Raw genomic sequence first — 55,669 nt, 5'->3', positions numbered from 1 at the left:
TTGGACCTTCCAAACGACAAGACCATGCAGCTTGTGACCCCCGAAGCCCATACCGCGCGCGCGCCAGACGATATCTTGATGGAATTGCTGGAACTGAACAGGTCGGCGCTGGACGATGCCACGCTGATGACGCAAAAGAAGGCCATCCTCAGACGCGCCAAGGACGAACTGGTCACGCAGGCATGACAGACACGCCAAGCAAATCTCATGGTCGCAAGGCCATCCGCCCCACCCTGAAACCACGTGAGCTGATGACGCCCACGCCGGATTTGCACGGCGTATGGAAAGCCAAGATCATCACCCTGTTTCCCGACGCCTTTCCCGGTGTTCTGGGTGAAAGCCTGACGGGCAAAGCCCTGCAAGAGGGGCTTTGGCAGCTGGAAACCGTTGATCTGCGCCAGTTCGGGATCGGAAAACACCGTAATGTGGATGATACCCCTGCGGGCGGAGGGGCCGGAATGGTCCTGCGCGCTGATGTTCTGGGTCCAGCAATCGAGCAGACGATGACCGGCATCCAAGGAAACTGGCCGCTGATCTACCTAAGCCCGCGCGGCAAACGCATGGATCAGAAGATGATGCAGAACCTGGCGCGCTGCGATGGCATGACCCTGCTCTGCGGTCGTTTTGAGGGCGTGGATGAGCGGGTTTTGGAACACTATGGCGTGCAGGAGGTCAGTCTGGGCGATTTCGTCATGACCGGTGGCGAAATTGCAGCGCAAGCCCTGATTGACGCCACTGTGCGGCTGATCCCCGGTGTATTGGGAAATCAGGCCTCAACCGAGGACGAGAGTTTTTCCTCAGGCCTGCTGGAGCATCCGCAATACACGCGCCCCGCCGAATGGAACGGCCGTCCGATACCTGAGGTTCTGATGTCGGGCCACCATGGTCGCATTGCCGACTGGCGGCATAAGATGGCCGAGGACACAACCCGCGAACGGCGACCCGATATATGGAACGCCTACGAGAAATCGCGCGACAGCTGAGCCCGCTCAGGACGGTCCGGTTTTCCATCGCGCCCAGATCTCGGGTGGGCCGCTGAACACGTTGATATCCACTTTGCCCTGCACCCCAGGCACCAGCCCGGTGCCCGTGTATTGCCAGAACCGCCAAACCGCGCCGGGATAGACCTGACGCGGATGCCCCGCGACCGAACGCAACCAGAACTCGGTCTTGGGCAGCCGCGCTATATCGGTGTCCTGATAGAAATCAACTGTCGTGTAGACGATGGGACGGCGGCCGTAGTGGCGCTCGAGAATATCCAGGAATCGCTGCGCTTCTGCCCGGACCGTCTTGCCATCCGGGCGCAGCGTGCAAGTCTTTGAATGGGGCGTCCATTCCATATCCAGCACATGGGGCAGATCGGCCCCTTTCGGGACATTCTCGATGAACCAGCGCGCCTGTTCACGCGCTGAACGGCAGAAGTAATAGTAGTGATACGCCCCCCATGGCACGCGCGCCGCCTGCGCGCCACGCCGGTGGTCATCGAAGAGCGGATCGGCCACGTCGCCGCCCTCGGTCGCCTTCAGAAAGGCAAAGCTAACACCCGACGCCTTGGCCTGACGCCAATCAATCGGCCCCTGCCAGCGAGACACATCGAGTCCATGCACAGGATAAAGGCCGGGATGGCGCCCCTCCCAGTCATGTGGATCGGCATCACCAAAGTCGGGGTAGATAATTGCAGGCGCGGTCCGATCCACCCCCGGCACTGCTTCTACCACCTGAGGCGCAGGCCCCTTGCGCCCGCAAGACACCAAAACAGCCCCTGCAAGGGCCAGCATGAGTGCAAATCGCATCATCATTCCTGCCTGAAATTTCTGCTCTTGTAATTGTCCTCAGAATGACCGATCCGAGGCACAAGGCAACGGCGCATTTATCGGTTGGCGAAAACCCACCGTCTACGCCTGCAATTTAGGCTTGATCCCTGCCCCCAAACCCCCTAAAGCAGCACAATCCGGTGCCGCGACGCGCGACTCCGGTGTTTTGGTTTGTTTCATGGCGCACAGCCTGGCTTTCTTCGGCCGCGGCGTGTCAGGGCAGACCGAGCCAAAGGAACATTCGATCTGACCTCTGGCGGGCTGTACGCAGGACCCGGTGAAGACCAAGAGCTCTCAGGCCGTGCCCAAACTTCGTGGACCAACCACGAGCAGATAGGAGAACCTGCGATGGACCTGATCGCACAACTTGAGGCGGAACAGATTGCCGCCCTGGGGAAAGACATCCCCGACTTCAAAGCCGGTGACACCATCCGTGTCGGCTATAAGGTGACCGAAGGGTCGCGCACCCGTGTGCAGAACTACGAAGGCGTCTGCATCGCGCGCAACAACGGCAATGGCATTGCCGGTTCGTTCACTGTTCGCAAAATTTCGTTTGGCGAAGGCGTGGAGCGTGTGTTCCCGCTGTATTCGACCAACATCGACAGCATCACCGTTGTCCGCCGTGGCCGTGTCCGTCGCGCCAAACTGTACTACCTGCGCTCGCGCCGTGGTAAATCCGCACGTATCGCAGAGGTCACCAACTACAAGCCCAAGGCTGGCGCCGAGGCGTAAGGAGCGGAAAGATGAAAAAAGACATCCATCCCGATTATCACGTCATCAACGTCAAAATGACCGATGGCACCGTGGTTCAGATGAAATCCACCTGGGGCGCCGAAGGCGACCAGCTGGCTCTGGAAATCGACCCCTCCTCGCACCCCGCGTGGACCGGTGGCGGTACCCGTCTGATGGACGCAGGCGGTCGCGTGTCGAAGTTCAAAAAGAAATACGAAGGTCTGGGCTTCTAAGTCTGACCTGTTTGGAACTCGAAAAGCCGCTCCATCCGGAGCGGCTTTTTTTGTTGAAGGCCGAGATGGCTTGAAGATATCTGGTTCTAAAGGCTGAACCGCCTCCGCGACAGGCAGCTATTTTTTTGTCAGATCCGCAGCACTGTGTAGTGGCGGCACCGGTCCGCGCAGCAACAGCAATGCCAGCGCCATCCCGATCAGGGCGGCAATTGCGGCGACCACCATTGCGCTGTCAAAGGCATTGTCCTGCAAATCCCGCAGCGCTTGCGCCAAAGCTGTTCCCGACGTCGGATCCATGCCGGCAAGCAACTGCTGTATCTGGCCGGGTGTTCCGTGGGTCAGCGCATGGGCCAGATCGGCACGCTGATTTGATCCGGCAGGCAGGGCGTCAATTACCTCGGACAGACCCCGGCGGGTGGTGATGGATTCTGCCAAGCCGCCGACCACTGCGCCCAGGGTGGCTCCGAAATAAAGACACGCGTTGATAACGCCTGAACCCTGCCCCACATGCTCTTCTGGCAACAGGCGCAGGCCAAGACGTGGTAAAAGCGAGAAACAGATGCCCATCCCGATGCCGACGATCAGCAGCTTCCACCAAATCTCGGAATACTGCGTGGTGTTCGAGGTAGTCATCAGCAACAGGAAGCCACACGCCATCGCCCCCAACCCGATCGCAACCGGCCACTGAAAACTGTAGGGTGCCAGAAACCGGGGCGCGGTGACCGAGATGACAAACATGCTGACGCTGAGCGGCATGATCGCCAGCCCGGCACCGATGGAGGTATAGCCAAAGGCATCCGGCGATTGCACAAACGTATTGAAATAGACAAAGAAACAGAACAGCGTGAAACCGGTGAAAAACATCCCCGCAGCCGCCATGAAGTAGCGCGGATGACGGAAATACCGCAGCTCGATCAGCGGGTCATCATTGCGGCGCGAGACGATGACCAGCAGGACAGTCGCCAGTGCCGCTACAGCCAGCGGTATCAGCGTCAGCGGCGTTGTCCACCCGCTGCTTTCCCCATTGCTGAGCGCAAAGGACAACGGCCCCAGAAACAACACGATGGCCACCGCACCAGGATAATCGAACCGCGCGTTGGCAAGACGGGTGTCGGGCACATAGTTCCGTTTGCTGACACGCAATCCGATGGCGAAGGCCACGGCCAGCAGCACCAGATCAGTGGCAAACACCGCACGCCAGCTGACATAGTGGCCAAAGGCTCCGCCCACAATGGGGCCAACACCAATTGCCAGCCCCACGATAGCACCCCAGAAACCGGTGACACCGGCCCTTTGGTCTTCGGGCGTGGCAGCTGTCAGCAGGGACAGAGAGGTTCCGAACAGCGCTGCCGCCCCCGCCCCCTGCGCCCCGCGACCTATCAAAAGCATGGTTGCGTCCTGCGCAAACAAGACCGACGCAGACCCGAAGGCAAAGACGATCATACCAAAGAAGAACACCCCCATCTTGCCGGTGATATCCCCCAGACGACTGACAATGGTGACAAGCGTGGCGCTGGCGACCGTATAGATCGCCATCACCCATTGCAGGCCGGACGGGGTCAGATCAAACTCGGCCTTCAGGTTGGGCAGGACCGTGGCAACGGCGGTGGTGTTGAACCCTACAACCATCATGCAGATCGCCGTCATCGCCAACACCACGCGGGCGCGGGCCTGTGGGGTTACGTTTGCCGGGGTCCTTCCGTTCATCGCACCACCCTGGAGCTATGTTTCTTTACTGCAATTTATCAATACTTTAGCGATTTTTTCCGCCATGCATAGGGTGCGTGTCAAATCCAGTAGGACAGCGCCAAAGGCAGAACAATAATTGTAGCCAGGGTCGAGACCAATATGAACCCGGCAACGTCCGGCCCGTATTCAGGGACGTGCTGGTCAATGAACAGGTACGTCGCCACAGAGGATGGCATAAGGCAACACAGGATCAGCGCCCCGCGTTCCGCACCGGTAAAGCCAAAGAGCCAGATCAGAACACTCGCAATGCCCACGGCCATCCCCAGATGCAATCCGGTTAACAACAACGCCCACCTGATGCTGCTGATCCGCAGCGTTGCCAAAGTATGACCCAGTGTCAGCAGCATCAACGGAATGGACAGCCCGCCCAGAATGTCAAAGGACTTTGCGATAGGCTGCGGCAGGTTGGTTCCTGTCGCCATCAGGATCAGCGACAGCACAACCGCATAGAGGATTGGTGAGGTAGCGAGTTTTCTGGCCGAGAACTCTCCGGCCGGGATCCACATGCCAATGGTGAATATGCTGATCAGCACCACGACCACAAAGGCCATCGTATACGCCATACCCGCATCGCCCAACGCCAACAGAGTGATCGGCAAGCCGATATTGCCCACATTTCCATGCATCAAGGGCGTCAGAAACGCCCTGATCGGTAGTCGCAGCGCTTTGAGAGCGACAAAACCCAGCACACCAAACCCTGCTATGGCCAATACGGCGGCGCACATCATGTCCAAAAATGTACCGACGTCCAATTTGGTAGCCGTCAGGTGGGAAATGATGAGTGTGGGATAGCCGACCTTCGAGACTATCCCCCCGATCACCTTGTTGTCGAACGGTGTTTTCGTGAGGGCCAACCCATAGCCGATACCGGCGCAAATCAGCACGGGCAAAATCACGTTCAAAACGTTGAGGAACAGATGTTCCAACCCGCATTCTCCTTTGCCTGCGTCGGTCGAACAGTGAAACACGAACTCAACCTTGGCAAGCTTTTGGCGCTAAACCTGCCTGCGGGTTGGGTTTTCCAAATTTGAGTCCAATATTGCCCCAAACAGCGGCTTGAGGTTCTTTTCTTCCACGCTGACACAACATATAGTGGCTGACAACAACGTGTGGACAAACACGGCAAGGCTTGGGAACAGCGGCATGGCACATATCATCGTAGTGGGAAACGAAAAGGGCGGCGCAGGCAAATCTACCGTTTCCATGCATGTGGCAACCGCTCTGGCACGGCTGGGCCACAAGGTCAGCACTTTGGATCTGGACCTGCGCCAGCGCAGTCTGGGACGCTATTTCGAGAACCGGCTGAACTTTCTGAAGAATACGGATCTGACCCTGCCCAGCCCGCGCCACCACGACCTGCCCGAGATCGACGCCAGCACTCTGAAACCGGGTGAAAACATCTATGACCACCGCCTGTCGGCTGCCGTGTCCGAATTGGAAAGCGACAGCGATTTCATCCTGATCGACTGCCCCGGCTCGCACACCCGCCTCAGTCAGGTGGCCCACTCGCTGGCCGACACGCTGGTCACACCTCTGAATGACAGTTTCATTGATTTCGACCTGCTGGCCCGGATCGATTCCAAGGGCGAGAAAATCCTTGGTCCCTCGGTCTATTCCGAGATGGTCTGGAACGCGCGGCAATTGCGCGCTCAGGCGGGGCTAAAGCCCATTGACTGGGTGGTTGTGCGCAACCGAGTCGGCACCCAGCGGATGGTGAACAAGGAAAAGATGCAACGCGCGATCGAGATGCTGTCGCAACGCATCGGGTTCCGAGTCGCATCAGGTTTCTCGGAACGGGTTGTCTTTCGTGAGTTGTTCCCGCGAGGTCTCACGCTGCTGGACCTCAAGGACATCGGCGTCAAACAGCTGAACATCTCAAACATCGCTGCCCGGCAAGAGCTGCGCGACATGATGCGCGAACTGAACCTGCCAGGCGTTGAGATCGACTTTTAGCCATCAAAACTTGGCGCAGTCGACAAGAACGGGCCGCGCGACTTCTGTCGCCCTTGAAAATGTGACGAACGCCTAGTCGGCAGGGTTGTAGATCGTAAACAGCTCTTTCGGTTCGTTCACACCACGCAGCATGTAGCGCCCAACCGACACCAACTCCTGACCACAGGGCTGCGACGCGCGCGCAACATCATCCGAGATGAGAATCCTTTGCCCCAGCGACCGGTGCATTCCGGCAATCCGGGACGCCTGATTGACGGCAGGCCCGATCACGGTGAAATCCAGTCGGGTCTCGGCGCCGATATTGCCATAGAGAATCTCGCCTGAATGCAGCGCAAGGGTATAGTTCGCCACGCGCTGACCCGCAGCTTGACGCCGGATGTTAAGTTCCTGCATCCGAGTCTGCAGCAGTGGCACGGCAGATAGCGCGGCCCGGGCGTCGGCATCGATCTCACCGACATCAAACATGGCCATCAGCCCATCGCCCATGAATTTCAGGATATTGCCGCCACTGTCATGCACCACGCCAACGGCGACGGCCAGGTAGTCGTTCAGCATGTCTATGATCTCAGGTCCGGGCATATCCTCGGACAGGGTGGTGAAACCCTCAAGATCGAAATTCCAGATCACCGCATCGATTTGTTGCAGCGATCCGCGTTGGATTTCACCGGACAGCACACGCCGCCCGGCATCACGGCCCAGATAGACGCGCATCAGGTCCCTCGCCATGGTCTGGCTCTTGGCTGATTTCAACGCCAGACCCAAATGCGGCAGGACCGTGTGAATTATGCCGAGATCATTGTCATCAAACCCTGTCGGCGCGTCGCTGGTCCAGGACATCAGCACGCCGTCGCTGACCTTTTGAGGACCCGTATGGCGCAAAGGTTCGGACCGCTCGAACGAGACACCGGTCGCGTAGTAATCCGTCGCCCCTTCCTCCCGCAACTCATTCAATAGCGGAAACCGGCTGGGTTCGTTTTGATCCACCAGCCGAACGCGAATCTCGTCCAAGTCTTCGTGCAGCAAAGCGTAGAGCGGGCTGCGCAGCCACTCTTCGCTGGGGGTATCCGAATTCTCGAACTTTTCGGATGACCCGCCACCAGAGCGATACCAGCTATAGCCCATCCCACCGTAGACCGGGTGCAACGTCGATTGGGCCGCATGAAAGCGCAACAATGGCAGGCCCTGATCGACCATTCGGGTACAGAAGCCGTCCAACAACTCTTCCTGACCTGCACCTTCAAGCCCTTTGGACACGAGCCAGTCGATCAGATCATGCTGGGGTGCTGAGAGGATGTCCGAAGAGGTCATGGCGTTGTCCGTTTTGTGCAGCCTTACATCTGGGTCGCGTCACACAGGAATACCAGACCCCGCAAGGCGTCGCAGCATTTTCCTCAGCATTGTGACCTCTTCTGTGGTGAAAGCACTCGCCAATTTCGCGTCATATTTCGCGGCGGTTCCGCGCAGCTCTCGATATACCGAAAGACCGGATGTCGTCAGCACCAACCATTCAACCCGCCGATCCTTTTCATCCCGGGTGCGTTTCAGATAACGGCGCTGTTCCAACCTGTGAACCGCGCGACTGATCTTGGTTTTGTGCAAACTGGCCCGCAAGCCGATCTCTTTGGCGGTCAGGGTTCCGAACACCCCCAGATGGAACAGCACCCGCCACTCTGTCCGTAAAAGGCCATACCTTCCTTTGTAGATGCGCTGAAAATCCAAAGCGGCGGCCTCGGCAGCCTGATTCAAAAGAAACGGCAGGAAGTCTTGCAGATCAAACTCGTCATTTTCGCCTGTCATGCTTGTTAGTTACAAAATCAACTATTATTCCACAAGCAGCTAACGGAGGAACATATGATGACTCGTCCGACTGAACCGCATGAGCTGACTCAGGCTTCGACACCTGTGGGAACCCATCCCGGCTATATGCCCGGCTTCGGGAATGATTTCGAAACCGAGGCGCTGCCGGATGCGCTGCCGCAGGGGATGAACAGCCCGCAGCGCTGCAACTATGGCCTGTACGGCGAGCAGTTGAGTGGCACGGCCTTTACCGCGAACCCGCCCGAGCGCACCTGGTGCTACCGCATCCGCCCATCGGTCAAGCATTCGCATCGCTATCAGAAAATCGATCTACCCTATTGGCAGTCCGCACCCTGCGTCGATCCGGATGTGATCAGCTTGGGGCAGTATCGCTGGGATCCGGTTCCGCACTCCGAAGCGCCGCTGACCTGGCTGACCGGCATGCGCACCATGACCACGGCTGGGGACGTAAACACACAGGTTGGCATGGCCAGCCATGTCTATCTGGTCACCGACTCAATGGTGGACGCCTATTTCTACTCGGCCGACAGCGAACTGCTGGTGGTCCCGCAGGATGGACGCCTGCGGTTCGTCACCGAGCTGGGGATCATCGATCTGGAACCGCAGGAGATCGCCCTCCTGCCACGCGGTCTGCTGTACCGGGTCGAAGTTCTGGATGGTCCTGCGCGTGGATTTGTCTGCGAGAACTACGGACAGAAATTCGAACTGCCCGGGCGCGGGCCGATCGGTGCAAATTGCATGGCCAATCCGCGCGACTTCAAGGCCCCGGTCGCAGCGTTCGAAGACCGTGAAATCCCGTCAACTGTGACAATTAAATGGTGTGGTCAGTTCCACGTGACTAAAATCGGCCACAGCCCGCTGGACGTGGTGGCCTGGCACGGCAACTATGCGCCCTACAAATACGATCTGCGCACCTATTGCCCGGTCGGCGCGATCTTGTTCGACCACCCGGACCCGTCGATATTCACAGTTCTCACCGCGCCTTCGGGCCAGCCCGGCACGGCCAATATCGACTTTGTCCTGTTCCGCGAACGTTGGATGGTGGCCGAGGACACTTTCCGCCCGCCGTGGTACCACAAGAACATCATGTCCGAGCTGATGGGCAATATCTACGGCCAGTATGACGCCAAACCTCAGGGCTTTGTTCCAGGCGGCATGAGCCTGCACAACATGATGATCCCACATGGCCCGGATCGGGAAGCGTTCGAGAAAGCCTCGAACGCCAATCTGGGGCCGGACAAGCTGGACCACACAATGTCCTTCATGTTCGAAACCCGCTTCCCACAGCACCTTACCGCCTTTGCGGCCACTGAAGCACCGTTGCAGGACGACTACATTGACTGTTGGACCTCACTTGAGAAAAAGTTCGATGGAACGCCGGGAAGGAAATGACCTGCTATGCCGTTTGATGTCTGGATCACCTATGTCGCGACGGTCTTGCTGCTGATGAGCACACCGGGACCCAGCCAGCTGCTGATGCTGTCCAACTCTGCGACCAACGGTCTGCGGCGTGGGGTGTTTACTGCCGCCGGAGATCTGACAGCCAATCTGCTGCAAATGTTGGCAGCGGGGCTGGGGCTGGCGGCAATCCTTGCCGCGTCGGGCACGGCACTGGCCACTATCAAATGGTTGGGCGTCGCCTATCTGGTGTTTCTGGGCGTCAAATCGATCGTGAAAGCCCGGCCCCGAACTGCGCAGACGGCTCGGCCTGCCAGCCGCAAAGCCTTGTGGCTGCAAGGCTTCATCACCTCTGCCGCGAACCCCAAGGCGGTGGTATTCTTTGCCGCATTGTTCCCGCTGTTCATAGACGGAGCGCAACCGTTCTGGCCCCAGTTCGCCATCCTCTCGGCCACCTATCTGATCATCGACGGGGTGTTTCTGACCACCTACGGTGCCAGCGCCAGTTGGCTGGCAAAGCGGTTAAAAGGATCAACGCGGGTTTGGCTGGACCGGGCTGGTGGCGGCTTCATGATTCTGGCCGCCGTTCTTCTGGGGCTGAAATCCCTGCGGGACACGCAATAAATCAGACAGACAAGGATCAAGGGATGCCTTTGCTGAAATCCTGGGTCGCCTCGGCCAATGATGCGACCCACCCATTTCCATTGAACAACCTGCCCTACGGGGTTTTTGCCACTGGCCACGATGAACCCAGATGCGGCGTTGCCATCGGGGATATGATCCTTGATATCACGACGGCCGAGGCTGAGGGGCTGATCACTCTTGGCGACGAACCGCTGTTTGATCTGCCCTTCTGGAACCCGTTGATGGAACAAGGCCCTGCTGTCTGGGCCGCCCTGCGCAACCGATTGACGGCGCTGCTGTCCGAGGGCGCCCCGGAACAGGACGCGGCCCTGGCGCTTCTGGTGCCTCAAAGCGCAGTCGTTTTGCATATGCCGTTCGCCGTCAGCGAGTTCACCGATTTCTACGCGAGCAGAAATCATGCGTTCAACGTCGGATCCATGTTTCGCGACCCCGAGAATGCACTGCCGCCGAATTGGCTGCATATGCCGATTGGGTACAATGGCCGGGCGTCCTCGGTTGTGGTGTCAGGCACGAACATTCGTCGGCCGTGGGGACAATTGAAATTGCCCGATCATGATCGACCTGCCTTCCTGCCAAGCCGCCGCTTTGATTTTGAGCTGGAAATGGGGGCGATCGTTGGCACCCCGTCTGATGGCCCACTCTCGGTGCAACAGGCTGACGATCACATCTTTGGCTACGTGCTATTGAACGACTGGTCCGCCCGCGACACTCAGGCATGGGAGTACCAGCCGCTGGGTCCGTTTCAGGCCAAAGCCACCGCAACCTCGATCAGCCCCTGGATCGTGACCAAAGCGGCGCTGGCACCGTTCCGCTGTGACACGCCCGACCGCGAAGTCGATCTTCTGGATCACCTGAAGGATTGCGGTCCAATGCTCTACGACATCGCGCTTGAGGTGACATTGGCACCCGAGGGTCAGGCCCCAACCACAATTGCGCGGACGACCTACCGCGAGATGTACTATTCCGCCGCACAACAGCTGGCACATCACGCAGGCTCGGGCTGCCCGATGAATACCGGCGATCTGTTGGGTTCAGGCACGATTTCGGGACCTTCGCGAGACAGTTGGGGCTCGCTGCTGGAACTCAGCAGGGGTGGGGCGGAACCTCTGACGCTTCAAACCGGTGAGGCACGCAGTTTCATCGAAGACGGCGATACCATCACCCTGTGCGGTAGGGCGCAGGGGGATGGCTACACAATTGGGTTCGGGACCTGTGAAGGCACGGTCCTGCCCGCGTCAGAGCACCCTTTTAAACCGTGAGCCACACGCGCTCGACTGCCTACCTCGCACAGCATCTGTGTGCGGGTGCTGGTATGATTGGGGGCCAAAGAGGCTTAGGATAACGGCGTTCAAGAAATGAGGTCCCGATGTCTGAGATCACTGGCTATCACGCCCATGTCTATTTCGACGCCGACACCCAGGACACTGCGCGACAGATATGCGAAGAGGCCGCTCGCCTCTTTCCCGTGCAGATGGGTCGAATGCACGCTCGAAATGTTGGTCCGCACCCGCGTTGGAGTTGCCAACTGGGTTTTGCTGCCGATGCGTTCGATCAGGTCATTCCATGGCTGTTGCTGAACCGGCAGGGTCTGACGGTCTTTACCCATCCCGAAACAGGCAACCACCTGGCCGATCACCGCGACCACGCGCTTTGGATGGGAGAGTTACTGGAACTGGACTTGGCGATTTTCGAACAGACCTAGAGTCGGCGCGCAAGACCACGACTGCGCGCCAATCCCAGTCGGATCAGATCACAGCTCTGCAACGACTTTCCCCGTCGCAGCTCCATTCGCCAGATGCGCATGAGCCGTGCCGACATCAGTCCACCCGAACATCTGTTCGTCAACAATTGGTTTGAGCCCGCCCGCATTCACCTGATCAGCCAGTGTCTTCAGGACGTCACCATGGGTTTGTCTCCCTACGTCGTGCATCATCGGGATCAACATGAAGACGAGGTGCAGGAACAGGCCTTTGAAATGTGCAGGCGTCAAATCGATCTCGACCAATGCAACTGTTGAAGCGACATGGCTATTGAGCTTGGCGGCTTCGAACGAGTTCGTCATGTTTGGGGCACACACGCTGTCAAACACCACATCAAAGCCCACTTCACCGGTGTGATTGGCCACGTAGTCTGCCACCTTGTGCATTGTAAAGTCCTAGGGACGCGCGCCCAGCCTTTCGATCAGAGCCAATTGATCAGGATTAAGACCTATTGCAGACACGGTTGCACTAAAGTGGCAGGCGATTTGTACGGCGACATGGCCAACGCCACCAGCGCCACCCTGAATTAGAACGGTTTGCCCTATTCCAAGACCGGCGCGAGTCAGCCCTTCGTTGGCAGTGAAACCGCAGAGAGGCAGCGCGGCGGCCTCCCGCATGCTCAGCGTCTCGGGTTTGTGTGCAATCAGGCGAGCATCCGCATTGATGTACTCTGCCAGAGAGCCCGGTAGGTCCATGAAACCTCCAACGCAGCCATACACCTCATCGCCAACCCGCGCTCGTTGACAGGACCGGCAGGCGAGAAAGCCGTTTTCGACCCCGCGTCGGCCAAAGGTCAATTGATTGTCGATGACGGCCAAAGCCAGGTCGGTGCCACGCTGGCCGGGTCCGGTATTTCCTTGAATGCGCTATGGAGCGTGCATGACCAACTGAAATCAGGCCGGTTGATGCGGGTTCTGCCGAATTTTGAGGCTGCGGAAGAGAATGCCTTGTGGTTGATGTATTCCAAGTCCAACGTGCTATCCCCCAAAGTGCGGGTACTCATGGATTTTCTAATCGCCGAGATTGGCGCAAAACGGTCGTGCCACGTACAACCTCTAAAGGTAAGTTTGTCGCACACTGCAGTCGTATTGAAGCGATCATGGCAAAGGTCCGCTCTGCGGCTACATTTAGGGCCTTTGGGTGGGCGTCTGGGTCTCTCAGGTTCTTGCCTTCTCGAACTTGACCCACGCCTCTTCCAGTTTGTGAATATCAAAACCCGGCTCGCGCGCAGGCCCAAGCACGATGGCCTCGCTGGCTATCACGGTCTCAATGGCTCTCTTGAGGTCAGGAATGACATCCGCCGGTATGACAAGCGCGCCATGACGGTCCGCGTGGATGAGTTCATCTTGCGCGACGCGCATTCCCTTGATGGTCACGGGCGTTCCAATTTCGACCACATGAACAAAACCGTGACTGGGCCCGATTGAGCCCGCCAGAACAGGAAACCCGTCGTCCATCACGTCAAGATCACGCATGACACCGTTGGTGACTGCACCGGCAAGCCCAAGCCCCTTGTGAACGGCGACATGCACTTCGCCCCACCAGCCGGCAATGCAATTGGGATAGTCAACATCTTCAACAACAGCAGCTGTCGGGCCGTCGCCGGATGCCATCGAACGAAAATAGTCCAGACGCCGGGCGCGAATGATTTCGGCGGATTCAGTCGGCGGTGCCAGACCGGATATTTTGGCGGTCCGCGCGAAACCTACCGTCGCAGGATCGCCGGGCTTTGAATGGTGCATCGTGCCCCGTGTAAAGCGATTGAACCCGCGCTTGCCTTGGGCCACTTCGATTGCATTGCAGACCGTAGGCGTATCGACTGTCCGCAGCAGAGCCAACAAGTCATCTGGTATTGCATTCTCGGTCATCTATTCAGCACCTTGTTTATGAGTTTTGGTCAAACATCTCTCATGTGTTTGGAATTTTCACCGTTTTCGCAGGCTCAGGCGCGGCACAGTCCGCGACTACAAAACCTTGCAGCAAGCGATCCGCCCTGCCGAACCGGGCCAAGGTCAACTTGTCCCACTACGTCAGTGGCATCGTTTTACCTGCCGGATCATCTGTGCGACGCACTCGGTACATGCTGGTCTCGCCCGTCATGGATGGGCGCAGCGAACGCGGCATGTTTTCGGGCACCAGACAGGTGTCGCCAGGCGCCAGAACCGTTTCACCGCCATCCCAGGCCAACCGCCAGTGGCCACGGACTGGCATAAGCACTTCTGGAACGTTGCAGACATAGGGTTCGTCGGAAATAGACCCACGCGTTATGAAATCCACTTCAAAGCCGGGGCGATCGCGCAGCTTTGCATCGGGACCAATTACCTTGGCTGGCTGTTTGTCGGCCAATGCCATCAAATCCCAGTAGCGTGCCACATAGTTGGGCACCACCTCCGCAGTCGTTGGCTCACCGCGTTTGGCCAGCTCGTCTTCTGGCATCAATTTCATGGGCGAGACATTGTGCGGCAGGTCTTCCCCTCTTTTTGTGTCATAGAGCGTGCCGTTTTCGCCCAATACCAATCCATGATCGGCGGCTTCTTCGATCACTTGCGGCGCCCACAGAACTCCGCCGCCCGCGTCGTCGCCCCCCAGAAAAGCCATGATCATCCCGTAATCCGTTCCCACGTTCTCAAATCCGCGAAAGATGCCGGTGGGAATATTGAAGATGTCACCTTCCTCCAGCGTCACTTCACCAGCGTCGCCCCAGCGCCCCCAAAAGAAACGCCAACGACCCTTCAGAACAAAGAAGGCTTCGGCCGTATTGTGGTCGTGTAGCGAGTTCTTGCATCGCGGAGGTTGCCCTGCTGCACCAATGTTGAAGCCGGGGGTTTCGCGGATATGGACGTGCTGATCGGGACTTTCGGAAACCCCGCCGCCGATTATGGTGAAATTCTCTTTCTGATCAGAGCCGGGTGTATGAGCGTCAATAAATGCAGTTTTGCACGGGACCAATGCGCCATACCTGACGATGCGCTGTTCCATTTGTTCTAGCGAAATCATTGAGTTACTCCTGATTTGCGTGCGTTTCGTTGCCACAGTTGTCCCGAGGCCAGTTTTCGGGAACACGAGCGCTGCCTCGGATCATGAGCTTGCTTTCAATCTCAAGCCGACCGTTTGGCACGGTGCCGTTTTCGATCATACCGAGCAAAACCCTGACGCTTTCCTCGACCATAAGGTTCGCCGGCTGGCGGAGGGTTGTCAGGTCGAACAGCTTCCAGGCCGACATTGCCACATCGTCATATCCAACGACCGAAACGTCCTCGGGAACGCGCAAGTTCAACTCGCATCGCAACGTCTCGAGAACCGCAAAGGCCATGTGGTCGTTTCCTACAAAAATCGCATCCGGCACCACGGCACCCGAAAATAGCTCGCGCGTGGCGTCAATGGCCATTGCCCGCCGAAAGTGGCTGTCCTTTATAGCAAATGGTTCCAATCCGAATTCCGCCAGACCGGCAATGAAACCAGCTTGTCGGTCCCGACCGTTCAGAGATTTCTGCCAGCCTGCGATATGGGCAATCCGTCGATGACCACCTGCAGCCAGAAAGCGCCCGGCAGTCCGTCCGCCTTCGTAGTTCGCCGCGGTGACAGACGGAAGCGAGCTGTCCTCCTGCCCGCGGTTGAACAACACAAAAGGCATATTCAACTCGCGCAGCCGGCTTGTCAGTTCGTTTGACATACTGGCCGAGGCAAGAATGATGCCATCGACTTGATGCGCGATCAGGCCGTCCACGACCCCATCCACCTCTTCGGCGAGGTTGGCGGCAAAGAACACCATCACGTGATAGCCGCGCTCGCTCAGACGTTCCGAGAACTTTTGCAGGGCCTCCGGATAAAACGGATTCTTGAGATACGCGAGAACGATCCCGATTGTGTAGGACCGGCCCGAGTTCAGGGACCGGGCAAGCGTATTCGGCATATAGCCAAGCTCTCGCGCGGCCTCGCGGACTCGCATGGCTTTGTCCGGGGAAACCGAGGTTCCCGGCGTAAAGACGCGGCTGACCGTTGGCTGACTGACACCTGCCAATTTCGCAACTTGCGCCGCCGTTACACGTATCTCGCTCATCCTTTCCCTTTGCTTCCGTGTTGTTGGCCGGTTCTGGTGCCGCCCTTTGCTGAAGATGGAAACTGCTTTGGTATCAACGCTTCGATCCCTCTTGTTTCAGGTACTGGACCAACATGGCGTTAAGTCCTGATCCGGGTGCCCGTCTCGGGATCGAAAAGGTACAGGTGATCAGGATTCAGTGAAATGGAAACGATGTCATCCTGCTCTTTGCGAAGATGACGGTCCCCTTTTGCGATCACCCGCTGCTGCCCCCATTGGACGGTCAAAAGCGTTGCTTCGCCCGTATTCTCAAAGGCGTAGATGCGTACATCCATACCCCCCTGACCGGGGTCAGACACACGCATGTCGTCGGCCCGGACACCCAGAACAACACTGGACCGCTCTTCTGCATCGACCCGGATCAGGCTGGTGCCACCCGTCGTCACAAAATACCCGTTTGAAATCGAACCGTTGATCAGGTTCATCGCCGGAGAGCCGATGAAACCGGCCACAAACAGGTTTGCCGGGTCGTTGTAAATCTCGTCAGGCGTGCCGAGCTGTTGAATGATGCCGTTCTTCATAACTGCAACTCGATCAGCCAGTGTCATGGCCTCGATCTGGTCATGGGTGACGTAGATCGTCGTGATTTTCAGTTCCCGGCTGAGGTGTTTCAGCTCGGCCCGCATCGTGACACGCAGCTTGGCATCGAGATTTGACAGCGGTTCGTCCATCAAGAACACCTTGGGCGTGCGAACAATTGCGCGCGCCAGGGCCACACGTTGGCGCTGACCTCCCGACAGGGCCTTGGGCTTGCGATGAAGGAAATCGACCAATTCAACTTGCTCAGCCGCTCTTTGCACCCTTGGTTCAATCTCGTTCTTGGGCGTTCCACGCACTTTCAGGGGATACGCGATGTTGTCGAAGATGGTCATGTGCGGGTAAAGACCGTAGTTCTGGAACACCATTGCAATGTCCCGGTCCTTTGGCAGGTCATCGTTGACCATACGATCACCAATCCAGATCTCTCCGGCGGTTGGGTCTTCCAATCCGGCGATCATCCGCATGGTCGTCGTTTTTCCGCAGCCGGATGGGCCCAGCAGGACAAGGAATTCCTTGTCCTGAATCTGCAACGATTGGTTGTCGACGCCGACGAAGTCGCCCCAACGCTTTGTCAGGTTGTTCAGTTTCACTTCTGCCATCAGCGTACGGCCCCCATGGTCATGCCTTGTACAAAGTATTTCCGGATGATCAGAGCCAGCACAAACATCGGCAGCATGATGATTATCCCAGCGGCGCTCAGAAGGTTCCACAAATCTCCCTCTTCCGCCTTGAACAAAGCCAGACCGATAGGAAGTGTCACCGCGTTCTTGTTGGTCAGGATCAGGGCAAACAGAAATTCGTTCCATGCGATGATGAAACAGAAGATGCCTGCGGTCAGCAGTCCTGGCGCCGCCATGGGCAGAACGATGTTTCGAATGACCTGAAGCCGCGAAGAGCCGTCCACCATCGCCGCCTCTTCGGTGTCCATGGGAATGCCATCAATGAAGCCTTTGATCATCCAGATCGCAAAAGGCATCACGATGGCGAGGTTGACGAGGATCAGCCCCAGCCTTGTGTCCAGCAGACCGACGTCGCGAAACATGACGAAGAATGGCAATATGATAACGACCGCCGGGACGAATTGTGTGGCCAGAATCACGACCAGCATCGCTGTTTCCCCACGCAGCCTGAAACGGCTGAACGAATAGGCCGCCATGGTCGCAATTGGGATGGCAAAAACGACGGTCACGAAGGCGACAACCGTCGAATTGAAAAGCTTGTCTCCCAAATTGTAAGGCGCCTCAAAAACAGCTCCAAAGTTCTCGAAGGTTGGGGTGAAAAACAGCTTTAGCTGGAACACATCGATATGGTTCTTGAATGCGGCCATGAAAATCCATGCAATCGGTACCAACATCACCAGAATTGCGATGAAAATCAGCACAACCTGAACTGCGTTTGCCACCTGCTTTCTCTGTTTCCCCGTCATTGGCTCAACCTTTCCGGAAAACGAATTTTGCGTAGGCGTAGGTGAGGAAAATCATTGGAATAACCATCAACCAGGCAACAGATGCAGCATATCCAATTTGGCCGTACTTCATGCCGTTGAAGTAGATGTAGTGGCTGAGCGTTTGCGTGGCGGTGCCCGGACCTCCGTTTGTCAGCATGAAAATCTGATCGAAGGTCTTCAGGCTGAAAATGGATTTGAGGATTATGACAACCGCCAAAACCGGAGCCAGTTGCGGAAGCGTCACGTCCCTAAAAACCCGCCAGCCAGACGCCCCGTCGACCTGTGCAGCCTCGATCGTATCCCGAGGGACGCTTGCCAGCCCGCCGATCAACACAAGCGTCAGGAACGGTATCCAGCCCCACACGTCCGCCATCACGCATACGGCAAAAGCCAATATCGGATTTGCGAGCCAGCTGACATCTGCCAGCGGTGGAATGAGGACTCCAAAAAACGCATCGAACAATCCGAATTCCGGATTGAACATGAACCGAAAGCTGACGCCGATCAAAGCAGGGCTCATGGCAAATGGGAGGATCAGCAGTGTCTGCACGCCCGACCGGAACTTCCCGCCCGGTGCAAGCAACATCGCAAGTCCCAGCGCCAGCAATGTGGTGAGAGAAACGGTCAGAAGTGTATAGATCGCCGTTACCCAAACCGAATTCCAGAACGCAGGTTCGTACAAGAACGCCCACGTATAATTCTCAAACCCAATGTACTGGTCCAAAGAGCCCGGTCGATTCAACCGTCCAACGGTAAAGCTCAGCCGTAGACTTTCGACCAGAGGCCAAACTGCGGTGGCAAACACGACCAGAATTGCCGGAAGAACCAATAGATACTTGAGCGTGTCGTCCCGCATAGGAGAATATCCTCAAAGGGAACCACCCTGCGACAGGGCAGGATGGTTCGCAGTTCTGCCGAGCCAAAAACTGGCTCTGACGGGGGTGGTCAGTCGATGCGTCCGGCCCGGCGTAGCACGCGGTTGGATTGCTCTGCGGCATCCAGCATCAGCTGCCGGGTGTCACCACCAGCGGCAGCTTCAGCGATTGCTGCCGACAAAATGTCACCCACCTCAGGCCACTCGGGAATCTGAGGCATGATGTCGGACTCCTTGAGTGATTCCCAGGCCGCCATCTGAATCCCGTCATTGGCCGCATTCACTGAATCATCGGTCAACGAAGAAATGTGCGTCACCACATTGTTGACGATCTTCTGTCCACCAACCTCGCGTTCGGTCGCGTTGGCCTTATCCATCTCGGGGTTTGACAGCCATTTCAGGAATTCCCACGCAGCGTCCTTGTTTTCAGAGTACTCAGAAATCGCAAACGGCATCGAAATCGCATATGTTTTAGTCACACCTGTGTATGATGGCATTCCGACGAACCCAACCTGGTCTTTGGTGAGCGTGGATGTCTCAGGGTTCAAAAAGGCGGAATAGAACCACCACCAGCCAGGGATCATCGCCGATTTGCCTTGCATAAAGGACTGACGGGCATCTTGTTCCACAAATGCAACCGAGTTCGGGTTGGCAACACCGTGTTCGGTAAGCAGCGCGACATAGTCCTCGGTCGCTTTCAGGGCTGCCTCGGTCGTCCAGCCTGCTGTTCCATCCTCGTTGAACACGTCTTCGCCCGCACCCCAAAGGAAGTTCAACCAGATAAAGAGCGCCTGCCGGTTTCCATCGTTGTTGTAGTAGAGCGCAATAGGAGACATGTCGTCATTCGTCCAAGTCTCGTTCATCGCGGCGATTTCTTCCCAGGATGTCGGCGGGTTGGGGATCAGGTCTTTGCGGTAGAAAAGCACCTGAGGATGCGCACGCAGCGGGAACCCGAGGGTTTTGCCTTCGAACTGAGCCGACCGGGCAAACGCGGCCGGGTAGCGATCCATGGAAATCCCGTCACGGGCCATAAGTTCGTCAATAGGCATCAGCCAATGCGCATTTGGCGGACCCCAGCTGTCCAGATAGTTGACAACGTCGAACGCCCCGTTTGCGGCAATGCCTTCGGCGTTGATCTTCTCTTGCAGTGACGCGAACGGGATGAACGTCCACTCTGTCTCGATGCCCGTAAGCTCGGTGAACTCATTGTCCCGCAACATTAGACCGTCAAACTGTGGCGTTACAACGCTCAGGATATTGAGTTTGGTTCCTTCGTATGGCTTTCCATCCAAGAGGTTGTATGACGTCTCTTGGGATGACGCGGCAAGCGGCGCAATCACCATCGCGGCAAGCGCTACTCCAGCCTTCAAAAATGACCGTTTTCGCATCTCTTCCTCCCGATTGATTTGCGACTATTGGATTACCTTAGGTCAACATGAATGCGTATTCAACGGCATTGTGAATACGCATTCACACAGTCGAAAAAATCATCTCGGGATTTCAAATGCAGACTCTTTTCACAAAAGGGCACGACCACAAGTCAGAGTACCGATTGCCTGAACTATTGAGGACCCATCAATGCCAAAATGCCGGTAGAGATCGCGTATTGATCCCGTTTGTCCAAAATGCTCGACACCCAATGGGATCGCCCGATGACCGATGACCGATCCCAACCAGCTGAGCGTTGCCGGGTGCCCATCGAGCACGGTCAATAGCGTGCAGTGTGCAGGCAAATCGCCAAGCAGCTGTTCGACGTGGCTCTGAGCTTGGGCAGCGCCGCGCGAACGTTCCCTCTGGGCCGCTGTCCAACCCGCATTCAGCCGATCTGCGGAAGTTACAGCCAAGACACCAACGTCGCGACGGTCTTCGGCAATCATACCGGCTGCGGCGATGGCTTCGGCCGCAACAGCGCCCTGATAGGCGATGACGATTTCGCAGTTTGGTCCGGGCTTTCGCAACCAATAGGCACCGTCGATCGCCCCGCGACGGAAGTCATCGTCAACACGCTTTCCGGGCTGTTCGATCGGGTTGGTGGTCAGGCGCAGATAAACCGAGCCTCCGGTTTCATCGCGTAGCCATGTACGCTCGTCAGGTTGACCCTCACCGTCGCGCTGGATGTAGTCAAACGCCCATTCCATGATCACCGCCAATTCATCTGCGAATGCAGGTTCGAAGGATGCCAACCCGTCCTGGCTCATCCCGATGAGGGGCGTTCCCACAGACTGATGTGCGCCGCCCTCGGGTGCCAGTGTGACACCCGAGGGCGTACCAACCAGAATGAACCGTGCATCCTGATAGCAAGCGTAGTTCAGCGCATCGAGTCCGCGACACACGAACGGGTCGTAGACGGTTCCGATCGGGATCAGCCGCTCGCCAAACAGCGAATGAGACAAACCGGCCGCGCCCAGAAGAAGCATCAGGTTCATTTCGGCAATCCCAAGTTCGATGTGCTGCCCTTCAGGAACAAATTCCCATTTTGCCGTCGACGGAATGCGATGTTCGATAAACGCGTCCGGTTGTTCGGATCGTGCGAACAGTTTGCGGCGGTTGACCCACGGGCCCAGGCTGGTCGTTCCCGTCACGTCCGGCGAGGTTGTCAGGATCCGGTCGGATAGCGCAGTTCTGCCTTTTGCCAGTTCATCCAGAATTTTGCCAAACGCCGCTTGGGTTGAGATCACCTGGCTGGTGTCGACACCGATGTTTGGCACGTCGAGGCGTGCGGCCGCAAACCGGCGCGTTCCCATCGAAAAGAACGGCACTGTCGAGAGAAAGTCCTTCAATTCCTCCGCATCATCAACAGTTGCAAAAGGATCCCATTCATTGCCCGTCGCGACGCCCATATCGGACTGCCATTGACTGAATTGGCTGTTGTTCATCAATCCGCCGTGGTTGTCCTTGTGACCGGCAATGGGCGTGCCCCAGCCTTTGATCGTGTAGGCGAGAAAACAGGTTGGCCTGTCGTGATCAATCGCGGCAAAGGTCCGGGCCATCGTTTCGGTGCAATTCCCGCCTAGATTTTCCATCAGAGCCGCCAATTCCGCGTCACTGCGTCTGTCGATCAACGCGCTCACATCACCCTGATCGCCCAGATCCTCCATTAGGCGATTGCGCCAAACCGACCCGCCCATAAAGGTCAGGGCGGAATATTCCTGATTGGGACAGGCATCGATCCAGTCCCGCAACCGATCCCCGCCCGGTTCCGCGAACGCAGCGCGTTGCAGGACACCGTGCTTGATCCGCACAACATCCCACCCAAACGCGTCAAAGATCTTCTCGATGCGTTCAAACAGGCCTTCACGAACAATTCCATCCAAAGACTGGCGGTTGTAATCAATGATCCACCAGGTGTTGCGCAGATCGTTCTTCCACCCTTCCTGCAACGCTTCGTAAACATTGCCCTCATCCAGCTCGGCGTCCCCGACCAGAGCGACCATACGGCCCATCGGTGCATCCTTCCCCCACGATTTGGCATGGATGAAATCCTGGACAATGGATGCAAACGACGTGATGGCGACACCCAAGCCAACTGACCCGGTCGAGAAATCCACATCATCGACATCCTTGGTCCGACTGGGGTAGGATTGCACGCCCCCGTAGCCACGAAAGTTTTTCATCCTCTCGACCGCGAGATTGCCCATAAGATATTGAATTGCATGGAACACCGGAGAAGCGTGAGGTTTGACAGCGACGCGATCTGACGGCTTGAGCGCTGAAAAATACAAAGCCGTCATGATCGAGACCATCGACGCAGATGACGCCTGGTGACCGCCAACTTTGATCCCGTCCTTCTTTGGGCGGACATGATTTGCATGATGGATCATCCAATGCGACAGCCACAACAATTGCTTCTCAATAACCTTTAGATGATGCGCGTCTGTTGCCATGGTCTTCTCCTTTCCCACATCATAACGAATTCGGTGCGCGCGATGCCGCTAAATTCAGCAATCTTTGCGCAAATCTTGACGGATATTCTCGTAGTTTGTAATTCTAAAGCCTGATTTCACCAATGAAATGACCAGAATGGACAAAATCGACCAACGCATTCTAAAAGAACTTCTGATTGACGCGCGCATGTCTCATCAGGAACTTGGCGACCATGTCGGATTGTCGCCATCCCCGTGTGCGCGACGAATTCGAAAACTGGAAACGGACGGGGTTATCAAAGGCTACGGCGCACGGATTGACGAGGCGAAGATGGGCTTTGGCTTCAGCGTGTTCATTTCCGTTCGCCTCGACAAGCAAATCGACCGTCAGCTTGAACAATTCGAGAGCAGCGTCCGAAACCTGTCCGAAGTGGTCGATTGCTGGCTAATGACCGGCAGTTTTGACTATTTGCTGCGCGTAGCCGTTTCCGACCTGAACGAGTTTGAACTGTTTTTGACGGGCCGCCTGACAAAGATACCGGGTGTTGCTTCTATTGAATCTTCGATCCCGATACGGCGGGTCAAAGATCAGGGGAGCCGTCTGAGATAGAACAGGTTTGAGGGTCAGCACCCGTGAAACGCAGTGCAGACGCCGAGGGGAGAAACGGCGCCTGCCTTGCTGGCCGAGCGGCCAGGCTAGCCACGCATATAGGGGATGCGCGACAGAATATCGACGCCCTGCTGGTTCCAGAAATGAAGCAGGTCGATAAAAATCCAATTCTCAGTCAGCTTGTCGCCGGATCGGCGATACATGTCGATCACGCGCATATCGCTGAGCTTGCCGGTTGCCGGCATGCCCATGAACCCCCCTGAAGGCCTGAGGGTCAGGTTCGGCCAGCCGAAGAAACCGCCAAACTCGCCCTCGGCGATGCGTGCGATGTGACCATTGAAATGGCGGTCTGCCAATCCGTCTCGGAACGGACCGGAATGCTGCTTGATGTAGCGTTCAATCGTGTATGCCGCGCCGATACCGGTAGGGCCCCACCAGATCATGTCGTCATTCCAGCTACGCGGCAGTTCTTCCTCAAGGCCAAGTTCCTCGCGACCTTTCCAGTCTCGGATATCGTTGATCATGAATTCAATCGCGCCCAGTGTGCGACGGCCTTCTTCCGGGTCCTGAGCGTCAAACATGACACCGGTATGGGTCATCGGCCCGGGTTGAACCAACTGCGCTCCGGTTTGAGAGGCGAACAATCGCAAACCCGCCTGAGCCGCCAGATGAGGAATGTCGAAGAACATCGCCGTGTCGGTGATTTTATCTCCTTCCACGCGATGGAACTCGGCATAACGCAGCATGGCGATCTTGTTGGTGTGCGGGATGTCCAGCCACGGTGCATCGAACAGGCCCATCAAGTGCCCCATAGACGCGACCCAGACCCCGCCGGCCTCAAGGTGGTTGTCACCAGCCATGAAGATATCGAGCCGTCTCTGCATTCGCCGCAAACTGTTTTGCAGAGGTATCCAGAACCGTTCGGCTACTTCGACGGGATTGTGGATTTCGTGGAACGGATGATAGCCGCGCCACACTGCATCCGGGGCAAAATACCTCTTTGCGGCGGCAACCGGATCCTCGTTGAGAGCATCGAAATAATTCAGCACCAGGGCTTTGGCAGATTGAAAATCCGACATGTGTTCTTTCTCTTGGGTTGTGGGTGGGTCCGCCGATCAAAACCGGCGGATTTAAAAATGTCTCAAGCGGCGTTTCGGCGGGCTTTCGCGATCTGCATCATCAGGTCGAGCTCGTTGAACAGCTGCCATTCTTGCTCGACGCGCCCATCTTTGACCCGCCACTGGGTGATGCCCCAGATTTGGCAGGCAGCGTTGGTAGCGGCACGATACATTTCTGATTCACCCGCATGGGTACCCTCTGCACTCCATCGCGTTGATATCAGCCATCCATCTTCGTCGTTGCCCATCCAATACACTTCGTCGACCTGCAGGACGAGATCCGGAAATGCAGCGCGCAGGCCTTTGACATACTCCTTGTACGCGCAACGCCCCGAAAACTGACGGTCCGTGGTGCCCTCAAAGGGCAGATCCGGTGTATAGTCGGTGTCAACCACACTCAGGTCGCCGTTCCAGATATTGTCGTGCAGGCGACGTGCAAACGCGTCGGGGTCGAACCCATCTTCCGGTTCAGCAATCGAAAGGGCCTGGACTGGAGCCGCAGATCGACGCAAGTCGTCCCAGGTTTTCTGATTGCGTGGCCACCCCGGGGGCGGATCTGCGGCAAGGCGGTCCGCTTCATCCCACAGATCAATACCCAGTTGTTGCAGCATTGCCGATGTGTTGTAGAGCACATGCTCCAGAAAGATATCGTTCTCAAGCGCCACGCAATTGGCGATGACCAATACACTGACCTTCTTGCCCGTGGCCGGCCCGTATCGGCTGGGACCGATATTGGTGCCAATGATCCGGGTCAGATGCGACGTGTGAAACCCGACCTCATCGTCGCCCGCCCAGATGATCTCTTCAGCGTCCAGAACGATGTCCGGAAAGGCTCCGGTTGTGTGATGGGTGTCGGCAATGATTTTCTTGTTACCTGTCTGTAACCCATAGTCGTCATAGATCAGCGAGCTTGGCCCATAGCAATCGGCGATGTATTCGACCTGCGGCGGATCGGATTCCCAGATCCGATGGGTGATCCGGACGATGTAGTCCACGATATTGGCATAGTCTGGATCAAAACCGCGAAGCTCCTGTTTCGGACCAAAGTCCTCGGGGATCCGCACCGCCCGATTGTTTGAATACTCTCGAAATGAGACATCATAGCCCGCAGGCATGTGTCGCCGCGCAAGTGGCTGCGCCGCCCCATAAGTCCGTGACATGTTCTCTCCTGTTCAGAACAACGTGGTTGGAATTTTCTTCATGACTATCCTTTGACAGCTCCTGCCGTCAGGCCGCTGACAATCTGCCGCTGGAAGAACAGCACAAGGAAAAACAGCGGCACCATCGCGCTGACCGCGGCGCCGACTGCAAACATGACGTCCCCCGTTTCGCGCACGGTACCAAGGAAGCTGGCGATTTTTGGGACCATTGTCTGGTTTTCGGAATTCAGCAGGACGGCGGTAACGGTAAAGTCGTTATAGGCCAGCAAAAAGCTGAACAGACCCGTCGTAATCACGCCCGGCCACATCACCGGAATAATGACATAGCGAAACGCCTGAAACCGCGTACAGCCATCGACCATGGCGCTTTCATCCATGTCCTTTGGAATGTTCAAAAAGAATGAATGCAGCATCCAGAGCGTGAACGGCTGGTTGATCGCCACAAGAACGACAATCGTTGTGCTGAGCTTGCCCCAGATGTTCCATTCAAAGAACGGCAACAGATAACCCGATACCAATGTGACATGCGGCATGGCCCGGAAAATCAGCGCCAACATCAAGAGCCAAAAGGCATAGCGAAACCCTGACCGCGCTAGCGCATAGCCACCCAATGTACCGAGAGTCAGCGAGATTATGACCGTAAAAAACACCACGATCGCGGTATTGATCGAATTGCGCCAAAATCCCTGTTCGACCCAGGCGCCATAGTACCCCGCCCCTGTAAAAGCGCTGCCTGTTTCTGCCTTGGTCACCACACCATACAGCGCGTTGGTCCAGTCCGCCTTCGAAAAGAAGTCCGGTTGCACCTTGAACGATCCCCACAACGTCCAGAGAAACGGACCGGCGGCGATCAGAACCCACAACACGACAAAGCTTGTGGTGAACCAAATCAGTGCGCTGGAACGTCTGTTGGCTACAGATGTTGACATGATCAGGCCCTCTTTCTGTTAAAGTCCCGCCATGTGCGGAGCAGGACAGGTGTCAACAGGACTGCAACACCGAGGATTGTCAGGATCGAGGTGGCACCAGCTGACCCGAACTGCGGAATGTCGCCGCCACGCAGGTCGTTGTAGATGATGAAGGACAGTGATGTCGCCTTGGCCGACGCCTGGAAACTGACGATGGGTTCCAGCACCCGGAAGTTATCCATGAGCTGCATCAAAGTGATGAACACCACCAGAGGCATCATGTAGGGAACAACCACGTATCGAATGGCTTGCCAGCGCGACGCGCCGTCGATTTTGGCGGCCTCGAGCGTTTCTGACGGAACGGTTTGAAGACCTGCGTAAAAAACGACAAAACTGAAGGGCGTTGAACTCCAGATGCCATACACAATCAGCATGATCCATGTCAGCGGCGTCGACGCTTTGAGTGAGAGGTTGGGATCGTTGAAGATTCTCTGCAACGTGGCTCCGATGATACCATCCGCATCGACCATCCAGAACAAGATCAATGCACCGATCAATGGCGTTACGATCATAGGCAGCAGGGATACGAAAATCGTCGGCCCTTTTACCACGCGCGGCAAGGTGTTGACCGCCAATGCGACGCCCAACCCCAATACGATGACAAACGGTGTTACAACGGCGGTATAGGTCAGGGTAAAGATCAGGGCCTTGTAAAACGGCAGGTTCAACAATTCTGATATGAACGCGCCCCAGGTCTGGGTTGTATTCCAGGATTCTCCGACCTGTTCAAACGCGAGATGTTTTCGGTTCGTATAGGTTCCTAACCCGTTGAACCGACCCAATGGCGCTTGTTCACGCAACGCGGAAGTCGCCTCATTGTCGACCTGCAAAACCGTTTCGCATTTGAATGGGCCGCAGTTTTCGACCTCGACCATGATCTGCTCGTGCTCGACGAACAGCGACTGTATTGCAACCGAAACAATAGGTAGCGCAATGAACAGGATCATCGCGGCCAATGAAGGAAGGATGAACCAGAAAAAGGTGCGATGTTTCATGACAAGGTACCTGGGTCAACTTCACAGTGATTGAAAAACCGGGGTGGCATAGGCGGCCCCGGTTATCGGCATCAGAGATAGCCGGCTTCTTTTGCGGCTGCTATGTACGCGGCCTCGATGTCGGACAGAGTTTGCTCTGCACTCTCATTGCCTTGCAGGAAATCCGGCAGCTCCTCAAAGAACGCCTGATGCAGCAATCCCATGTAGGGAAGCATCGGATAGGGATCCGCCCCCGCTGCTGCAGTTGCTGCAATACCTTCAGCTGCGGGTCCCGGCTGGTAAGACTCCATCAACCAGACCGCTGCATCGTTGTTGGCTTCGACCATCTTGTCCGAGGTACCATGCAACATCGCAAGGAACGTTGCCTCAGCATCTTCGTCCGAGATGTTCTTGGCAATGGTGAATCCGTCCCACCACAAGGACGATGACGGAAGTGAACCGCCCGCAACGGTCGGCGCCCCTGCCAGAACGGTGTTTTCCGCAACACCTTCTTCCGCACCTTCACCGCTCAGAAGTTCGCCAGCGCTTGAGCCCCAAAGCTGGGCGATTGCCAGATTGCCAGATTTCCAGATCGGAACTACGGTCGCGGTGTTGTACGTCAGGAAGTCCGGGTTCGACAGCGCTACAAGTTCCTTCAGCTTGTTGAGCGTCGCGACTCCGATTTCGTTGTTCACCGCAGGCTCGGCCGTTCCGGGCTTAAAGAACTCACCCCCATGGCCGAGATACATGTTCACGAATTCCTCGCCCAGGTTCCAGTCAGACATGCTGAGGAAGGCAAAGGGATGGTCCATGATACCGGCATCCTTGATCGCCTGGCCGGTTTCTATGACCTCTTCCCAGCTTGTCGGAACAGGTTTACCCACCTGGTCCAGAATGTCCTGACGCAAAAACAAATGCTGCGCATTCGCCATGAACGCAATCGCCATGATCTTGCCGTCAATCGTGATCAACTGGTTTTTCTTGAGATTTTGACCGTGCTTGGCAACCAGATCATCCAGCGGTCGAACCAGACCCTCGTTCAGCAACGGCACGATAGAGGAATTGGCAACAATGACCGATGTGTACTCGGCCGGGTCTGCGGTCAACGCCTGAACCGTAAAGTTGCGGAAGTCTTTATTGTGGTTGGCAGCCACCGTGACGCCGCCTGTGCACTCTGCGGCCGTAGATGTGATCGCTTTCAGCGCCGGGAAATCATTCGCCAGCACATTTACGTTTCCGCTGCTGATTTCGCACTCTGCAAAAGCTGCAGTTGCCATCAGCATCGCGGCGGCGCTGGTCGCAAAGCTTTTCATTATGGACATATTGAGAACCCTCCGGTTGGACCCTGGTTTGCAGGCCTGGACCTGCTTTGGCTAAATGACTGCCATTCTGGCTATTTATGCATTCGCTTTCACTATTATGCCGAAATAAAACTACGTGACAAGAATTTCTTGTATTTAACAATAATCATTACATTTATTACATTTTATCAATGTTTTAACTATCTCACGAGCACAACTCTCTTTATGGTACGTCAAGTTTCTCTTGCAAATTTTCAGATTCGCTGACAGTTTATTTTGGGAACGCATGCAAGCAATGGATCAGCGATGGCCGAGATACAGCTGAAGAACATTTCAAAGCGATGGGGCTCGTTTGTCGGGGTTCACAATTTTGATCTGACAATCGCAGATAAAGAGTTTCTTGTTCTGCTGGGCCCGTCAGGTTGCGGCAAGACGACGACGATGCGCATGATCGCAGGACTGGAAGACATTTCCGACGGCGAGATCATCATTGACGGTCAAGTGGTCAACAATCTGGATCCAAAGGATCGGGATGTAGCGATGGTGTTTCAAAGCTATGCGCTTTATCCGAATTTGAATGTGTATGAGAACATCCGATTTCCGCTGAAAGTTCGCAAATCGGACCCCGCATCCCATGACGAACGCGTCAAGCGCGCCGCCGAGATGGTTGAGCTGACCGAATTCATGCATCGTCGCCCGGCCGAGTTGTCGGGCGGTCAGCGCCAGCGCGTCGCTTTGGCCCGTGCGATTGTCCGTGAACCCAACGTCTTTCTGATGGATGAACCGCTGTCTAATCTCGACGCGAAACTCCGGGTATCGACGCGGCACCAGATCAAGAATCTAAGTCACGAGCTACAAGTCACCACGATCTACGTGACCCACGACCAGATCGAAGCGATGACCCTGGCGGACAGGGTGGTTGTAATGAACAAGGGCATTGTGCAGCAGGTCGGCACGCCGACAGAAATCTACGATACGCCGGCCAACACATTTGTTGCCGGGTTCATTGGCAGCCCCGCGATGAACCTTTTGGAAGGTCATCTGTCCGGCGGCACATTCACGGGCGAAAATGTCAGTATCAGCGGTCTGTCCAGCACCTATGAGGGGGATGTCACGCTTGGATTCCGTGCGGAGGACGCGGTGATCGATTCTGGCGCGTCCTCCGCGGCACCGTTGTACGCGCTCGAATTGTTGGGTGATGCGACGATTGTGACAATGCGCCTGGGCGGCACAATCGCGTCGATCCGTGCGGCAAAGGATTACCGGGCAGAGATTGGCGACAGGATTGCCGTGAACATACCGCCTTCAGTTTGCCACATCTTCGATGCGACCTCCGGTGAAAGGCTGGATTAGATCGGGATGAAATTAGACTACGGGCGCGCATCTGTGCGCCCGATTTCGGACGCGCCGGACTGGCGCGCTGTGTCAACTTATGAAAACGACAAGGAGACGGCGAGATGAAAGGCTCCAGGCCTGAACAAGCCATACTCAGCCGCGATACCGATCAGACCAAGACCGCCGACACCCGTGCGGTGATCGAGTCGATGGTCGATGGGCTGAACGACCACCGCATCGACGACATCGGAGATTTTTTTGCAAGTGGCTTTCGGTGGATGGGCAATTTCGGCTGCGGAACCAAAACCGGGCTGAAAGAGTTTCAGGACAATTGGCAACGCCCCTTTCAGGCTGCTTTCTCGGACAAGGTCTGCGTCGACGAGGCCCGGCTTTACATGGGTGAATGGGCGGCAGCCTTCGGGCGGCAAGAGGCCACCCATTCGGGCGAGTTCATGGGGATCGCGCCCACAGGCCAACGGGTTGAGATTCGCTATATGGATTTCTGGAAGGTTGTTGACGGCAAGATCGTCGACAACTGGGTCATGGTAGATTTTCCGCATGTTTTGTCGCAACTGGGTCATGACGTTTTCGCGGGCAAAGGCTGGGAGGCTTACGACCGCGGTGACGCAATGCCCCCCCAACCGCAAGGAGCAGTGTAGTGGGCGCGGTTCTCGATCTTGTACAGGACATGGAACTGGCTCTGGGACGGTCCGAACCCGATTTGTCGCCTTGGTTCCACGAAGATTTCATCTGGGATGGCAATGCCGGCTGCGGGCGCAAGACCGGGCTGCAGGACTTCGAGGAAAATTGGCGGCGGCCCTTCCATGTGGCTTTTGGCAACTGCCGTTTCGACACGACGATCTGGCTAGAGGATGGTGATTGGGCGGCTTGCATCGGGACCTGCCACGCCACCCATGCGGGCGATTTCATGGGGATTGCGGCAACGGGCCGACCTCTGCGCGTGCCCTATATCGATTTTTGGCAGATCCGCGACGGGCGTATTGCCTATAACAAGGTCAGTGTAGACTTGGCCGCGGTCGCAGCCCAGCTTGGTTGGGACGTATTCGGGGGCAAGGGCTGGGACAGGCTCGACCCGCCCACGCCCCGGTTGTGGCGCGGCAAGCAAGGCGAGGGCGCCACAGCCGAGCCGCTCAAGGTGGTGCAGGCGATGGAGGCCGCATTGCAGCGCTCGGATGTGGATGTGTCCGAGTTCTTCCACGATGATTTCGTCTGGGACGCCAACTACGGTTGTGGCTTGAAACACGGGCTCGGCGAATTCGAGAGCGGCTGGTACGAACCCTTCCGCGACCATTTCGGGAACCGCGACTTCGTCAGCCCGCATTTCATGCAGACCGGTGACTGGGCGGCCTGTTTCGGCGCATGTTTCGCCACGCTGGAACGCGACTTTATGGGGATCAAGGCCACCGGCCAGAAAATCCGTATTCCTTATATTGATTTCTGGCGGATCGAAGGCACCAAGATCGCCGAAAACATCGTCCGTGTCGATTTTGCCAGCATTGTCGAACAACTGGGCGGCGACGTGTTTTGTGGCAGGGGCTGGGGACGCGAGGCTCCGTTTGACCATAGCAATAACCCCGCAGCCTAGGAGGCTGATATGACGATTCAATATCTGAAGTCCGGCAAACCCGCCGAAGCCCGCGCCGAAGACGACGCGAAGGTCCGCAAGATTGTCGAGACGACTTTGGCAGATATCGAAGCAAACGGCGATGCCGCCGTACGCGCACTTAGCGAGAAATTCGACGGCTACAGCCCGTCCGCGTTCCGCCTCAGCCCCTCGGAAATCGAAGCCGCGATGCAAAAAGTCTCGGCCCGCGATATGGAAGATATCAAATTCGCCCAAAGCCAGATTCGTCACTTTGCAGAGGCGCAGCGCGCCTCGATGACGGATATCGAGGTCGAAACCGTGCCCGGTGTGATCCTTGGGCACAAGAACATCCCGGTCCAATCCGTCGGCTGTTACGTTCCTGGCGGTAAGTTTCCCATGGTCGCATCTGCGCATATGTCGGTCCTGACAGCTCAGGTCGCGGGTGTGCCCCGGATCGTCGCCTCGGCCCCGCCGGTAGACGGAGCACCACATCCGGCCATCGTGGCTGCGATGCACATGGGTGGCGCCCACGAAATATATGTTCTGGGTGGCATACAGGCCGTTGGCGCAATGGCCATCGGTACCGAAACAATCGACCCCGTTCACATGATTGTCGGCCCGGGAAACGCGTTTGTTGCAGAAGCCAAACGTCAACTGTTTGGTCGTGTGGGTATCGATCTGTTTGCCGGTCCAACCGAAACGATGGTGATTGCCGATGATACTGTCGACGCCGAGCTTTGTGCCACCGATCTGCTCGGGCAGGCAGAACACGGGTACAATTCACCCGCTTGCCTTGTCACCAATTCCCGAAGCCTTGCAGAAGGCACAATGGCCGAGATCGAACGTCTGCTAGAGGTGCTTCCGACGCGGGAAACCGCCTCTGCCTCTTGGCAGGACTACGGCGACATCATCTTGTGCGAAACACATGATCAGATGCTCGATGTCGCAAATGACATGGCGTATGAGCATGTACAGATCATGACCGACCGGGACGACTGGTATCTGGACAACATGCATTCGTACGGCGCGCTGTTTTTGGGGCCGCGGACAAATGTTGCCAACGGCGACAAGGTCATTGGAACGAACCATACCCTGCCGACAAAAAGGGCCGGGCGCTATACGGGCGGTCTATGGGTCGGGAAATTCCTGAAAACCCACAGCTATCAAAGAGTTACCTCGGACGACGCTGCGGCGCTGATCGGAGAATACGGGTCGCGCCTATGCATGCTTGAGGGGTTTGTCGGGCATGCCGAGCAATGCAACATCCGTGTGCGCCGCTATGGCGGCCGCAACGTTCCCTATGGTCAGGCAGTGATGCCGCATGAAGCCGCCGAGTGAACCCGGACCAAACCTATGACCAGCATTCATGACACCAATCGCGAACGGCTCTCTCCCCTGCGCAAGGTGCTTTATGACTGGAGCGAAACTGCGGTTCAGCAAGAGTTGGACCGCATATGCGCACCGGATGCGGTTTTTCACTGCTGCCACCCCTTTGGCGATCTGTCTGGACCGCAGACTTTCTACCGGAACGTTCTTGCCCCGCTGCGGGACGCATGGCCGGATGTCGAGCGGCGCGATTGGATCGTCATGGCCGGTAAGGATGACCATGGCGCGGATTGGGTCGGATGCGGCGGCCACTATGTCGGCACCTTTGCCGGTCCGTTTCTGGACATTCCCCCGTCCGGGCATCTCGTCCACATGCGGTTTCACGAGTACTACCGCTTCGTGGACGGAAAGATTGTCGAGATGCAGATGATCTGGGATCTTCCCGAAGTGATGATGCAGGTTGGGGCATGGCCCATGGCGCCCTCACTCGGGGCCGAAATCTTTGTCCCCGGCCCGGCATCCGGCGATGGCCTCAGCCGTGCGCCACGCGATGACGTTCAGAGTGATGCCAGCCGCGCGCTGGTGGTAGACATGCTGGAGCACATGAAACGCCACCCCTCGCAAGGCGGCCCCGAGGTCATGGAAATGCCGCGCTTTTGGCATGAGACAATGAACTGGTACGGGCCGGCTGGCATCGGCACAAGCCGAGGTATCCGCGGGTTTCGCAACTGGCACCAGATCCCCTTTTTATCTGCAATGCCTGATCGCGGTGCGTACCTGGACGAGATCACGTATCACTTTTTCGGGGATGGGCCGTATGTGGCCGTCACCGGTTGGCCCGACATGATCCAGACCGTCACCGATGACGGCTGGATGGGTATCGCGCCATCCAACAGGCGTATCACGATGCGCAGTCTGGATTTCTGGAGATTGGAAGACGGGCGTATCCGCGAGAATTGGGTCATGGTCGATCTGCTGGATGCGTACAGGCAATTGGGGGTGGACGTTTTCCGCAGGGTGCGCGAATTCAACAAGGCCCGGGTTCCCGGACGCGTCCCCTACCCTGTCGGAGATACCTGATGACCTTTCCACCGCCACCCAATTTCAGCCTGACGGGCAAACGTGCACTTGTTGCGGGCGCAACGTCCGGGATCGGGTTGGCCTGCGCCTCTGCTCTGGCGGCGCAGGGGGCCAACGTGACACTGGCGGCGCGGTCATCGGAAAGACTGACTGCACTGGCCAAAGAATTCGCGGATCATGATTGGGCCACTCAAACGCTTACCCTGGATGTCGCCAACGTTGCCGCGACCGAAGCGGCAATTTCGAACAGCGGACCTTATGACATCCTCGTCAATTCGGCAGGGCTGGCACGGCATTCCCCAAGCCTTGAAACCACCGAGGACGACTTTGATGCCGTCAATCAACTGAATTTCAGGGGCGCATATTTCTTGACCCGTGCCGTGGCCAGCGGACTGGTTGCAAGCGGCAAGCCGGGAAGTTTGATCAATATCACCAGCCAAATGGGTCAGGTCGGCGGGATTGACCGGGCCGTTTATTGCGGCACCAAGCATGCGGTCGAAGGGTTCACCAAGGCAATGGCGATTGAATGGGGCCCGCATGCGATCCGCGTCAACACGATAGCACCAACATTCATCCGCACACCTTTGACCGAACAAACCTTCTCCAATCCCGAGCGCCGCGCGTGGATCGAAGAAAAGATTAAGCTGGGCCGCATTGGCGAGCTAGGCGATATCACAGGGGCCGTGGTCTATCTGGCATCGGACGCGTCCAGCCTTGTCACGGGGACATCCCTTTTGGTCGACGGCGGATGGACGGCGGACTGATGGCGGACAAGGTAACATCATTGGACGTGGCACGGGTGGCGGGGGTAAGCCAATCCGCCGTCAGCCGTGTCTTTACACCCGGTGCCTCGGCCTCGGCAGCAACCCGCAACAAGGTTATGAAAGCCGCCGAAGATCTCGGGTATCGGCCAAACACGCTGGCCCGGGCCATGATCACCGGCAAAAGCCGCGTCATCGGCGTTGTAGTCGCCTACCTGGAAAACCAGTTTTACCCGATGGCGTTGGAGTATCTGGACTACGCCCTGAAAGATCGCGGCTACCACATCCTGCTGTTCATGGCGCAGAACGACGACAATGTCGGACAGATCGTCGAAGAATTGATGTCCTATCAGGTGGACGGGATCGTGACAGCCTCGGTCGACATGTCCAACGATATTGCCAAGCGCTGCGATGATGCAGGTATCCCTGTTGTAATGTTCAACCGCGGCCACAAGACCGGCAACCTTGCGCAGGTGACCTCTGACAATGTGACAGGTGGGCGTACGGTTGCGAATTTCCTTGCGGCAGGCGGCCATCGGAAAATCGCGCATATTTCCGGCTGGCAAGGGTCCTCTACCGGAGTGGACAGAATGCGTGGTTTTGTCGACGGGCTCAAGGAACACGGAATCGAACCCATCGCTATCGAAGATGGAAGATACAGCCAGGATGATGCGTCCACCATCACGCGGAAGCTGTGCTGCAGCAAAGACCGCCCAGATGCGATATTCGTGGGAAACGACCACATGGCCTTTGCGGTGATGGATACGTTGCGCTTTGAACTGGGTCTGTCAGTGCCCGGGGATGTCAGTGTCGTAGGCTACGACGATGTCCCAATCTCAGCCTGGCCTGCCTATGACCTGACCACCATCCGCCAGCCGATAAAGAAGATGGTCAACGCCACGGTGGACATTTTGCTGGCCAGAATCGAACGGGGTTCCGCATCGGAACGTATCCAGATACCCGGCCCGCTGAAGATCAGGGGATCGGCCAAAAAACCAAAAGGTTTCACTCAATGACATACGCGAAAAAGTGGAAGGACTTTCCGGACTACATCTTGGGTATCACCAAGGAAATCTGGGAAGATCGGGGGGCCGAGACTCTTAACCGTTACTACGCGCCGGACATCCCGGTTCGAACACCGATGGGTATTTCCATCGGCAATCAGACGGTCATCGCCGCCACCTTGGCCACTTGCAATGAGTTTCCCGATCGCCAGCTTCTGGGTGAAGACGTCATCTGGTCCAATTCTGATGAACACGGATACCTGTCCTCCCATCGCATCATTTCCACGGCGACCCATTCGCAGGACGGTTTGTTCGGTCCGGCAACCGGCAAGCGCTGGACCGCCCGGGTGATTGCCGATTGCGCGGCCAAGGGCGAGACGATCTATGACGAATGGCTGGTGCGCGATTACGGCGGTATCGTACGTCAACTGGGGATGGACCCCGAGCAGTTTGCGCGTCAGCTCATCGCAGCCGAAGGCGGTGCAGAGAATGCTAGCAAACCGTTTCTGCCCGAAGCCGATGTAGACGGTGGGTATCACGGAACTGGCAACGACAATGAATGGGGCGCGGCTTATGCCGATGCACTCACCCGGATCATGAACACGGATTTCAATCACATCCTCGCACAATTTGACCGGGCTGTGATCGGCGAATACGCAGGTTCTCGGCAGGCGCTTGGACGCGAAGCAGTGTGCCAGTTCTGGGTCGGGCTTCGATCATCGTTTCCGAACGCGGTCTTCAAGATCCACCACCAGATCGGCATGGACGGCGACATGATGTCTCCTCGCGCGTCGATCCGGTGGTCGTTGGATGGCGTTCATGATGGCTGGGGCGTTTTTGGACGCCCCAGTGGCGCCCGCGTTCATGTCATGGGAATGTCGCAGGCCGAATTCGGCCCTTGGGGATTGCGCCGCGAATTCACGCTATACGACGAGATTGCGATCTGGAAACAGATTCACCTGCACACGGGGAATGTGTGAATGAAGCCTGGGCCTGCCTGTCAACTGCTGAAGGGTGAGCTGTGCGACTCGCGTGAGGCGCGCAGGTTTCATACCCACCGGGCAAGTCTGCGCGCGCAACGCCTTAACCCGCGACCACCCGGATCTTGAGAAAGGAACCCGTTCACGTCTCACAGATTCACCAAGGATGCAAAGAAATGACCCCGCAAGAGATGGACAGCCGGATCGTCCGGTATGGCGAGCTGAAACCCTGCCGCACGGCATTTATCGACGCCCACACACCCGGCAGCGATCAGAAAGAAAACTTCACCATTATCGGAGGGGGTGTTTCTGAAAGCGCGGATCAACACGTACACATCACGATACCCCACGGTTTCAACATTGGTGCCGCAGGTCAGCCGCCCAAATGCCGCAACAGCCTGCATGATCACCACACTGCCGAGGCGTTTTTTGTACTTTCCGGCCGCTGGCGTTTCTTTTGGGGTCGCTGGGGTGATGCCGGAGAAGTTGTTCTGGAACCCGGAGACATATTCAACATTCCAACTGGCGTGTTCCGGGGGTTCGAAAATATCGGGAACGACTACGGTATGATCATGGCCATTCTGGGCGGTGACGATGCCGGAGGCGGCGTCATGTGGGCACCGCAGGTCATCGAAGACGCCGCAGATCACGGGTTGGTGCTGGCTGAAACCGGCAAGCTCTACGATACCAAGAGAGGCGAAACCTTGCCCGAAGGCATCAACCCCATGCCGTTGATGACCGACGAAGAACTGGCCAAACGCGCCGAACCAACAACGGCCGACGTGCTGCCCAATCACGTCGCGCGCTATTGGGACATGGTTGCGTTGTCAGATAGAACCCCCTGCCAAGTCATCGGCAAAACCGGCCTGTTGCGCGACAAACCGGGGTTTGAGGTCAGCTTCATCTCACGCAATTCGGCCGCCAAAGCCACGACCCACCACGACCAGCCATCGGTTCTGATGCCCGCCAAGGGCCATTGGCGGATCGCGTGGGACGGCGGCGAGACGACACTCGCCCCCGGTGACACAATGTCGGTGCCGGAAAATCTGGCGTATAAAATGAGCCCCTCGATGACCGGTGAAGCCGCCCTATACCAAATCGTCGGAACAAATGACCCCGCCGGTCCAAGCTGGTCGGCAGACTGACACCCAAACGGGCAGCCGGTTTCGGTACGGGCTGTCCGGCGTGTCACCCGAGGCAAATGCCCACAAGGAAGGAGAGCCAATGACCCAAGTTCTTACGACACATGTAGGCAGCCTGCCACGCTCGCAAGAGGTGGTGGATTTCATCTTTGCCCGCGAACGAAACGAGCCCTACGACGCCCGAGGGTTTGACACGTGCATGACCTCTGCCGTTTCCGAAACCGTAAAGCGCCAGATAGACGCCGGGATCGATATTGTTTCGGACGGCGAGACATCAAAGATCAGCTACGCGACATATGTAAAGGACCGCTACACCGGATTTTCAGGGGACAGCCCCCGCAACGCCCCAGCCGACCTGAAGATGTTCCCCAGTTTTCTGCAACGCCTTGCGGAAGGCGGTGGAACACCCCAATACGCCCGCCCCATGTGTACCGGCGAAGTCCGTTCAAAAGGTCAGCAGGAACTGGAGAAGGACATTGCAAACCTCAAGACCGCGATGGCCGAACACGGCGTCTCGCGTGGCTTCATGAACGCCGCAAGCCCGGGTGTCATTTCTCTGTTTCTGCAAAACGATTTCTACAAGACTCGAGAGGCTTACCTAGCTGCCCTCGCCGACGCGATGAAATCGGAATACGAAACCATCATTGCCGCAGGTCTGGACCTGCAACTGGATTGTCCCGATCTTGCCCTGTCCAGACACATGCTGTTCACCGATTTGTCGGACGAAGAGTTCGTGAAAATCGCGCAGATGCATGTCGAGGCACTCAACCATGCTCTGTCAGATGTACCGCAGGACCGCGTCAGGGTTCATATCTGCTGGGGCAACTACGAGGGTCCGCATCTGTGCGACATTCCGATGTCCAAAATGTTCGACACTCTGATGTCCACCAAGTCGCGCTATGTGCTGTTTGAAACCTCCAACCCAAGGCACGGTCACGAATGGACGGTGTTTCGAGACCGCAAGTCTGACATTCCAGACGACAAGGTTCTGGTTCCCGGTGTGGTGGATACCACGACCAATTTCGTTGAACATCCCGAATTGGTGGCGCAGAGAATTCAAAGGTTTACCGAGATAGTTGGCCCCGATCGCGTAGTCGCAGGCAGTGATTGCGGATTTGGAACATTCGCGGGTTTTGGCGCTGTCGACCCAGCCATTGCCTACGCGAAGTTGGCAGCACTGTCACAAGGCGCGGAAATCGCCGGGAGACCCTGAATGGTCCCACTTATCCTTCTGCCGGGCATGATGTGCGACGCGCGATTGTTCGCTCCGCAGATCGCTGCGTTCTCGGAAGACCGGTCCGTATCCGTCCCAACGTTGTCGGGCAGCACGTCCATGTCGGGGTTGGCTTCCCGAGTTCTGGATGGCGCACCAGACATATTCGCACTGGGAGGTCTGTCGATGGGAGGTATCGTTGCCATGGAGATCATCCGCCAGGCGCCTGATCGGGTTGCCGGCCTCGCGCTGATGGACACGAACCCGCTGGCTGAACTCAAAGAGGTTCGGATGCGCCGTGGCCCGCAAATTGAACGCGCCCGCGCAGGCAAGCTGAGCAGCGTTATCCGGGATGAAATGAAGCCCAATTACCTCAGTGACGGTGACAATCGGAACGAAATTCTGGACCTGTGTATGGAAATGGCTTTGGATCTGGGCCCGGAAGTTTTTTGCGAACAGTCCATCGCGCTGAGAGACAGACCGGATCAAACCGAAACACTGCAGAGTTTCCAAAAACCGTCCATCGTCCTCTGCGGGCACGAAGATAAATTGTGCCCTGTGTCGCGTCACACGCTGATGCACGACCTTCTGCCGCGATCGACCCTGTTGATCATCGAAAACGCCGGACACTTGCCTACCCTTGAAAAACCAGTTGAAACCACCAATGCATTGCGCAGCTGGTTGAAAAAAGTTGATAGCGAGAATTGAACTACGGGCTCTTTGAACAACATTTGGCGGCCAAAACATCCCGCACAAAGAAAACGCCGCAACCGCGCAACATGTTCCGTTCTATCGAGGATTTTTATGAGCAGCTTAGGTGTTGCCGACAATCTGATTGCCCTGCCAGTTGGCCGAACTTCTAAAACGGCTGGAGTCCGAGCGTGATTAATCCGTTGTAGAACATGTCGATCGGTTCAATTCCAGTCAGGGTAGATGGAGTTGAATCGAAGGACCTAAACCCCGAAGGGATCGCAAAGCGGGCAGGTGCAACCATCTGATAAGATATTTATTGCACATAAAATCAAGCCAAACTTGAGCCAGCTGATCGATACTCAAGATTGCCTTGGGTGGCTCTGTCCGGATATCGAAATCCGACACGCCAATCCGCCGAAACGTTCTGATGTCTTCAGCTCCAGTTTTCCACCGTATGCATTCAGCAAATCCATGGAAATGGCCAAACCCAATCCAGTGCCGCTGACAGAAGTATCCAAACGTCCTCCGGAGCGGAGTACCGCTGACCGAGCGTCTTCTGGAACGCCCGGACCGTCGTCCTCAATCCAGAGCTCTATTCCGCCGTCAAAGCGCTTTGCGGTGATATGTATCGCAGATCGACACCACTTGAGAGCGTTGTCGAGAAGATTACCCAGGACTTCTTCTATGTCCTGAGTGTCCATTCTGACCCAAAGACCGGTTTCGCAATCCAGTGAAAGAGATTTGCCCTCGGGCTCTGCCATAACCGAAAACAGTCTGGACAACCTTTCGACCGAGTTCGATAGATCGGTTCTTGAATGCGTCAATTCTCCAGTGTTTGCGGCGCGCATGCGTGCCAGTGAACGACCAAGCTGTGCGTCAATTCGATCTAGGGCCTCTTCAGCCTGAACGGTATTGGTGCCAGACTCTGACAAATTCGTCAGTTCATTTCGCAGGATTGCCGCTGGCGTTTTTAGAGCGTGCGCCAGATCGGCAGCTTGTCGACGAGAACCGGACACAATCTCGCGATTTCGATGCAGCAACCGATTGAGATCCTCCACAAGAGGCGAAACCTCTTCAGGATAGTCCTCTGGTCTCAGATCATCTCCCTTGTCCCAGCGATGCGCTACATCCGCACGCAATTTCCTGAGTGGGCCAACAATGGCGGACATCAACAACAAGGAGCCAGCAACGCCAATCAGACCAACCAATCCAAAGACAGGAAGCAGGTTGTTTTGCGCAGCACGGCGCTCGTTGATCAGTTCAAGCCTGCTCTCTGCAACAATCACGCCCCATTCTGTTCCATCTTCAAAGGAAATTTTCTGATAAGCACCGCGAACGGCCTCGCCTTCCGGTCCTGTGGTGTTCCAAACAATTGCTTCTTGGCTTGCGCGCGGAGGTTCCTCGATTGTTTCATCAAAGAGCGAAGCGGACGTAATGGTAGCACTGCTATTGTCCGTCACTTGCCAATACCTGCCTGAATACGGCGTGCTATAGGCGGGGTCGAACATCAGTTCGCGCAGGGCTTCGGGATCATCCGTTGTGGCACTCAACCCGACCACAAGCTGAGTGTGCCGGTCACGTAGCGTCTCATCGAATTGTTGCAGAACTCGGGTGTTGATGTAGGAGAAAACCACCAACGTTCCCACGCCAACCGAAAGCGCAGCAGACGCCAGCCCACCTAGCAAGGCGCGTTGGCGCAACGACAACATCAGGCGATATCAATCATATAGCCACGCCCTCGGACGGTTGTGATCAGATCAGGGCCTAATTTCTTGCGCAACCGGGTAATGAAAACGGCAATGGTGTTCGAGTCTCTGTCGCCGTCGTACTCGTAGATGTGCTCTGACAACTCGGTTCGGGAAACCATTCGCCCAACATTGTGCGCAAGGTAGGTCAGAACGGCGATCTCTTGCGCGGTCAGGTCCACAGGAACTCCGCCCAAGCTGACCCGACCGTTCCGCGTATCCAACGAGACGTCGCCCATTTCGATGACCGAATTGAGCTGACCGCTCTGCCTGCGCAGGATCGCCCGAACGCGCGCAGCCAATTCCGGCATGTGAAACGGCTTGGTCATATAGTCATCTGCGCCTGCGTCCAGCCCATCAACACGTTCGCTCCACCCGTCTCGGGCCGTAAGGATCAGTACCGGTGTCTTTACACCCGAACTGCGCCATTCGCGCAGGACCGAGATACCGTCACGCTCTGGCAACCCTATGTCGAGAATTATCATGTCGTAGGGTTCGGTGGCCCCCATATGAAGGGCATCAGTGCCATTGTTGGCCACATCCACGACGCGGCCTTCCGCGCCAAGAAGTCTTTTGATCTGCTCGGACAGTCGGGGTTCATCTTCGGCAAGAAGTATTCTCATATTCGGAAACTACAGACTCAACAGCATTGGTTTAAGCCTTATTTTTTACCTTTGCCGTTCCCGCCGGAATTGCCGTTTCCATTTCCACCGCCGTTTCCGTTGCCGCCGCTGTTGCCGTTGCCGCCACCGTTTCCGTTACCGCCACCGTTACCATTTCCGCCGCCGTTTCCGTTACCATTTCCGCCACTGTTGCCGTTGCCGCTATTGCCACGGCTGGCGTCGGCACTGCGACCGTTGTTACTCTTTCCATTCTTGTTGGTTTTTGCAGGGATAGAACGGGCAGCCTTCGATATCTGGCGACCTACGCTGGATCGATTGGATACTACCGCACCAGTCTGCGCATCCACGATCACGCTAAGAATTTTTCCATCCGGCTTTTTGACCAGAATGCGATAGTAGATCTTGTCTGCCTGAAATGCTCGCGCCTCAACAGGGGCTCCACCGTAGGCGCTTTCAACACCTCTAATGACGCGTTTCAGCCGTATCGTGTCTCCTGACAGCGTCGCCTTACGCAACTCGGCCTGTTTGAGCTCGCGCGCATCGGCAGCCGCTTCGCCAGAAGGCAAAGCGGCAAACAAGCCTGCCACCAAAACGAGTACTTTCAAACGCATTGGATTCCTCGCACGTCGTTGTTCCACACTACTGCGTTCGACGTGAACCGATGATGAACGAGCAGTTAGCCCTGCGTTCAGGTGCACTCGAGTTAAATGACTATAACAAAGCGATTCGTGTGCGACACAAAGCATACAATCGCCGCGAATTGATTGACGGGCCTATAGCGACGGCCGTTCCGCAAAGGAGACTGACATGAAAACCACCGTTTTGGCGCTGTTAAAATCTTCGACAGTTGCGATTGCATTGCTCGGATCCGCAGCCATCGTCACCACAATTGCCACTCCGGATTTCGCCTATGCAAAAGAAGGCAAAGGCAATGGTGGCGGAAATGGTAACGGTGGCGGCAACGGAAACGGTGGCGGTAACGGCAACAGTGGCAATAACGGAAACGGCGGTGGCAGTGGAAAAAACAGTTCAGCCGGCGACAACGGTGGCGGCAAGGCTGCAGACAAAAGCCGCGGTGGCCAAAAGTCAGGAAAGTCGCAAAATGGAAAATCAAAGTCGAAGTCGGCGCGGTCCCTTTCTAAAATAGGCAACGGGTTCTCATTGAAGGATCTGTTCAATGGCAAAGGCAAAACGACAAAAACGACATCTTCCAGACAAGACACAACCAAAAATGGCGGCAAGCTAAAGGCAAAATCAAATAATAAGCCTTCGAAAATCGGAATTGTCGAAGAGTCTATCCGCCCTGCAGTTCGAACCAAAGGTATTCGAATGGCGGCGCTGCTTGGCGCACATCCGTCTGAATTGGGCGCCCTGAACGCAGCCAATGCCAGTGCAACCGCTTTGGCAAATGCATCACCCAATTCTCGCGTCGGTCGAATTGCCAATTACCGCGACACAGTTCTCGCCGGAGAACCGTTGCGTGAGGAACTCGCTGACAAGCTAGAGGAACTCGACGGATTGGAGAAGCCGGAACGGAGCGTTTCTGAGATCGAAGACGATTTGGAAGCGGCACTGGGTGATGTTCAGGACAATCAGGCACAGGTCGAAGATCTTGAGCAGGCCTTGGAAGAAGCCGGTGGAACTAACCCTGAGATCGAAGATCAGCTTGACGAAGCACGTGCCGAGCTAGACCGATCCGTTGAAGAGGCGCAAAATCTGAACGACGAAAGGCAAGCAGCAGTAGAATACCAAGAGACCACAGAAGAAGCGCAGGAATTGGCTGACCAGGTCGAAGAACAGGAATTGACTGAGCGCGAGGCTTTGGAAGCTGCGGCGAACAAGCCCGTTACCGATGCAGTTGAAGAAGAGGTAAAATCACTTCTGGGCCTCTAGTCGAAGATCACCAACGCCTTCGTTCAACTCTTTGACAAAGCTGACTACTCACAGAAATACTCCAAGCTGGGCCAGCCATATGTTTCACAGGGATGGGAAACGGCTGGCCCGCGCTTGATGGCAAGATAGTTTGAAACAGATTGACTGGTCGCAAAAAAATCCCACCCCGAAAGGGAGTGGGATTCAGTTTCAATTCCAATACTTTAGACAGATATCGGGAATTGTGAGGGGGGGTCTGCTGAACTGCCTTCAGACGTTGTTTTGTGCCTCGGAAAGCCGCTTGTTTTTGATGATCTGTATCAGTGCATTTTCAATAGGAGGGAAGCGGCCGCTGCTCGACTTGGTCGTAGGTGACAAACGTTCTTCGGCGATTTTGCCGGAGGATTGCATCACAGCTGTTTTGCTGGGCTTTTCAGTCACAAAGGCAGGCTTGATCATGCGTTTCCCCTTGTCAACGACCAAACGGGTTACCCCGCGTTCGATCCAACAAAAGCACTATGCCTCAGCTTGGTTGAACACATTGGGAATACATTGTTCACGTTCAGTTAATGTTGTTCACGAAACAAGTACAAAGGAATAGTGAAGTGGTTTGGCAGACTGGATGCTTGTTGTCTCTTGTGTATTGAATGGCACAATCAAGCCACATAAGGGACGAATAGTCGGCTAAGTGCGGATTACAACGGTTTGCAAGGTAGGCCGCACGAGATTGCGTCGACGAAGTAATCTGCGAGATGCAAGCGGCACTGAACTTTTTCGAGCAATCGTGGTCATTTTGACCGATAGATTTGGCCACTCGTGGACCAGATCAGAGCGCTGGGTCAAATTGAATGAAACGCAGGTTTCAATCTCTGCTGAATACCCTGCGCTTGCTGATTTACCCAATGGCCAACGTTTTGTCCGTGAATGAAAATGCACGCATTGGTTTCTCACTTGCTCATGTCGGGTGCGCGCCAAAACGGATCAAGAACAATCATGAGTGCGGTTGTCTTGGTCGTTTAAGGCCGTTCGCATCGCGTGCTAAGCGTCTCGCTCCTCTCTAGTTGTTTTGGTACTAGGATTGGCGACCACATCCTCTAGCATCGCAAGGACTTCGGACTTCCAGCCCGCCTTGATTTTAAGGGCCAGCTGAGACGGCGGGCGGTGTTCTGGCTCAAGTATTGCGTATTCATACCTAAGTGGGTTTTCGAACGGCAAGAAGACGACCTTTCCGTCGGATGACTGCAGTTCCCGTTCCGTTGCGACGGTCAAAGGATCAACGATTGTGCAACATTGCCCCGAACTTACAAAAGGGATCAGCGGTAAGAAGTACTGACAGGTCACTGTTGAATTGTACCGGGCAGAGGCCTCCTGAAACTTGCTTCTGATCTTGTGCTGAAACGGATGCGCCTCATGAAGGCCGCCCATCGGAACCCCGTCGAGATCAGAAACAGAGATACGATCACGCAAGGCAAGCGGGTTTTCCCGGTCAATGGCACAGAAACAATCTGCCTGAATCACCTCGACAGAATACTGCGACTCCTTGCCAACCGAGTGCTCGAAATCGGCAAAGCCGAAATCAATGTTCTGTGTCCCTGCAAGCTCCATGATCTGCGGCGAACTGCGCGTAGATAACGTAATTTGAATATCAGGGTATTCACCCACGGACCGACTAATGAAACGCGGAAACAAAAAGGCGGACGGGCCGGGCATCGTCGCGATATTCAGACTGCCCGAATGCCCTTTGATAAGCCCCTCCATCGTGCTGGAGATTGCGGCAAGACGGTCCAGTATACCCGTTGTCTCTGCAAGTAGATAACGCGCTTCGGGAACTGGGACCAACCGCCGACCTTTACGTTCGAACAGTACCAGGCCGAGAGTCTTTTCCAGGTTCTTCAATGCCAGGCTGATCGCAGGTTGGGTGCGATTCAGCTTTCTGGCCGTCTGCGAGATCGATCCGGTTTCCATGACTTCGCGAAAGACGGTGAGCTGTGTTAGGTTCATGGGCAATACATAAGTCAAACTTTAGTTTTGTGAAATATAACAAATTTGTTTTAATGAAATTTGTCTTTACGCTTTTGGGATCGAGGTTCGGCCCAACCGAATCCCACGAACCAACAACGGAGACGACTATGAAACTAGTGAAATGCCTGACTGGTTTGGCTTTGGCTGGCGCGCTGGCCGCACCGGCGCTGGCGCAGGACCCAACGTTTTTCCGCATCGGCACCGGTGGTGCTGGTGGCACCTATTTTCCCATTGGCGGCACCATCGCAAACGGTATCTCCGCCCCTCCGGGTTCGCGTCCTTGCGAAGAGGGTGGCCAATGCGGCGTTCCGGGTCTGATAGCTATTGCACAGTCCACCACAGCGTCCGTCTTCAACAACGCTGCCGTGCAAAATGGTGAGCTTGAGGCCGGACTGGCCGCAGCCGACGTGACCCGTTCGATGTATCTTGGCGAAGGAAAATTCGAAGGCAAACCCCACCCAAACCTGCGGATCATTGCAAACCTGTTTCCCGAAGATCTGCATCTGGTGCTGCCTGCCGGTGAAACGATCAACGATCTGAGCGATCTGGAGGGGAAACGCGTCGGTATTGCCCAGGCTGGATCGGGGACCCAAGTTGCGGTGCTTCAGATGCTTGATGCCTGGGGTGTGAACCGAGACAACATGGACGAAGCCGAGTTGAACAACAGCCAGAGCGCCGAGCGTCTGGCCGACGGTCAATTGGACGCTTATTTCTATGCCGCAGGCTGGCCCGTTGCCGCTATGGTGCAGTTGTCGTCAACCAAGGGCATGAACCTGCATTCCTTCACGGATGAAGACATGGCAAAGATCAACGAGATCATCCCAGCCTATATCCCGTCGACCATTCCGGGAGGTGTCTATGAAGGCATCGACTCCGAGACCAAGACCCCGGCGGTTAGCGCGATGCTTGTTGTGTCTTCGGAACTGTCCGACGATCTGGTTTATGGCCTGACCAAAGCGCTGTGGAATGACAACACCCGCAAGTTGCTGGACAATGGCCACGCCAAAGGCAAACAGATTACGCCGGAAACAGCTTTGGACGGTGTCCAAGCGCTGGGTGTTCCGCTGCATCCGGGCGCCGAGAAGTTCTATAAAGAAGCTGGTCTACTGCAATAATCGCAACTGATTGAAACCTAAACGCGGTGCCCTCAAGCGGGGCACCGGACCCTGGAATTTTGCGAAATCAGGAGGCCATCATGTCCGACACCCAGAAACTTGATGACCACGAACTGACGGCCGAAGAACTGGCCGCCATCGAAGAACAGTTCGACGAAGGCGCCGCCGTCCGGCAGGTCACACCCGCCACAGGCAAGGTGCTGCGTGTCGTTGCCCTGATCTTTGCGTTCTACGAATTCCTGACCGCCGGGTTCGGCCTGCCTGCCGATCATTGGCACATGGGCATCTACTTGGCCCTGCTGTTCATTCTGGTTTACGCGACAATCCCGATTGTGGGGGCCAAGAGCCTCTATGCCCTCAAGGTCAGCCGGTTCCGCATCGGCAACATCCCTCTTTACGATCTGGTCTTCATGGGGTTCGGCATTGTCGCCGCGCTATATGTCGGTGTCGCGTGGCGCGGCATCCCGCTTTTGGGGATAGAAGAACAGACCTTCCGCATGGGTAACCCGAATGGCTATGACGTGTTCCTTGGCGTCGTCATCATCCTGTTGGTGCTGGACATCGCCCGCCGCACGCTGGGATGGGTACTGCCGCTGATCATCTGTGTGTTTATTTCCTATGCCCTACTTGGCCCGTATTTTCCGGGCTTGCTGCAACATCCGGGCGTGAACTTCAAAACCTTCGTGTCTTCGATGTATTTCCCGCAAGAAGGCATCTACGGCGTCACTCTATGGGTGGTGTCGACCATCGTCTTTCACTTCGTCCTGTTCGGCGTGATCGCACAGCGCACGGGATTGGGGCAGCTGTTCATCGACAACGCAACCATTTTGGCGGGCCGCTATACAGGCGGCCCGGCAAAAGTGTCGGTGGTATCCTCGGCCTTCTTCGGCACGATCTCGGGTTCTTCGGTGGCCAACACCGTATCAACCGGCGCGCTGACAATTCCCAACATGAAGCGCCTAGGATACCCCGGCCACTTTGCGGGCGGTGTCGAGGCCGCATCTTCGGCAGGTGGTCAGATCACTCCGCCGATCATGGGGGCCGCCGCCTTCATCATGGCCGAGTTCCTCGAGGTTCCCTATACCACCATCGTTATCGCCGCGATTTTCCCCGCGATCCTGCATTACGTCGGTGTTTTTGCGGTGGTGCACCTGATGGCGCGCAAACTGAACCTGCAAGGGTTGGCGAAAGAGCAACTGCCGCAGCTCAAGGCTGTCTGGGCCGAAGGCTGGGCCAACATCGTTCCTTTGATCGGCCTGCTGGTCGTGTTGTTCACCGGTTACACGCCGTTCATGTCTGCCTTCTGTGGTATTTCGCTGGCAGTCATCGCGGGCATGTCGCGCCTCAGGCAGCCACCAACGCTGATCTACGCGGCAGCATTCCTGGCCTTTGTGCTTTGGAAGTTTTCAGATGGCGGGTTCGATCTGACCATGACGGCGATCCTTTGCGGCTTGTCGGTGATCGCCACTCTCAACCCTCAGAAACGGATCGAAGTGCCCGAGATGCTGGCCGCCGTCGAACTGGGCGTGAAGTATTCGCTGGCCGTGGGTGCCGCCGCCGCTGCAGTCGGCATCGTGGTCGGTGTGATCAATACCACCGGTATCGGCTTCCGCATCGGCTTTATGGTGACGCAAGGCGCAGGCAATCTGGCGTCGGATCTCTACAACATGATCTCGTTCAGCAGTTTCCAGTTGTTCGCGATGGAAGACCTGCAATTGTTCATCTCGCTGGTTTTCATTGCTATCGTCTGCATTCTGATGGGCGCAGGCATTCCGACAACGGCGCTTTACATCATGCTGGTCTCGGTTGCGCAGCCCGCGCTTGCACAACTGGGCGTGCCGCCAATCGCCAGCCACCTGTTTGTGCTTTACTACGGTGTGGTGTCCGAGATCACACCGCCGGTCTGTACATCAGCCTATGCAGCGGCGGCCATCGCAAACTCGAACCCGTTCCGAACCGGGTTGTCGGCCTTCACCCTTGGGCTGGGCAAAGTCATCGCCCCGATGGCCTTTGTCTATGCGCCAGTCCTGTTGTTTGTGTCCTCAACCGGGTTTGACCTGTGGGAGTTCACTTACACCGCAACCAGTTGCATTGCCGGGGTCGTGGCCCTGTCTGCGGCGGTGGTGGGCTATTGGCTGAAGCCATTGAATTTGGTGTCGCGCATCCTGTTGGTCATCGCCGGGGTGATCTTTGTCGCGCCAAGCCTGACCGCTGATCTAGTCGCGCTGGTCGTGGCCTCGCCGGTCATTGTTACCCAACTGATCGCCCGCAACCGCAGTCACTCTCGGGCCTGATACGATGACAGAACAAGTGACCATCATCGGCGCCGGGATCGTCGGCATTTGTTGCGCACTCTCGCTTCAGGATCGCGGCATTCCGGTGCGCCTGATCGACCGGGGGGACCCCGGCCAGGAAACCTCATTCGGAAATGCAGGCGTGGTGTCGCCGTGGTCGATCATTCCGCAGGCCATGCCCGGGATATGGAAGCAACTGCCTCAGATGCTGCTAGACCCCAAAAGCGCATTGTCGGTGCGTCCGACCTTTTGGCCCAAAATGATCCCCTGGGGGCTGCGGTTTCTTGGCAACTCGAACGAAAACACAGTTCGCAGGACATCAGACGCGATGGAACTGCTGTGCCGCCCTTCCATAGAACTGTACCGCAAGCACTTGAACGGCACAGGCCATGAAGACCTGATCACCGACAGTTTTTACGTGCATGCGTTTCGGCGGCCGGAAAACGCAAACCTTGAGGGGTTAGACTACCGAATTCGCAAAGAAAAAGGCGGTCAGATCGAGCGTGTGGACGGCGCTGAGCTTCGCCGAATAGAACCGGCTTTGTCCCGCGATTTCAAAGCTGCCATCTTGATCAAGGGTCAGGCTCGCATCCTCTCACCGGGCCGCGTAGGCACGGTATTGGCTGAGAAAGCGCAAGCTCAGGGAGCTGAGATTGTGAAAGCCGAAATCAAGGCAATTTCGAAAACTCAGGATGGAACCTGGGAACTGAAAACTTCCGGCCCGACTATGCACGCCCCCCATATCGTCATGGCTGCCGGGGTATGGTCGGCAGACTTGTTGAAACCTATGGGAATAAAGGTGCCCTTGGTCGCCGAGCGTGGATACCACATCGAGTTCCCCAGCCCTCACAGCACTCTGAGCAATTCGGTCATGGATGTAGAAGCAAAAGTTGTTGCCAGCACCATGCAGGATGGTCTCAGGGTCGCCGGCACTGCGGAGTTTGCGGATGTCGACGCCCCCCCGGACCCACGCAAACAAGCCATCCTGACCCGACAAGCCCAAGCTATTGTGCCGGACTTGAACACACAGGGCGCGCGCTTTTGGATGGGTCGTCGCCCGTCTTTTCCCGACAGTCTTCCGGCTATTGGTCAGGTGAACGGTAAATCGGGCATCTACGCAGCCTTTGGGCATTCTCACTACGGTTTGATGATGGCCCCAAAAACCGGAGAGCTTGTGGCCGATATCTTAACAGATCGACGGCTCAACATAGATCTGTCTCCGTATTCGTTAGCGCGGTTCTAGGCGATCAGCCCGCTCCGCAGCTATGCTACAGGAAGGAAAAAACATGCCCGTTTTTAGTGGCGGACAAAACATCTGCGGCGCATCCATTGGCGTATTGTGTCTGGAAAGCTACTTTCCCAAACCGCCCGGTCACATCAAAAACCCGTCCAGCCTGCCGTTTCCTGTGCTGTATGAAAAGATCGACGGTATAACCGTGCCGGACCTTTTGAACGACCCCAAACCTGAAATGCTAGAGCCATTCATCAAGGGCGCTCGGAACCTGCAAGCCGAAGGCGTGCGTGCAATTACCGGAAGCTGCGGTTTCCTTGCCTTGTATCAAAAGGAACTGGCTGCCAGTGTCTCTGTCCCGGTGTTTGCCTCAAGCCTCATACAAGTGCCGCTGGCGTTCAACATGACTGGTGCCGAGGCACCTGTCGGTGTTTTGACCGCGGATGCCTCGGCATTGACACCCAGACATTTTGACGGGGTTGGGGCGGCAAACATACCGGTCGCGGTGAAAGGGCTGGAACAGACAGACGAATTCGCTGAGGTGATCCTACGGAACACCCGAACGCGCATGGATACCGATCTGATCGAGGCAGAAGTGTTGCAAGCTGCGCGCGATCTGAAACGCGAAGCGCCCGAAATTCGGTCTGTGGTTTTGGAATGCACCGATTTGCCGCCCTATGCTGCGCGGATTCAGCAAGAGCTTAGGCTACCAGTGTTTGACCTGACGACACTGGCCCACATGGCGCACGCGGTTTCAGCCAGATCTCCGTACCTTGGTATCATGCCCTGGGGTTGATCTTGCCGTGCTTTCCCGCACGGCGTGCTCGCTATTGTTTCGCTTCAAAACGAGATGTCAGTTTAGGATTTCGGGTCAGTGAAGGAATGAGCGTGACAAAAGGTGTATGACGTGTCCCTGGAATTGTCTTTATTGATGCTCGCCGTTTTTCTGGGCGCGATGCTACAGGTCGCAATAGGTATCGGGTTCAGCATTCTTGCCGGTCCGCCCATGATGATCCTGCTGGGGACAACAACGGCGGTTCCCGCACTTTTGCTTTTAAATACAATTGTTTCCGTGGTTGCAACGGATCGGCGCATCGTGTCGGTTGAACGGCGGACAATTACAACCGCGATATCCGGCTGCTTGATCGGCGTGGTCGCCGGGCTGATGATCTACCCTTGGCTCAGCGAGGCCTTTGTGCTGTCTTTGACAGGACTACTTTTACTGATTGGTGTCGCAACGACCTTGCTTCCAAATCAAAAAGCCGTTGGCAAAACCGGTTTTGCCGCAGTGTCCGGGCTGTCCGGTTTGGCAACAGTTTGGGCGGCGACACCTGGGCCGTTGATGGTTTTCGGACTTATTGCGCGGGGGTTCCAAGCCAAAGACGTGGCCGTTCTGGTTCAGCCCATCGCGCTTGTCGCCTATGGTGTCGCGTTTCTTTTGCACGGCATTTCAAACTGGCAATCGATTCCGTTTGGACCCCAACTGTGGAGTTTTGTAGGCGCCGCAATAGTCGGGGGTGTGTTTGGACGTGCCCTCAGATCGCGCTTGCCCCAACCGCTTGTCAGGGCCGCTATTCGAATCATTTCGCTTGTGGCCTGCATTGTGCTGTTCCAACGCGCGTACATCGTCGCATGAAATTCAGAGGTCAATAAGCGATGTCGAAAGATCTTCTTTCCAGGTTTCCCAGGGCCCGTTTCATGTCAGGTGCAACACCGGTCGAGCGGTTGGACCAAATGTCAAAAAAACTTGGGATCGATCTCTGGCTCAAGCGGGATGACCTGACCGGGCTCGGCTTCGGCGGCAACAAAACAAGACAGCTCGAGTTCTATTTTGGTGACGCGCTGACAAAGCGCGCGGATAGTATTCTGATTACCGGAGCGGTTCAGTCCAACTACGTCCGGTCCGCCGCCGCGGCCGCTGCGCGACTTGGTATGAAATCCGTCCTGCAACTGGAAGAGCGTGTTCCGGATATGGGGGCGGAATACTATCAGTCCGGGAACGTATTGCTGACCAAGATTCTTGGTGCCGAACGTATGAGTTATCCCGTGGGTGAGGATGAAGCCGGGGCAGATGCGGCCCTGCAGGCCCGCGCCGACGAACTCAAGGCGCAGGGGTACAGCCCTTATGTCATTCATCTGGGCCTGCACCACGCGCCGCTCGGCGCACTTGGCTACGTTGCCGCAGGTCAGGAACTTTACCAGCAGATGCACGATTTTGACGCCGTCGTTGTCCCATCGGGCAGCGGTGCGACCCATGGCGGTCTGCTGACTGGTCTAAGAACCTCCGGAGCGTCGGCCCCGGTTTTTGGCATCTGCGTGCGTCGCAACAGCCAATTGCAGCACAAACGGATGTTGACCGTTCTGGAATTGCTTTCTGATCTGTTGGGCATTGATCCGGCAAGAGTGGTGGATGACGTTCTCACCTGGGACGAAGCCCTCGCGCCCGGCTACGGCAGGCTGGGGCCAAAATCCCGCGCAGCACTTGAACTGATGGCTCAGACCGAGGGGGTTTTTCTAGATCCCGTCTACACGGCAAAGACATTTGCCGGATTGATCGATCTGGTCGAGCAACGTCATATCAAGCCCGGGCAAAAGGTGGTGATGATACATACAGGGGGATTGCCTGCATTGTTCGGTTACCAGAACGAACTCAGTCCCGTCTTGCGGTCTGAATAACTGGCCGACAGGTTGGTGCCGCATCCCGCAGCTGACTTGGACGCAGGAGTTGTTCGGCAGCAAGTTTTTGCCGGGAAATTTCCCGCTCCTTATAACCATCACGAGTTTTGAGGCATTTGATCTCCAAACGCCTATGCGACTGTGCCTGCGCCAACCAGCAACAAGCAGTGAGCCTTCATCAAGTCCGAAAAACCGCGTCCTAGACTGGATGGGCGCATCAAAAGCGGGTTCCTACGTACCTTAAGACTTTAGAACCATGATTCTGCCTCGGGTAGGTCTGCGTTGAAGATATCGATTTAGACAATAAACCACCTGCGCGCCGGTGTTGTGCAGATTGTTTGCCCAAGTCCTGCCCTGCTTTGGGACCGTTCGATTGACCGTAGGCGAAGCCTTGGACTGGTAATCTGCGTGATGCGAGTGATCCAACCTTTTGGCAGCATTCACTTGCCGCGCCATAGCAGCCAATATGTGATACCAAAGGCCAGACCGAGGCCGGAATATCCAACGAAATAGAGCGGCTCCAAATCTGATGTATCCAGTGTAATGACCTTTCTGGCAACGGCCATCAGCGCGGTTGCAACAACCAGTTTTACGTGAATGACGTCGGCTGTCAGGTAAAGCGTGACGTTTGTGTAGATTTCGATGGCAATCAAAACCACCAGAGCTGCCGCAAACACATCCAGCAAATCGCTTACGTCAAGAATAAGAACCGGCGGGCTAACCAGCTTGATGTATAAAGAGTACCCGGCATCAATGACAGCGAAGCCGATCACAACGACCATGAACAAGGACATCACCCGAACGGCGTGTCGGATAAGGCGATTGCAGCTTCTGACAATCGGATCCTCATGGTCAGGGTCCAGTTCGACATGTGCTTGTCCATTGCGTTGCATCTGTTCGTCCATCAAGACCTCCGTGGAAACCGCACCTATCGAACAAAGCCTGTGCCGAAGGTCAGCGCCTTCTGGGTAAGACCACCTGGGCCTGCAGGCGCAAACGAACGCCTTCCGGGCCTGCCTCGGGTGCCTCAAGCCAATACCCGACCCCTGCTTGCAGATTGACCGGCACCGCGCCCCATTGGACCAGCCTTGAGACCGATGCGTTTAACGGTACGGCCCAGGCTTCAGCCTCCCAGTCATAGGTGCTTTCGCTTTGCAGCGAATAGGTAAATGCGCCCTCGGTGGAATAGGCAAGAAAGGGTTGGAAGAAGCTGACATTCGTGGGGGTTTCTGGGTCGCCTTCCAAATCCCACAGATGATTGGCCAGCGCGCCGTAGGTCCAAGGCCCGGTCTGACGCAGAGCAATACCGGTGATCCCGGCTGCCCAGGTGTCGCTTGACACGTCGCTGAAGGTAGGCAGCCGCACAACAGGGCCAATGCCCCAGGTCAGATCCCCGGTTCCGGTGGGTGAAAACCAGGCGGAGAACAGGATATCGCCGAACCCTTCCTGGCGCGTCCCCGGAATAATATCTTCCTGCCAGATATACGGGATGATGGTGCGCGTGATCAGGTTGAGGTCGTCGCCAAGCTGAAAGGGCACAACCGGCTGAAAGTTCAGTGTGGTGCGCGACCCCTGATCAAGGACACCCAGGTTGTCATCGTAGTTCAATTGAAACGGAACAGAAATGATGGCCGCAAGCGGGTTGGCCAGTTCCTGGGCCAGATCGGCTGCTTCATCTGCGACGCTTGAGCCAGCGGCGCAGGTCGCACTGAGCAGCACTGCAAAGGCAAGGGATCGTCGCATCAGCGCGCTCTCCTTTTTTGGCAGGTTGGATGGATCAATTTACCGGTTCGATCGGCGGGAACGTCCAGCTGCCATCCAGAATGGTCTCTTCGGGTTCATAAAGGCGGATTCCATAGTTCCAATCCGGGGTGATCGGAATGCAGTTCACGCGC

The 55,669-nt window shown here is 56.3% G+C and carries 56 protein-coding genes and 1 pseudogene (2 of these 57 only partly in view); 29 read left to right on the top strand and 28 right to left on the bottom strand.

Translation table 11 applies throughout. The annotated features are described in order from the left end of the window. Positions 1-186 carry the 3' end of a hypothetical protein gene (locus ACR0L4_RS14950; RefSeq protein WP_480513846.1) on the top strand. It extends 630 nt beyond the left edge of the window, so only the last 186 of its 816 coding nucleotides appear in the window; its start codon lies off the left edge, out of view; the stop codon is at positions 184-186. Further along, on the top strand, positions 183-983 hold the full coding sequence (gene trmD / locus ACR0L4_RS14945; RefSeq protein ID WP_480513844.1) for a tRNA (guanosine(37)-N1)-methyltransferase TrmD: 801 nt from the start codon (positions 183-185) through the stop codon (positions 981-983). Before ACR0L4_RS14950 ends, trmD begins: the two co-directional genes overlap by 4 nt. Before the next feature lie 6 nt (positions 984-989). Here trmD and ACR0L4_RS14940 read toward each other — a convergent pair whose 3' ends face one another. Further along, the gene (locus tag ACR0L4_RS14940) at positions 990-1,793 is read right to left on the bottom strand and encodes a glycoside hydrolase family 25 protein (RefSeq protein WP_170752359.1); all 804 of its coding nucleotides are present in this window, start codon (positions 1,791-1,793) and stop codon (positions 990-992) included. A gap of 369 nt (positions 1,794-2,162) precedes the next feature. Here ACR0L4_RS14940 and rplS point away from each other — a divergent pair, with 369 nt between their 5' ends. Together rplS and rpmE are read left to right on the top strand one after the other, a co-directional pair. Beyond that, entirely contained in the window at positions 2,163-2,546 is a 384-nt protein-coding gene (gene rplS / locus ACR0L4_RS14935) for a 50S ribosomal protein L19 (RefSeq protein WP_117869922.1), read from the top strand. A gap of 11 nt (positions 2,547-2,557) precedes the next feature. After that, positions 2,558-2,779, top strand: coding sequence for a 50S ribosomal protein L31 (gene rpmE / locus ACR0L4_RS14930; protein ID WP_008757924.1), 222 nt, complete (start codon positions 2,558-2,560; stop codon positions 2,777-2,779). Between the two features lie 117 nt (positions 2,780-2,896). Here rpmE and ACR0L4_RS14925 read toward each other — a convergent pair whose 3' ends face one another. Both ACR0L4_RS14925 and ACR0L4_RS14920 read right to left on the bottom strand, forming a co-directional pair. Beyond that, positions 2,897-4,486: an MFS transporter gene (locus ACR0L4_RS14925; protein WP_480513842.1), complete on the bottom strand. Its 1,590-nt coding sequence runs from the start codon at positions 4,484-4,486 to the stop codon at positions 2,897-2,899. Positions 4,487-4,566: 80 nt separating this feature from the next. Then, positions 4,567-5,454: an AEC family transporter gene (locus ACR0L4_RS14920; RefSeq protein ID WP_480513840.1), complete on the bottom strand. Its 888-nt coding sequence runs from the start codon at positions 5,452-5,454 to the stop codon at positions 4,567-4,569. Between the two features lie 217 nt (positions 5,455-5,671). Between ACR0L4_RS14920 and ACR0L4_RS14915 the strand changes: the two genes are divergently transcribed. Continuing rightward, positions 5,672-6,481: a division plane positioning ATPase MipZ gene (locus ACR0L4_RS14915; RefSeq protein WP_480513838.1), complete on the top strand. Its 810-nt coding sequence runs from the start codon at positions 5,672-5,674 to the stop codon at positions 6,479-6,481. A 72-nt stretch (positions 6,482-6,553) separates the two neighbouring features. On the opposite strand, the gene ACR0L4_RS14910 is transcribed toward ACR0L4_RS14915, so the two are convergent. Continuing rightward, positions 6,554-7,789 carry an adenylate/guanylate cyclase domain-containing protein gene (locus ACR0L4_RS14910; protein ID WP_480513836.1) on the bottom strand — a complete coding sequence of 412 codons (1,236 nt, stop codon included), beginning with the start codon at positions 7,787-7,789 and terminating at the stop codon, positions 6,554-6,556. A gap of 39 nt (positions 7,790-7,828) precedes the next feature. After that, the gene (locus ACR0L4_RS14905; protein WP_480513834.1) at positions 7,829-8,278 is read right to left on the bottom strand and encodes a MarR family winged helix-turn-helix transcriptional regulator; all 450 of its coding nucleotides are present in this window, start codon (positions 8,276-8,278) and stop codon (positions 7,829-7,831) included. A 57-nt stretch (positions 8,279-8,335) separates the two neighbouring features. Here ACR0L4_RS14905 and hmgA point away from each other — a divergent pair, with 57 nt between their 5' ends. From hmgA to ACR0L4_RS14885, 4 genes are all read left to right on the top strand, one after another. Next, positions 8,336-9,691 carry a homogentisate 1,2-dioxygenase gene (gene hmgA / locus ACR0L4_RS14900; RefSeq protein WP_480513832.1) on the top strand — a complete coding sequence of 452 codons (1,356 nt, stop codon included), beginning with the start codon at positions 8,336-8,338 and terminating at the stop codon, positions 9,689-9,691. Positions 9,692-9,697: 6 nt separating this feature from the next. Next, positions 9,698-10,321, top strand: a complete 624-nt coding sequence (locus ACR0L4_RS14895) for a LysE family translocator (protein WP_170752373.1) — start codon at positions 9,698-9,700, stop codon at positions 10,319-10,321. A 23-nt stretch (positions 10,322-10,344) separates the two neighbouring features. After that, positions 10,345-11,601: a fumarylacetoacetase gene (gene fahA, locus ACR0L4_RS14890; RefSeq protein ID WP_480513830.1), complete on the top strand. Its 1,257-nt coding sequence runs from the start codon at positions 10,345-10,347 to the stop codon at positions 11,599-11,601. A 107-nt stretch (positions 11,602-11,708) separates the two neighbouring features. Continuing rightward, on the top strand, positions 11,709-12,044 hold the full coding sequence (locus ACR0L4_RS14885; RefSeq protein WP_480513828.1) for a DOPA 4,5-dioxygenase family protein: 336 nt from the start codon (positions 11,709-11,711) through the stop codon (positions 12,042-12,044). Between the two features lie 48 nt (positions 12,045-12,092). Here the strand turns inward: ACR0L4_RS14885 and ACR0L4_RS14880 are convergent, their stop codons facing one another. Beyond that, on the bottom strand, positions 12,093-12,488 hold the full coding sequence (locus ACR0L4_RS14880; RefSeq protein WP_480513826.1) for a zinc-binding dehydrogenase: 396 nt from the start codon (positions 12,486-12,488) through the stop codon (positions 12,093-12,095). Between the two features lie 9 nt (positions 12,489-12,497). Next, complete coding sequence (locus ACR0L4_RS14875) at positions 12,498-12,797, bottom strand: hypothetical protein (RefSeq protein ID WP_480513824.1); 300 nt, start codon at positions 12,795-12,797, stop codon at positions 12,498-12,500. A gap of 45 nt (positions 12,798-12,842) precedes the next feature. Here ACR0L4_RS14875 and ACR0L4_RS14870 point away from each other — a divergent pair. Then, a pseudogene (locus tag ACR0L4_RS14870) lies at positions 12,843-13,109 on the top strand (LysR substrate-binding domain-containing protein); the annotation flags it as partial. Between the two features lie 150 nt (positions 13,110-13,259). Here ACR0L4_RS14870 and ACR0L4_RS14865 read toward each other — a convergent pair. The 8 genes from ACR0L4_RS14865 to ACR0L4_RS14830 form a co-directional block, all read right to left on the bottom strand. After that, positions 13,260-13,970 (bottom strand): RraA family protein, encoded by a 711-nt coding sequence (locus tag ACR0L4_RS14865; RefSeq protein ID WP_480513822.1) that lies wholly within the window; start codon positions 13,968-13,970, stop codon positions 13,260-13,262. Positions 13,971-14,127: 157 nt separating this feature from the next. Beyond that, positions 14,128-15,099 (bottom strand): cupin domain-containing protein, encoded by a 972-nt coding sequence (locus ACR0L4_RS14860; protein ID WP_480513820.1) that lies wholly within the window; start codon positions 15,097-15,099, stop codon positions 14,128-14,130. A 4-nt stretch (positions 15,100-15,103) separates the two neighbouring features. After that, positions 15,104-16,162, bottom strand: a complete 1,059-nt coding sequence (locus ACR0L4_RS14855; RefSeq protein ID WP_480513818.1) for a LacI family DNA-binding transcriptional regulator — start codon at positions 16,160-16,162, stop codon at positions 15,104-15,106. A 119-nt stretch (positions 16,163-16,281) separates the two neighbouring features. Further along, entirely contained in the window at positions 16,282-17,340 is a 1,059-nt protein-coding gene (locus ACR0L4_RS14850) for an ABC transporter ATP-binding protein (RefSeq protein WP_480513816.1), read from the bottom strand. Then, entirely contained in the window at positions 17,340-18,143 is an 804-nt protein-coding gene (locus tag ACR0L4_RS14845) for a carbohydrate ABC transporter permease (RefSeq protein WP_480513814.1), read from the bottom strand. The genes ACR0L4_RS14850 and ACR0L4_RS14845 overlap by 1 nt, the downstream gene beginning before the upstream one ends. A gap of 28 nt (positions 18,144-18,171) precedes the next feature. After that, positions 18,172-19,044 carry a carbohydrate ABC transporter permease gene (locus ACR0L4_RS14840; RefSeq protein WP_170752389.1) on the bottom strand — a complete coding sequence of 291 codons (873 nt, stop codon included), beginning with the start codon at positions 19,042-19,044 and terminating at the stop codon, positions 18,172-18,174. Between the two features lie 89 nt (positions 19,045-19,133). Further along, a complete protein-coding gene (locus ACR0L4_RS14835) occupies positions 19,134-20,450 on the bottom strand; it encodes an ABC transporter substrate-binding protein (RefSeq protein WP_170752391.1) in 1,317 nt (438 codons plus the stop codon). Between the two features lie 129 nt (positions 20,451-20,579). After that, positions 20,580-22,946 carry a 1-deoxy-D-xylulose-5-phosphate synthase N-terminal domain-containing protein gene (locus ACR0L4_RS14830; RefSeq protein WP_480513811.1) on the bottom strand — a complete coding sequence of 789 codons (2,367 nt, stop codon included), beginning with the start codon at positions 22,944-22,946 and terminating at the stop codon, positions 20,580-20,582. A gap of 136 nt (positions 22,947-23,082) precedes the next feature. On the opposite strand from ACR0L4_RS14830, the gene ACR0L4_RS14825 reads away from it, so the two are divergent. After that, complete coding sequence (locus ACR0L4_RS14825) at positions 23,083-23,535, top strand: Lrp/AsnC family transcriptional regulator (protein WP_170752395.1); 453 nt, start codon at positions 23,083-23,085, stop codon at positions 23,533-23,535. Positions 23,536-23,621: 86 nt separating this feature from the next. Here ACR0L4_RS14825 and ACR0L4_RS14820 read toward each other — a convergent pair whose 3' ends face one another. The 5 genes from ACR0L4_RS14820 to ACR0L4_RS14800 form a co-directional block, all read right to left on the bottom strand. Continuing rightward, complete coding sequence (locus ACR0L4_RS14820; RefSeq protein WP_170752397.1) at positions 23,622-24,614, bottom strand: nuclear transport factor 2 family protein; 993 nt, start codon at positions 24,612-24,614, stop codon at positions 23,622-23,624. Between the two features lie 62 nt (positions 24,615-24,676). Further along, positions 24,677-25,813: a nuclear transport factor 2 family protein gene (locus ACR0L4_RS14815; RefSeq protein WP_480513808.1), complete on the bottom strand. Its 1,137-nt coding sequence runs from the start codon at positions 25,811-25,813 to the stop codon at positions 24,677-24,679. A gap of 44 nt (positions 25,814-25,857) precedes the next feature. Next, positions 25,858-26,742 carry a carbohydrate ABC transporter permease gene (locus tag ACR0L4_RS14810; RefSeq protein ID WP_480513806.1) on the bottom strand — a complete coding sequence of 295 codons (885 nt, stop codon included), beginning with the start codon at positions 26,740-26,742 and terminating at the stop codon, positions 25,858-25,860. A gap of 2 nt (positions 26,743-26,744) precedes the next feature. Then, entirely contained in the window at positions 26,745-27,776 is a 1,032-nt protein-coding gene (locus ACR0L4_RS14805; protein ID WP_170752404.1) for a carbohydrate ABC transporter permease, read from the bottom strand. A gap of 71 nt (positions 27,777-27,847) precedes the next feature. Next, positions 27,848-29,077 (bottom strand): ABC transporter substrate-binding protein, encoded by a 1,230-nt coding sequence (locus ACR0L4_RS14800; protein ID WP_480513804.1) that lies wholly within the window; start codon positions 29,075-29,077, stop codon positions 27,848-27,850. Positions 29,078-29,362: 285 nt separating this feature from the next. Between ACR0L4_RS14800 and ACR0L4_RS14795 the strand changes: the two genes are divergently transcribed. From ACR0L4_RS14795 to ACR0L4_RS14745, 11 genes are all read left to right on the top strand, one after another. After that, a complete protein-coding gene (locus ACR0L4_RS14795) occupies positions 29,363-30,409 on the top strand; it encodes an ABC transporter ATP-binding protein (RefSeq protein ID WP_170752408.1) in 1,047 nt (348 codons plus the stop codon). Between the two features lie 104 nt (positions 30,410-30,513). Beyond that, on the top strand, positions 30,514-31,050 hold the full coding sequence (locus tag ACR0L4_RS14790; protein ID WP_480513801.1) for an ester cyclase: 537 nt from the start codon (positions 30,514-30,516) through the stop codon (positions 31,048-31,050). Then, on the top strand, positions 31,050-31,997 hold the full coding sequence (locus ACR0L4_RS14785) for an ester cyclase (protein WP_480513799.1): 948 nt from the start codon (positions 31,050-31,052) through the stop codon (positions 31,995-31,997). Before ACR0L4_RS14790 ends, ACR0L4_RS14785 begins: the two co-directional genes overlap by 1 nt. 9 nt (positions 31,998-32,006) lie before the next feature. Then, on the top strand, positions 32,007-33,335 hold the full coding sequence (gene hisD / locus ACR0L4_RS14780) for a histidinol dehydrogenase (protein WP_480513797.1): 1,329 nt from the start codon (positions 32,007-32,009) through the stop codon (positions 33,333-33,335). A gap of 15 nt (positions 33,336-33,350) precedes the next feature. After that, on the top strand, positions 33,351-34,403 hold the full coding sequence (locus tag ACR0L4_RS14775) for an ester cyclase (RefSeq protein ID WP_480513795.1): 1,053 nt from the start codon (positions 33,351-33,353) through the stop codon (positions 34,401-34,403). After that, positions 34,403-35,167 carry an SDR family NAD(P)-dependent oxidoreductase gene (locus ACR0L4_RS14770; RefSeq protein WP_480513793.1) on the top strand — a complete coding sequence of 255 codons (765 nt, stop codon included), beginning with the start codon at positions 34,403-34,405 and terminating at the stop codon, positions 35,165-35,167. Before ACR0L4_RS14775 ends, ACR0L4_RS14770 begins: the two co-directional genes overlap by 1 nt. Continuing rightward, complete coding sequence (locus ACR0L4_RS14765; RefSeq protein ID WP_480513979.1) at positions 35,164-36,180, top strand: LacI family DNA-binding transcriptional regulator; 1,017 nt, start codon at positions 35,164-35,166, stop codon at positions 36,178-36,180. The genes ACR0L4_RS14770 and ACR0L4_RS14765 overlap by 4 nt, the downstream gene beginning before the upstream one ends. After that, positions 36,177-37,148 (top strand): nuclear transport factor 2 family protein, encoded by a 972-nt coding sequence (locus ACR0L4_RS14760; protein ID WP_480513791.1) that lies wholly within the window; start codon positions 36,177-36,179, stop codon positions 37,146-37,148. The genes ACR0L4_RS14765 and ACR0L4_RS14760 overlap by 4 nt, the downstream gene beginning before the upstream one ends. Positions 37,149-37,324: 176 nt before the next feature. Continuing rightward, entirely contained in the window at positions 37,325-38,293 is a 969-nt protein-coding gene (locus ACR0L4_RS14755; RefSeq protein ID WP_480513789.1) for a cupin domain-containing protein, read from the top strand. Positions 38,294-38,372: 79 nt separating this feature from the next. Continuing rightward, on the top strand, positions 38,373-39,503 hold the full coding sequence (locus ACR0L4_RS14750; protein WP_480513787.1) for a cobalamin-independent methionine synthase II family protein: 1,131 nt from the start codon (positions 38,373-38,375) through the stop codon (positions 39,501-39,503). Next, positions 39,504-40,211 carry an alpha/beta fold hydrolase gene (locus tag ACR0L4_RS14745; protein WP_480513785.1) on the top strand — a complete coding sequence of 236 codons (708 nt, stop codon included), beginning with the start codon at positions 39,504-39,506 and terminating at the stop codon, positions 40,209-40,211. A gap of 344 nt (positions 40,212-40,555) precedes the next feature. Here the strand turns inward: ACR0L4_RS14745 and ACR0L4_RS14740 are convergent, their stop codons facing one another. Genes ACR0L4_RS14740 through ACR0L4_RS14730 form a run of 3 tightly spaced genes read right to left on the bottom strand, consistent with a single transcriptional unit; the run spans position 40,556 to position 43,175 of the window. After that, positions 40,556-41,905: an ATP-binding protein gene (locus ACR0L4_RS14740; RefSeq protein WP_480513783.1), complete on the bottom strand. Its 1,350-nt coding sequence runs from the start codon at positions 41,903-41,905 to the stop codon at positions 40,556-40,558. Then, complete coding sequence (locus ACR0L4_RS14735) at positions 41,905-42,564, bottom strand: response regulator transcription factor (protein WP_480513781.1); 660 nt, start codon at positions 42,562-42,564, stop codon at positions 41,905-41,907. Before ACR0L4_RS14735 ends, ACR0L4_RS14740 begins: the two co-directional genes overlap by 1 nt. A gap of 38 nt (positions 42,565-42,602) precedes the next feature. Next, entirely contained in the window at positions 42,603-43,175 is a 573-nt protein-coding gene (locus ACR0L4_RS14730; protein ID WP_480513779.1) for a PepSY domain-containing protein, read from the bottom strand. Between the two features lie 196 nt (positions 43,176-43,371). On the opposite strand from ACR0L4_RS14730, the gene ACR0L4_RS14725 reads away from it, so the two are divergent. Further along, positions 43,372-44,457 carry a hypothetical protein gene (locus ACR0L4_RS14725; RefSeq protein ID WP_480513777.1) on the top strand — a complete coding sequence of 362 codons (1,086 nt, stop codon included), beginning with the start codon at positions 43,372-43,374 and terminating at the stop codon, positions 44,455-44,457. A 249-nt stretch (positions 44,458-44,706) separates the two neighbouring features. Here ACR0L4_RS14725 and ACR0L4_RS14720 read toward each other — a convergent pair whose 3' ends face one another. Together ACR0L4_RS14720 and ACR0L4_RS14715 are read right to left on the bottom strand one after the other, a co-directional pair. After that, positions 44,707-44,895: a hypothetical protein gene (locus ACR0L4_RS14720; protein WP_480513775.1), complete on the bottom strand. Its 189-nt coding sequence runs from the start codon at positions 44,893-44,895 to the stop codon at positions 44,707-44,709. Between the two features lie 579 nt (positions 44,896-45,474). Then, positions 45,475-46,437, bottom strand: a complete 963-nt coding sequence (locus ACR0L4_RS14715; RefSeq protein WP_480513773.1) for a LysR family transcriptional regulator — start codon at positions 46,435-46,437, stop codon at positions 45,475-45,477. A 128-nt stretch (positions 46,438-46,565) separates the two neighbouring features. On the opposite strand from ACR0L4_RS14715, the gene ACR0L4_RS14710 reads away from it, so the two are divergent. The 6 genes from ACR0L4_RS14710 to ACR0L4_RS14685 all read left to right on the top strand — a co-directional run bounded on the left by ACR0L4_RS14710 (position 46,566) and on the right by ACR0L4_RS14685 (position 53,774). Further along, on the top strand, positions 46,566-47,573 hold the full coding sequence (locus ACR0L4_RS14710; RefSeq protein ID WP_170752433.1) for a TAXI family TRAP transporter solute-binding subunit: 1,008 nt from the start codon (positions 46,566-46,568) through the stop codon (positions 47,571-47,573). Between the two features lie 80 nt (positions 47,574-47,653). Further along, positions 47,654-49,867, top strand: coding sequence for a TRAP transporter fused permease subunit (locus tag ACR0L4_RS14705; RefSeq protein ID WP_170752435.1), 2,214 nt, complete (start codon positions 47,654-47,656; stop codon positions 49,865-49,867). Between the two features lie 4 nt (positions 49,868-49,871). Next, positions 49,872-51,110, top strand: a complete 1,239-nt coding sequence (locus ACR0L4_RS14700; RefSeq protein WP_480513770.1) for an NAD(P)/FAD-dependent oxidoreductase — start codon at positions 49,872-49,874, stop codon at positions 51,108-51,110. Between the two features lie 43 nt (positions 51,111-51,153). Beyond that, positions 51,154-51,894 carry an aspartate/glutamate racemase family protein gene (locus tag ACR0L4_RS14695; protein ID WP_480513768.1) on the top strand — a complete coding sequence of 247 codons (741 nt, stop codon included), beginning with the start codon at positions 51,154-51,156 and terminating at the stop codon, positions 51,892-51,894. Between the two features lie 111 nt (positions 51,895-52,005). Then, complete coding sequence (locus ACR0L4_RS14690; RefSeq protein ID WP_480513766.1) at positions 52,006-52,734, top strand: TSUP family transporter; 729 nt, start codon at positions 52,006-52,008, stop codon at positions 52,732-52,734. A 62-nt stretch (positions 52,735-52,796) separates the two neighbouring features. Then, positions 52,797-53,774, top strand: a complete 978-nt coding sequence (locus ACR0L4_RS14685; protein WP_480513764.1) for a D-cysteine desulfhydrase family protein — start codon at positions 52,797-52,799, stop codon at positions 53,772-53,774. A 440-nt stretch (positions 53,775-54,214) separates the two neighbouring features. Here ACR0L4_RS14685 and ACR0L4_RS14680 read toward each other — a convergent pair whose 3' ends face one another. The 3 genes in view from ACR0L4_RS14680 to ACR0L4_RS14670 are tightly spaced (at most 49 nt apart) and all read right to left on the bottom strand, a layout consistent with a single transcriptional unit that may run on beyond the window. Next, the gene (locus ACR0L4_RS14680; protein ID WP_480513762.1) at positions 54,215-54,679 is read right to left on the bottom strand and encodes a phosphate-starvation-inducible PsiE family protein; all 465 of its coding nucleotides are present in this window, start codon (positions 54,677-54,679) and stop codon (positions 54,215-54,217) included. Between the two features lie 49 nt (positions 54,680-54,728). Continuing rightward, positions 54,729-55,517, bottom strand: coding sequence for a transporter (locus ACR0L4_RS14675; protein ID WP_170752446.1), 789 nt, complete (start codon positions 55,515-55,517; stop codon positions 54,729-54,731). A 34-nt stretch (positions 55,518-55,551) separates the two neighbouring features. Next, on the bottom strand, positions 55,552-55,669 hold the 3' portion of the coding sequence (locus ACR0L4_RS14670; protein WP_480513760.1) for a DUF1214 domain-containing protein. Its footprint extends 893 nt past the window's final position; the window shows 118 of its 1,011 coding nt (coding positions 894-1,011); the start codon falls outside the window, past its right edge — the gene reads right to left on this strand; it ends in the stop codon at positions 55,552-55,554.

The sequence above is a fragment of the Ruegeria sp. AB5 genome (assembly GCF_056542645.1).
This window is presented reverse-complemented; position numbering and strand designations above follow the sequence as displayed.

Bases quoted from the DNA above. Each gene is read 5' to 3' on its own strand.
- ACR0L4_RS14905 (WP_480513834.1), bottom strand. From the start codon at position 8,278: ATGACAGGCGAAAATGACGAGTTTGATCTGCAAGACTTCCTGCCGTTT.
- ACR0L4_RS14805 (WP_170752404.1), bottom strand. From the start codon at position 27,776: ATGAAACATCGCACCTTTTTCTGGTTCATCCTTCCTTCATTGGCCGCG.
- ACR0L4_RS14715 (WP_480513773.1), bottom strand. From the start codon at position 46,437: ATGAACCTAACACAGCTCACCGTCTTTCGCGAAGTCATGGAAACCGGA.
- ACR0L4_RS14860 (WP_480513820.1), bottom strand. From the start codon at position 15,099: ATGATTTCGCTAGAACAAATGGAACAGCGCATCGTCAGGTATGGCGCA.
- ACR0L4_RS14850 (WP_480513816.1), bottom strand. From the start codon at position 17,340: ATGGCAGAAGTGAAACTGAACAACCTGACAAAGCGTTGGGGCGACTTC.
- ACR0L4_RS14800 (WP_480513804.1), bottom strand. From the start codon at position 29,077: ATGTCCATAATGAAAAGCTTTGCGACCAGCGCCGCCGCGATGCTGATG.
- ACR0L4_RS14895 (WP_170752373.1), top strand. From the start codon at position 9,698: ATGCCGTTTGATGTCTGGATCACCTATGTCGCGACGGTCTTGCTGCTG.
- ACR0L4_RS14770 (WP_480513793.1), top strand. From the start codon at position 34,403: ATGACCTTTCCACCGCCACCCAATTTCAGCCTGACGGGCAAACGTGCA.
- ACR0L4_RS14745 (WP_480513785.1), top strand. From the start codon at position 39,504: ATGGTCCCACTTATCCTTCTGCCGGGCATGATGTGCGACGCGCGATTG.
- ACR0L4_RS14695 (WP_480513768.1), top strand. From the start codon at position 51,154: ATGCCCGTTTTTAGTGGCGGACAAAACATCTGCGGCGCATCCATTGGC.
- hisD (WP_480513797.1), top strand. From the start codon at position 32,007: ATGACGATTCAATATCTGAAGTCCGGCAAACCCGCCGAAGCCCGCGCC.
- ACR0L4_RS14830 (WP_480513811.1), bottom strand. From the start codon at position 22,946: ATGGCAACAGACGCGCATCATCTAAAGGTTATTGAGAAGCAATTGTTG.
- ACR0L4_RS14675 (WP_170752446.1), bottom strand. From the start codon at position 55,517: ATGCGACGATCCCTTGCCTTTGCAGTGCTGCTCAGTGCGACCTGCGCC.
- ACR0L4_RS14730 (WP_480513779.1), bottom strand. From the start codon at position 43,175: ATGCGTTTGAAAGTACTCGTTTTGGTGGCAGGCTTGTTTGCCGCTTTG.
- hmgA (WP_480513832.1), top strand. From the start codon at position 8,336: ATGACTCGTCCGACTGAACCGCATGAGCTGACTCAGGCTTCGACACCT.
- ACR0L4_RS14925 (WP_480513842.1), bottom strand. From the start codon at position 4,486: ATGAACGGAAGGACCCCGGCAAACGTAACCCCACAGGCCCGCGCCCGC.
- ACR0L4_RS14825 (WP_170752395.1), top strand. From the start codon at position 23,083: ATGGACAAAATCGACCAACGCATTCTAAAAGAACTTCTGATTGACGCG.
- rpmE (WP_008757924.1), top strand. From the start codon at position 2,558: ATGAAAAAAGACATCCATCCCGATTATCACGTCATCAACGTCAAAATG.
- ACR0L4_RS14875 (WP_480513824.1), bottom strand. From the start codon at position 12,797: ATGGACCTACCGGGCTCTCTGGCAGAGTACATCAATGCGGATGCTCGC.
- ACR0L4_RS14815 (WP_480513808.1), bottom strand. From the start codon at position 25,813: ATGTCACGGACTTATGGGGCGGCGCAGCCACTTGCGCGGCGACACATG.
- ACR0L4_RS14735 (WP_480513781.1), bottom strand. From the start codon at position 42,564: ATGAGAATACTTCTTGCCGAAGATGAACCCCGACTGTCCGAGCAGATC.
- trmD (WP_480513844.1), top strand. From the start codon at position 183: ATGACAGACACGCCAAGCAAATCTCATGGTCGCAAGGCCATCCGCCCC.
- ACR0L4_RS14725 (WP_480513777.1), top strand. From the start codon at position 43,372: ATGAAAACCACCGTTTTGGCGCTGTTAAAATCTTCGACAGTTGCGATT.
- ACR0L4_RS14720 (WP_480513775.1), bottom strand. From the start codon at position 44,895: ATGATCAAGCCTGCCTTTGTGACTGAAAAGCCCAGCAAAACAGCTGTG.
- ACR0L4_RS14865 (WP_480513822.1), bottom strand. From the start codon at position 13,970: ATGACCGAGAATGCAATACCAGATGACTTGTTGGCTCTGCTGCGGACA.
- ACR0L4_RS14680 (WP_480513762.1), bottom strand. From the start codon at position 54,679: ATGGACGAACAGATGCAACGCAATGGACAAGCACATGTCGAACTGGAC.
- ACR0L4_RS14700 (WP_480513770.1), top strand. From the start codon at position 49,872: ATGACAGAACAAGTGACCATCATCGGCGCCGGGATCGTCGGCATTTGT.
- ACR0L4_RS14810 (WP_480513806.1), bottom strand. From the start codon at position 26,742: ATGTCAACATCTGTAGCCAACAGACGTTCCAGCGCACTGATTTGGTTC.
- fahA (WP_480513830.1), top strand. From the start codon at position 10,345: ATGCCTTTGCTGAAATCCTGGGTCGCCTCGGCCAATGATGCGACCCAC.
- ACR0L4_RS14760 (WP_480513791.1), top strand. From the start codon at position 36,177: ATGACATACGCGAAAAAGTGGAAGGACTTTCCGGACTACATCTTGGGT.
- ACR0L4_RS14885 (WP_480513828.1), top strand. From the start codon at position 11,709: ATGTCTGAGATCACTGGCTATCACGCCCATGTCTATTTCGACGCCGAC.
- ACR0L4_RS14820 (WP_170752397.1), bottom strand. From the start codon at position 24,614: ATGTCGGATTTTCAATCTGCCAAAGCCCTGGTGCTGAATTATTTCGAT.
- ACR0L4_RS14880 (WP_480513826.1), bottom strand. From the start codon at position 12,488: ATGCACAAGGTGGCAGACTACGTGGCCAATCACACCGGTGAAGTGGGC.
- ACR0L4_RS14855 (WP_480513818.1), bottom strand. From the start codon at position 16,162: ATGAGCGAGATACGTGTAACGGCGGCGCAAGTTGCGAAATTGGCAGGT.
- ACR0L4_RS14740 (WP_480513783.1), bottom strand. From the start codon at position 41,905: ATGTTGTCGTTGCGCCAACGCGCCTTGCTAGGTGGGCTGGCGTCTGCT.
- ACR0L4_RS14755 (WP_480513789.1), top strand. From the start codon at position 37,325: ATGACCCCGCAAGAGATGGACAGCCGGATCGTCCGGTATGGCGAGCTG.
- ACR0L4_RS14775 (WP_480513795.1), top strand. From the start codon at position 33,351: ATGACCAGCATTCATGACACCAATCGCGAACGGCTCTCTCCCCTGCGC.
- ACR0L4_RS14685 (WP_480513764.1), top strand. From the start codon at position 52,797: ATGTCAGGTGCAACACCGGTCGAGCGGTTGGACCAAATGTCAAAAAAA.
- ACR0L4_RS14705 (WP_170752435.1), top strand. From the start codon at position 47,654: ATGTCCGACACCCAGAAACTTGATGACCACGAACTGACGGCCGAAGAA.
- ACR0L4_RS14790 (WP_480513801.1), top strand. From the start codon at position 30,514: ATGAAAGGCTCCAGGCCTGAACAAGCCATACTCAGCCGCGATACCGAT.
- ACR0L4_RS14910 (WP_480513836.1), bottom strand. From the start codon at position 7,789: ATGACCTCTTCGGACATCCTCTCAGCACCCCAGCATGATCTGATCGAC.
- ACR0L4_RS14710 (WP_170752433.1), top strand. From the start codon at position 46,566: ATGAAACTAGTGAAATGCCTGACTGGTTTGGCTTTGGCTGGCGCGCTG.
- ACR0L4_RS14915 (WP_480513838.1), top strand. From the start codon at position 5,672: ATGGCACATATCATCGTAGTGGGAAACGAAAAGGGCGGCGCAGGCAAA.
- ACR0L4_RS14840 (WP_170752389.1), bottom strand. From the start codon at position 19,044: ATGCGGGACGACACGCTCAAGTATCTATTGGTTCTTCCGGCAATTCTG.
- ACR0L4_RS14795 (WP_170752408.1), top strand. From the start codon at position 29,363: ATGGCCGAGATACAGCTGAAGAACATTTCAAAGCGATGGGGCTCGTTT.
- ACR0L4_RS14750 (WP_480513787.1), top strand. From the start codon at position 38,373: ATGACCCAAGTTCTTACGACACATGTAGGCAGCCTGCCACGCTCGCAA.
- ACR0L4_RS14940 (WP_170752359.1), bottom strand. From the start codon at position 1,793: ATGCGATTTGCACTCATGCTGGCCCTTGCAGGGGCTGTTTTGGTGTCT.
- rplS (WP_117869922.1), top strand. From the start codon at position 2,163: ATGGACCTGATCGCACAACTTGAGGCGGAACAGATTGCCGCCCTGGGG.
- ACR0L4_RS14835 (WP_170752391.1), bottom strand. From the start codon at position 20,450: ATGCGAAAACGGTCATTTTTGAAGGCTGGAGTAGCGCTTGCCGCGATG.